This window comes from Zoogloea sp. (assembly GCF_044344315.1).
Lineage (GTDB): Bacteria > Pseudomonadota > Gammaproteobacteria > Burkholderiales > Rhodocyclaceae > Zoogloea.
The window spans coordinates 1-57,671 of sequence record NZ_JBIJDC010000016.1 but is presented as its reverse complement, the minus strand read 5'-3'; the positions used below and the strand labels follow the sequence as shown (position 1 = coordinate 57,671).

Below are 57,671 nucleotides of genomic sequence, written 5' to 3'. Positions count from 1 at the left end.
GCGCCAACCCTCCAACGCCCGCGCCATACGCGATGCCACCTGGGGATTGCTGCGGTTTAGGGCGATCACCTGCTCCGCCCAGAAGGCATAGCCGGCACCATCCTCGCGGTGGAACTCGGCGGCATTGGCCTTGAAATAGCCGCCCAGCAAGGCATACACCTTGTTCGGGTTGGAGAGGCTGAAGGCCGGGTTGTCCATCAGCGCCCGCACCTGCTCCAGAGTTGCCGGTGCCGACGCCGACCAGCGCCAGGCGCCGGCCTGCAGCTGGAACCACTTGTCGAGCACCAGGGCATCGTCCCGGTAACGCTCATGGAAGGCAGCCAGGGCCTCGATGCGCTCGGGCGCATCGCTCTGCACCAGGGCCGCCAGGGCGCCGTAACGCTCGGTCATGTTGCCTGCCGTCCTGAACTGCAGGCTGGCCAGCTGCACGGCCGTCGGCCCACCCCAGGCCATCATGTAGCGCAGGCACAGGTTGCGCAGGGAGCGACGCCCCGCATCGGCCGGGTGGTAGCGGTACTCCCCCTCCACCTCCAGGTCCATGTAACGGGTCAGGAAGTCGGCCTGCAGGGCCTGGCCGAGTTCGCGGTTCAAGTGGATCAGGGCCGCCCGCAGGGGGGCCGGGTCGGCCGGCTGCATGCGCTCGAGCAGATAGGTCTCGGAGGGCAGTGCCAGGGTTTCGGCGACGAAGCCCGGATCCAAGCTGTCATTCACCAGCAGCGCCCGGAAGGCATGGCCGAAAGCCTGGGGCACTTCCAGCCTGCGCCCTGCCGCAGCATCCGCAGCCAGGGCCAGCACCACCCGCTCCATGTAGCGCTGGGCAGCATCCCAGCGATTGAAGGGGTCGCTGTCGTGGGCCATGCGGAAAGCCAGGCGGGCGTCATCCTCGTCCACCTCCAGAATCACCGGAGCGGAAAAGCCACGCAGAATGGACGGCACCGGCTCGGCATCGATGCCGGTGAAGCGCCAGGTCCGGCTGGCCTCCTTGAGTTCGAGCACCCGGGTGGTGTCGACGCCGCGGACTTCGCCTTCGAGCTGCAGGGGCAGGTCGGCGCCATCGGGGCCGATCAGGCCAACGGCCACGGGGATGTGCAGCGCCTGCTTGTCCGGCTGGCCCGCCGTGGGCGGCGTGTGCTGGGACAGGGTCAGGGTGTAGCTGCGGGAAGCCGCGTCGTATTGCCCCTCGGCCTTCAGGCGCGGCGTACCGGCCTGGCTGTACCAGCCCATGAAGAGGTCCAGATCTGCGCCATTGGCCTCGGCCATGCACCCCACGAAATCGTCGCAGGTCACCGCCTGGCCGTCATGGTAGGAGAAGTACAGGTCCATGCCATTGCGGAAGCCCTCGGTGCCCAGCAGGGTGAGCAGCATGCGGATGACTTCGGCCCCCTTCTGATACACCGTGGCGGTGTAGAAGTTGTTGATCTCCTGGTAGCTGTCCGGGCGGATCGGGTGAGCCATGGGGCCGGCGTCCTCGGGGAACTGGCCACTGCGTAGCCCGCGCACGTTGGCGATGCGCGTCACCGCCCGGGCGGACGCAGCCGCTGCGGGAGAATCAGACGCCCGGGCCATCATGTCGGCCGTGAACTGCTGATCGCGGAAGACCGTGAGCCCCTCCTTGAGGGTCAGCTGGAACCAGTCGCGGCAGGTGACACGGTTGCCGGTCCAGTTGTGGAAGTACTCATGGGCCACCACGCTTTCGACGTTCTCGAAGTCCAGGTCGGTGCCCGTATCCGGGTTGGCCAGCACGTACTTGGTGTTGAAGATGTTGAGGCCCTTGTTCTCCATGGCCCCCATGTTGAAATCCGACACGGCAACGATCATGAAGCGGTCCAGATCCAGTTCCAGCCCGAACACTTCCTCGTCCCAGCGCAGGGAGTGGACCAGGGAGTCCATGGCGTGGCCGACCCGGTCCAGGTCACGGGCCTCGACCCATACCTGGAGCAAGACCTCGCGACCGCTCATGGTGGTGACCTTGCGCTCCAGGGCCTTCAGATCGGCAGCGACCAGGGCAAACAGGTAGGACGGCTTGAGGAAGGGGTCTTCCCAGCGCGCAAAGTGCCGGCCGTTTGGCAGGGCGCCGGCCTCCAGCAGGTTGCCGTTGGACAGCAGCACCGGGCAGGTGGTGGCATCGGCTTCAAGGCGCACGGTGTAGCGGGCCATCACGTCGGGGCGGTCAGGGAAGTAGGTGATGCGCCGGAAACCCTCGGCCTCGCACTGGGTGTAGTAGCCGCCCCGCGACTGATAAAGGCCCGACAGGGTCAGGTTGGCGGACGGGTCGATACGCGTCACGATCTCCAGCAGGACCACGTCGGCATCCACATCGATCTCCAGGCCACCTTCCACCGTGCGGACCTGCCCTTCCGCCGGAGCAGCACCGTCGAGCCGCACAGACAGACATGCCAGGGCCTCGCCGTACAGGACGATCGGGCCGGCAGCGGCCTCCGGATTGCGCACGCAACGCATGCGATTGGTGACCACGGTGGCCTGGGAATCAAGAACAAAATCCAGATCCACCGTTTCCACCTGGTAGGCCAGGGGCTGGTAGGCGTCGCGACGAATGGGGGTGCCTTGCTGGGTCCGCATGGGGAAAATCCTTGTTGTTGCTTTGACTGGGGACGATTTTACCCCGACCGACCGCGGGCCTTTTCTTTGCACCCAAATTTGTTTCCCTGGGCGAAAATCCATAGCCTCCCCGCCTGGCCCAACGCCGCCACTTCCCCAGACACCATGCCTGCCCCGATCCAGCCCGCCATCCTGTCCTTCGCCCCTGACGGCACGCCCCTTTCCTCTGCCCTCTCTCCAGCCCTCGGCGACACCCACCACACCGGCAGCCTCGCCCGGGCCAGGCATGTCTTTGTGGATAGCAACGGGCTGCCCGGGCGCTGGCAGGGCCGGCACCGCTGGGTCATCGTGGAAACCGGCTTCGGCTCCGGCTTGAACTTTCTCGCCACCTGGCAGGCCTGGCGCAACGATCCGGCGCGCTGCGACAGGCTCGATTTCGTTTCCATTGAAGCGCACCCTTTTCAAGCCGCCGACCTGGCCCGACTGCATGCGGCCTGGCCGGAGCTGGCACCCCTGGCCGAGGCGCTCCAACAGCGCTGGCCAGCCCTGCTGCCCGGCATCCACCGTCTTCACCTGGACGGCGGTCATGTCACCCTGACCCTCGCCTTCGGCGATGCCCCGGACCTTCTGCCACAACTCGAGGCACAAGCCGACGCCTTCTATCTGGACGGCATTTCTCCTGCCAACAGCCCGGAGCGATGGTCCCCGGCCGTCTTCGGGCAACTCGCCCGCCTGGCCGGGCCGGACGCCAGCCTCGCCGCCAGTTCGGCCGCCCAACCCATCCAGCAGAGCCTGGAGGCCGCAGGCTTCAGCCTGGAACACCGGGCCGGCCACGAAGGCGAGCACGACATGCTGGCCGGCCGGGCAACCCCGGGGGGCACCCCAGCGGCCACCACCTCCCCGGCCGGCGAACGCCGGGCGCTGGTGGTCGGCGCCGGCGTAGCCGGCACCTCGGTGGCCGAACGACTTGCCGCCCGGGGCTGGCAGGTGTCCCTCATCGACGAGGCCGACGGGCCGGGCCAGGGCGCCTCCGGCAACCGGGCCGGCGTGTTCCGCCCCCTGCCCAGCCTCGACGACAACCGCCTGGCCCGCATCACCCGGGCCGGTTTTCTCTACGGCCGGCGCCATCTCGACGCCCTGGGCGAGGCCGGACAGCCCGTCCGCTGGTCAGCCACCGGCGTCCTGCACCTGGGCCGGGACGCCAAACAGGAGGGCAAGCAGAAGGCGGTGGTGGACGCCCACCAGCCCCCCGCCGACTACCTGCGTTTCGTGGACCAGGAAGAAGCCTCCCGGCTCGCCGGCTGGCCCCTGGACGCGGGAGGATGGTGGTTTCCCGGCGGCGGCTGGATTCAGCCCCCCAGCCTGTGTGCCGCCAACCTCGCCGCGGGCGGCGCCGGCATCACAACCTTTTTCGGACGGCGCCTGGCACGGCTCGACCACCAGGACGGCAACTGGCGGGCCATCGATGACCAGGGCACCGAGATTGCCCGGGCGGCCGTACTGGTCCTGGCCAATGGCGTGGGCATCCGCGCCCTGCCCCAGGCCGCCAGCCTGCCGGTACGCCCGGCCCGGGGCCAGGTCTCCCACCTGCCGGCCAATCCGGGCAGCGCCCCGGAAGTTGTGGTGTGCCGTCTGGGCTACGTCAGCCCCGAGGTGGATGGCGTACGCTGTGCCGGCGCCACCTTCGTAGCAGACGATGCCGGAACCGAACTGCGCGAATCCGAGCACCAGGAGAACCTGGAAAAGCTTGACTTCATCCTGCCCGGCTTCAGTGGCGCCTTCGACCCGGCCACCCTGGACGGACGGGTCGGATTCCGTCCGGCCTCGCCGGACCGCCTGCCCATGGTCGGCGCCATTCCCGCGGTGAGCACCGCCGAGCGCACCACCCTTCTCGCCGACATTCCACGCCAACCCGGTCTATACGCCGCCTCGGGCTTCGGCGCTCGCGGCCTGGTATGGGCCAGCCTGGTCGGAGAGCTGCTGGCCAGTCTGATCGATGGCGGCCCGCTGCCCCTGGAGCGGGAGCTGGTGGACGCCCTCGACCCGGCCCGCTATCTGCTCAAGCCCCCCCGGCCCGGCGCGGGCGGCGACGAATAGGGCGACAGCGACTTTGTAAGCGGCCTTTGCGCCTGTCCCCGAGGGGCGTGCCACGGCGTTACTCTCCTTGTATCCCAAGGAGAAGAACATCATGAGTACCCACCCCAACACCTCGTCACTGCATCCGGCCCTGTGGCTCGCCGCCGCCTCCGTCACGGCGGTGAGCCTGGCCGGCGTAGCCAAGCTCACCGGCGTACTGCCCGATTTCGGCAGCACACCGCCGGCCGTCACCGAAACCGTCGTCACCCCGCCGGCTGCACTGGAAGCGCCTTCTGCGCGGATTGCGGCGGCCCCCGCCGCCCCTGCTGCAGCACCGGCCGTTGCCGAACCCACCCCGCCCGCCAAGGTTGAGCGCCCGGCGGCCAAACCCGGTCCGGCACGGGAACATGCCAAGCCGGCACCCACCGTTGCGCGCAGCACCCCGCCTCCGGCTGACGCCGTGCCTGCACCACCGCCGTCCAGCCCGCGTCATGTTGCCGACGCACCGCCGGCATGCCGCGACTGCGGTGTGATCGAGCGGATCGACGCCATTCAGCAGAAGGGGGATGGATCAGGCATCGGCGCCGTCGGTGGCGCCATCCTGGGGGGTGTGCTCGGTCACCAGGTGGGTGAAGGTTCCGGCAAGCAGCTGGCGCGCATCGGCGGCGCCGTGCTGGGCGGATTCGCCGGCAACGAGGTGGAAAAGCGCACCCGCACGATCACCCACTATCAGGTCACCGTGCGCATGGAAGACGGCAGCAGCCGGGTCATCGAGCAACAGAGCGCCCCCGCCTGGCGCAATGGCGACCCGGTACGCATCCGCAACGGCGAGATCGTCGCCGCTGGCACGCAGCCCCGGCCGGCTGCCGAGTTCTGACGTTTTGACGCTCAGAGCACCCTATCCAGCCGCCCCAGCACCAGCTCGCGACCCATGGTTTCCAGCACGGCGTCGATGGACGGCGTTTGTGGCTGGCCCAGCAGGGCGACCCGCAGGGGAATCGCCACCTGGGGCATCTTCAGGCCGTGGGCGGCGCAGGTTTCCTTGATCGCGGCGGCCAGCACGGCCTTCTCCCAGGACACATCGGCCAGCTTGCCGCGCAGGGTGGCCAGGGCCTCCCGGGCCACATCGGTGATGTGCTGGGCGAGCGTTTCAGCTGCCGGGTGGAGGTCGATGTAAAACAGCTCGGCGGCATCGGCCAGCACATTGAGCGTGGACGACCGATCCTTGTACAGGGCGATGATCGCCTCCAGTGCCGGGCCGGCTTCCGGGTTCACGCCGCGGCGGGCCAGGCGGCGGCTTACATCGGCAGCCAGGCGGCCATCGTCGGCCTGCTTGATGTAGTGAGCGTTGAGCCAGTTGAGCTTCTCGGTATTGAACTGGGCCGCCGACGGGGTGATGTGATCCAGGTCGAACCATTCCACCAGTTGCTCCCGGGTGAAGATCTCGTCGTCCCCATGGCTCCAGCCCAGCCGGGCCAGATAGTTGATGACGGCTTCCGGCAGATAGCCGTCATCGTCGTACTGGGTGACGCTCACCGCACCATGGCGCTTCGACAGCTTCTGGCCGTCGTCGCCCAGGATCATGGACAGGTGGGCGTATTGCGGCACCACCGCGCCCAGGGCCTTCAGAATGTTGATCTGGCGCGGGGTGTTGTTCACGTGGTCGTCGCCGCGGATCACCTGGGTGATGCCCATGTCCCAGTCATCCACCACCACGCAGAAGTTGTAGGTGGGCGTGCCATCGGCCCGGGCGATGATGAGGTCGTCCATCTCGGCGTTGGCGATCTCGATGCGGCCCTTGACCAGATCGTCCCAGGCCACCACGCCATCTGTCGGGTTTCTGAAGCGGATCACCGGCGCAACGCCGGCCGGCGGCTCGGGCAGCACCTTGCCGGCCTCGGGACGCCAGCGTCCGTCATAACGGGGCTTCTCGCCGCGGGCACGCTGGGCCTCGCGCAGAGCGTCGAGCTCTTCCGGCGGCATGTAGCAGGGGTAGGCGGTACCGGCAGCCAGCATCTCCTGGATCACCGCCTTGTACCGCTCCATGCGCTGCATCTGATAGAAGGGGCCTTCGTCCCACTTCAGGTCGAGCCAGTTCATGCCATCCAGAATGGCCTGCACCGCCTCGGGCGTGGACCGGGCCACGTCGGTATCCTCGATGCGCAGGATGAACTGGCCGCCATGGCGACGGGCGTAGGCCCACGAGAACAACGCCGTGCGGCCCCCCCCGATGTGCAGGTAGCCGGTGGGGCTGGGGGCGAAGCGGGTGCGGACGGTAGAGGCCATGAGGGGAATCCGGGAAAGCGTAAAACCCGGCATTTTACGCAATCCCGTGCCTCAAAAACAAAAAGCCCGGCCAGGCCGGGCTTTCAGGGCTGACGGGCAGCGGTGCTCAGATGGCCGATTCGTTGGTCTCGCCAGTGCGGATGCGCACCACCTGCTCGACGGGCATCACGAAGATCTTGCCGTCGCCGATCTTGCCGGTGCGGGCCGACTTGATGATGGCTTCGACGGCCTGCTCGACCACATCGCCGGCCACAACCACTTCGATCTTGATCTTGGGGAGGAAGTCGACCACGTACTCGGCGCCGCGATAAAGCTCGGTGTGGCCCTTCTGACGGCCAAAACCCTTCACTTCGGTCACGGTCAGGCCGGTAATGCCGACTTCGGACAGGGCTTCACGCACCTCGTCGAGCTTGAAGGGCTTGATCACGGCTTCGATTTTTTTCATCTGTATTCTCCTGGGAACAGTGCGGCATTCTAGCCGGAATATCCGGCCCGGCGTGCCGGGCCCTTGATACGGTGGGTCAGGCGTCCCGGTAGCGGGAGGTGATCGGGTAGCGCCAGTCCTTGCCGAAGCCGCGCTGGGTCACACGGACCCCCGGAGGGGCCTGGCGACGCTTGTATTCATTGCGCCGCAGCATGCCCACGGTGCGCAGGACATCCGCCTCCGGATAACCCCGGGCGATGATCTCGGAAGGCGACAGGTCCTCTTCCATGTAGGCGGCGATGATCGCATCCAGCACCTCGTAGGGCGGCAGGGAATCCTGGTCGCACTGGTCGGGCTTGAGCTCCGCCGACGGCGGGCGGGTGAGAATGTTCTCGGGGATCACCGGCCCGCCCGGCTGGGCGTTGCGCCAAGCGCACAGGCGATAGACAAAGGTCTTGTAGAGGTCCTTGATCACCGCAAAGCCGCCCGCCATGTCGCCATACAGAGTGGCATAGCCGGTGGCCATCTCGCTCTTGTTGCCGGTGGTCAGCACGATGGCGCCGGTCTTGTTGGACAGGGCCATCAGCAGCATGCCGCGGATGCGCGACTGGAGGTTCTCTTCGGTGGTGTCTTCCGGCAGGCCGGCAAACTGGGGGGCCAGCATGTCGGCGAAGGTCTTCATGGCCGGTTCGATGGCGATCTCGTCGTAGCGCACGCCCAGCCAGCGCACCATCTCGCGGGAGTCGTCGAGGCTCATCTGGGCCGTGTAGGGCGAGGGCATCATCACCGCGCGCACCTTGTCGGCGCCCAGGGCGTCCACGGCAATCGCCAGGGTCAGGGCAGAATCGACGCCCCCCGACAGGCCGATGAGGGCCCCCGGAAAGCCGTTCTTGCCCAAGTAGTCGCGCACCCCCAGCACCAGCGCGTCATACACGTCGGCCTCCACGGGGCGGACATCCGGCACGCCCTGGTCACGCCAGGCACCATCGGCAAAGCTCAGCACGGTCAGCTCATCCACAAAGGACGCGCCCTGCCAGGCCAGCAGACCATCCTGGTCGAGGGCAAAGGAGCCTCCGTCGAAAACCAGTTCATCCTGCCCGCCCACCAGGTTGCAGTAAGCCACCGGCAGCCCGGTATCGGCGATGCGCTCGCGCATGACTTCGTAACGGCGCTGCTGCTTGTGCATGTGGAAGGGCGAGGCGTTGAGCACCAGCAAAACCTCGGCCCCGGCATCCCGGGCCACCTCGGCGGCGCCGGATTCCCATACGTCGGCGCAGATGTTGACGCCGATGCGCACGCCCTTCAGCTCGAACACGCAGGCCCCGCTTCCGGGCTCGAAGTAGCGCTCCTCGTCGAAGACCTCGTAGTTGGGAAGGCGATGCTTGAAATAGCTGTCGACGATGCGGCCATCGCGGATCACCGCTGCCGCATTGAAACGCAGACCATCCTGCTCGGCCGGATAGCCGACCAGCACCGTAATGCCCTGCACCTGGGCAGCCAGCGCAGCGAGCTCATCGGCACAGGCCTGCAGGAAGGCCGGGCGCAGCAGCAGATCTTCCGGCGGATAGCCGCACAGGGCCAGCTCGGGGGTCAGCACCACATCGGCGCCCGCAGCCTTCGCCCGGGCCACCGCATCCAGGATCCGGCGCGCATTGCCGGAAATGTCGCCCACGACACAGTTGAGCTGGGCGACAGCGACGGTAAGAGGGGTTTTCATGGGGCAACACTATACCGCGAAGGCAGCGCAAGCCGCTTGTGCCCCCTGCGCGAATGACAGGGCTTGCTTGTATCCTGTCGCCAACTCCTGCCCGGCCAGCCCATGCCCCACCTCCGCCTTCACCCCGCCATTGACGAGATCCCCGCCCCGGACTGGGATGCCCTGGCCGGCGGGCAGCCAACCCTGTCCCATGCCTACCTGTCGGCCCTGGAAGCCTCCGGCTGCGTCTCCCCACGCACCGGCTGGACGCCCCGCCATGCCGCCCTGTGGGAAGGTGACACCCTGCTGGCCGTGATGCCCCTGTATCTCAAGACCCACTCCTACGGCGAGTACGTCTTCGACTGGGCCTGGGCCGAGGCCTACCAGCGCCACGGGCTGGACTACTACCCCAAATGGCTGGCGGCCGTGCCCTTCACCCCAGTCCCGGGGCAGCGCGTTGCCGGGCGGGACGAAGCCAGCAGGCGCCTGCTGATCCAGGCGGTGCGCGAGGAAGTGGAACGCTCCGGCGCCTCGTCCCTGCACATTCTCTTTCCCGACGCCGACGAAGCCGGCTGGATGCAGGCGGCGGGCATGGAGATCCGCCACGGCGTGCAGTTTCACTGGCACAACAGCGGCTATCGGGATTTCGATGACTTCCTCGCCCATCTGGCCCAGCCGAAACGCAAGAAGATCCGCCAGGAACGCCGCAAGGTGGCCGAGGCCGAGGTTGTCTTCCGCATCCTCAGGGGTGCTGACATCGGCCCGGAGGAATGGGCCTTCTTTCACGCCTGCTACAGCCTGACCTACGCCGAGCATCGCTCCACGCCCTATCTGAGCCGGGCCTTCTTCGAGGATTTCGGGCGCCGCTCGCCGGACGCCTGCGTGCTGATGATTGCCGAGCGGGCCGGGTCGCCCATCGCCGCAAGCTTCTTCCTGCGCGACGAAGCAACCCTGTACGGCCGCTACTGGGGCGCCATCGAATTCATCCCCTGCCTGCATTTCGAAGCCTGCTACTACCAGGCCATCGACTACGCCATCCGTGCAGGCCTGCAGCACTTTGAGGGCGGCGCCCAGGGCGAACACAAATTGTCCCGCGGCCTCGAACCGGTGCGCACCACCTCGGCCCACTGGATTGCCGACCCGCGCTTTCGCGACGCGGTGGCGCGCTTCCTGGCCCAGGAACGGGGCGGCATGGAGACCTATCTGGACGAATTGTCGGAACGCCTGCCCTTCCGGGACAAGGGCTGAACCACTTCCACTGCGGCAAGCGCCGCCATACGCCAATCCCGGGGGCTGGCGCCAAAGGCCTGCCGAAAACGCCGGGAAAAATGGGCTGGATCGGAAAAACCCCAACGGCAGGCAATATCTGCAACCCCCAGATGCCCCAGGGCTGGGAGCGCCAGATCCCGACAGCACGCAGTCAGGCGCAGATGCCAGATCGTCGCGGACACCGTGCGGGCTTCGTCTTCGAAAAGCCGGTGAACGTGCTGAGGCGCCATCTTCATGGCGGCCGCAATACGCTCCACGTCGAGATCTGGATCAGCCAGATTGTCGCGAATGAAGGCGTGGATACGAGCCAGATGGTAGCGTTTCAGCGCAGGAATTCGCTTCGGGCTCTGCCCCACGGCGCTGGCCACCACTGCCGATAGCGTTTCCAGCATTCCCGCCCTCAGCTGCACCGCCTGCCCCTCGGGCAGTCCGGAGGCATCGGCTAGCGCATCCCCAAAAGCCCGCAGCAAGCGGCTGCCAGGGTGTATTCCTCCCAGGCCCAACGCCACCGCAGTGTCCATATCCCCAATGCTCCCCACAACCACGGACTGGGGAAGAATGAACACGCGCTGCTCAAATGCACCGTCGAAGCGCAATTCGTAAGGCCGCGAGTTGCTGAAGAGCGTCACATCCCCCGGCTTAAGGACGGCTAGCCTGCCGTTCTGCGAAACACATCCACTGCCTTCCACCTGCAGCGCGATCACGCAGACGGGCTCGTCTCCACCCTTCGCCTGAGCAGGTGTGCGCACGACCCGCTGGCCCGACGCACGAATCCGGCACACGTCCATGCCACCCATGCGAGTCCGCTCCAATATCCCCTGAAAACCCTGCACGTCGGAATCAACCGAACACACTTCCGCGCGAATCAACTGGCGACACACCACATCCGCCCAATACGCCACCCGATCCCGACTCGCAACAAGATCCGTGGACACGGCCATACGGGATATCTCGGACGGACCGGCAGACATCGATCACTTTCCTTCCGGCAAGAGCAGTCAGGCGACGGCTAGTCAAAAAGGATGCGACGCACAAACAAGCATCGCAGCCCAAAAAACATACGATTTGAATATCAGCATAGATGAGATCGGCCGGCTTAAAACGGGTATCGATGACAGTCAATAAGGACAAACAGATTACGGCACAAGATTTCACGATGGATGCCAAGGCGCCTTGTGCGATGGGAGAAAAAATGACAAGTATGTCTTCGGGCCGGCAGAACCTTAGCGCAACAAGCCCCGGGGTACTGATGACGCTCCGGCCTGCAGGCTCAATCCACAGCCAAGGCCAAGAGAAGCTTGAGCAAGTCAGCCTGACGATGGGTGGATGTCTTGCCAAAGACATTACGCAAGTGCGTATTGAAGGTATTCACGCTCACCCCGAGGCGCCCAGCCATGACATCGGTGGCGCCACCACGCACAACCTCCATCGCCACGCCGGCCTCGGCACGGGTCATGCCGTACAAGGACATCAGGCGATCCGGCGAGATCGCTGCGGCGCTCTCAAGGTCGTAGAGAAAGACCAGCGCCCCGGCCCCCTCTTGCGTCGAGCGAAAGGGGCTCTCCTCCATGAGGGGAACCACATGCACGACGCAGGTAGGTATTCCGTCGTCTCCGGGTATGGGCAGCGTGCGCATCGTCGCCTGCAACGGATCAAGTGCATCCCGGAGTGCCCCCTGAAAAGCCCGCTCATGCTTCTTGAGGCGCGGGGCAAGATTCAGAAGCGCCCCGCCCACACCGTCGCCCCGAAGCTGGACGACGTTCTCACGGCAGAAAAGCCGCTTGGCCGCGTGATTGGAAAACACCACGTGTCCATGCTGATTCACAACCAGCACCCCTGCCGCAAGCCGCTCCAGGGCTGCGGTAGTTGCCGCGACCCGAAACGCCAGGTCACTGAGATGAAACATCAGGCCGAGTGCCCGGGCCAGGTGTTTTACCAGGCGGCGGACGACCTCAACCTCCTCACTCCGGAAGTCCGGATCATCAAAGCTGCGATAAACCGAAAGCGCCACAGGTGGCAGGTAGAGGTTGGACCCATCAAAGATGATCCCAGCACAGACACGACCGATGCCGGTGGGCTGCCACAGATCGCGATAGAAGCTGCTGGCCAGAAGCTCTGCACGCGGGACCAGCTCGTCTCCGGTCACCGTCGTTCCATCCTTGAACCAGCCCTTCCGGACAATCGACTCGACGAAGGGATCCTCATGCATCCCCTTCTTCATCCAGAGCTCCATCTCGGCAACGGGCATGTTGAACGCGTGAGTGAAGCCGCCCTGCGGCGGCGCCAGTGTCGGCGTGAACAGCATGGCCCTCGGGCTACGGCAGAGGGCCGCAATCTGCATTACGACATCCGGCCAGCGTGTCGGCTCAAGCGCTGCAGCGTAAATCTCGTGCACGAGATCGTCATAGCCGAAAAAGTCCATTGCCATTTCTCCTGTCCGACATCCGCCCGCAGCCCTCATCAGAGCCGGAAATCCGACCCGCAGATCCCGTCACTGCCGCTCAGCAGCCCGGTCCGTCCAGTCTCTCACCATTTCTGGTGACGACAACGGCATTCATCCACTTTCACACTCGCAACCGGATGCCATAGCCCACCCCACCCATGTGGCACCGAACAACCACTCGCACAGGGAGCACATCATGACTACACCGCACGCCCGCTCAGGCTTTCCCCTACTGGCCGGTACTGCCATTGCCCTTGGTCTTGCCGCCTGTGGTGGCGGAGGTTCAGGTGGCAGCACAAGCACCAGCACAGCCGCCATCACCATCAAGGGCACGGCCATCTCCGATGCCCCCATTGCGAATGCCAATGTGGATGCCAAATGTGCAAGCGGATCGGGATCAGCCCAGACCAGCGCAAGCGGCGCCTTCCAGATCAACCTCACCAACGCTGCACTGCCCTGCGTGCTGAGCGTGCCCGACGGCGCCGGTGCGCTTTACTCGGTGGTCGAGACCGGAGCCGGCAGCAGCCCGACGGCCAACCTGACCCCCCTCACCGACGCATTGGTTGCCAGTCTGGCCGGCACACCGCCAGCCACCCTCTACACAACCTTCAACGCGGCAGCGCAAGCCAGGATCACTGCAGCGGGAGTCGCCACGGCACGTACCAACCTGGCCGCAGCGCTCTCTTCTGTCACGGACGTCAGCGCCCTTGACCCCCTTAAAGACGACTTGGTTACCTCGCCAGCCGCCACGGCAATCGCATTGGGAAAACTCAGTACAGCCCTCACTGATGCCCGTCTGCTCCAGAGCGAGCTGGATACCGCCCTGGCCATCGCCGGCAGCATCACTGCGCCCGTCAAGACCATTCTGCAAGCGGCATCTCCCACCTGCAGCGGACTGCGCTCAGGCACCTACCGCCTGATTACTCCCTTCAATGGAAGTGGTAGCGCCTTCGAGCGCATCACCATTGATGCAAAGAACCTCATCGTTCGCTACGAGGACGGCTCCACCGATGCCATGACGGACCATGGAGGCTGCCTGTTCAGCCAGCCCGACAACACCCAGGTCCATGTGGCCGCGTCGGGCATTTCAATGTGGCGTTATCCCGCCAGCAGCAGCACGACCGCCATCGCCCTCGCCATTCCCGAGCAGACGCTGCCTCTCGCCGCCATGACGGGCACGTGGAACAACATCGGCTTCGCCAGAGAAACAGCCGCCGCCGGCCTTGAGGTCTACTCCACCCAATACACGCTTGATGGAAGCGGAGTTTTCAGCAACGCCCTTGACTGTGGCAGCGGTCTGGGCGACACCTGCTCCACCAATACCCCTCTGAGTACGCTTGTCGCCAACCCCCAGGGCGGCTTTGATACGTCCCAGGGTGGCGTCGCCCTGCGCGCCTTCCCGTTCAGGACAGCCAGTGGAGAAACGACACTAATCGTTGCCACGGAAGACCGGAGCATGCTGTCTGTCAGCGCCCTGGCTACCCCCTTGAGCCTGCCGGCTATCGGATCAATCACCCGCTACTGGAATGCATCCATCGGCAGCACCGGCCTGCAGACCAGCTTTATCGCGGAGAGCACGACCATCACGGCGCAAGACGCAAACGCCGGCACCTACTCCCGCAGCCATGCCAGCAACGGCCATGCCGAAACCATCACCATCAACAAACCCAAGCCGGGCATGCGCTACCGCCCGGCGTCCGTGGCCAGCACCACCGGAGGCGGCACAGTGAACGTCTCGGAGGCTCTGCTCATGCGGGCGGGCGACAGCGGGCTCTCGGTGGGCCGCAGCGTCGCCAGCGGACAGAACTTCCTGGCCCTGAGCATCGACAGGCCGTGAGCCCCTCGACACTTACGTGGTAGTGCGTCCCCATTCACGAGGTAACGACCATGACTTTCATCACTCTTGCGCGGGCCGGCACACTCGCCCTGTTTCTGGGCTGTGGCCCGGGCCTCGCCCATGCGGCCACCCTGCTCCACTATTACGATTTCAATGGGGACCTCAATCCCGGTGCCACCCTGGTCGATCTGGCAGGCAGCGCCAACGGCACCCTCCAAGGCGGAGCCCAGACCCACAACGGCGTGCTCTCCCTCAATGGCCAGGATGCCTATGTACAGTTCGCGGACATGATCATCCCCGCAGCCGGGAGCTACTCGGTCGCCTTCAACCTCACACGCAACAGCGAACAAAGCGGCAGCTTTGTGGAATGGCTTTCCCAGGGGCAGTCCGGAGGCCCGGGCTTCTACATCGGGACGAACCCAAACGGCGCGATCCGCGTGGGAGATAGCTGGACACCCGGTGTGAGTCCAACACCCGCAGGCGTACTCGCGCATTACGCCCTTGTCGTGGATGGAAACGCCAACCTGAGCACGCTGTATATCGATGGCAACAGCATTGCAAGTGTGGCAATGGCGATAGGAACGGGGGGCGGTGGCAGCCCAACCCGCCTGGGCCGGCAGTTCGATCCGGCGGACGAGTTCTTCAACGGTAGCCTTGATGAACTGCGGATCTACGCTGGCGCCCTCGATGCCCGCACTGTTGCCACCCTGGCGGCCCCGCAGACAACGAAGGTACCAGAACCGAGTAGCCTGGCGCTATTGAGTATCGCGCTCGCCACAGCGCTGCCGCATCTGGCCGCCCGCCGTCGCAGCTAGCCACTGCATCCACGCTCCGGCTTTCACCGGAGCACCCATCCTCCCCCATGACCAGCCCACCATCATCATGCGCAAGACCAGCCTGCTCGCACTTTGTACTCTGCCGCTCGCCTGCCTGGCCCAGAGCATCGAGCGCCCCTCACCGCGCCCTGGAGACGAATGCAGCTATGACATTCTCGACAACCTGCGGAGCAAGGAGAAAATCGCCGAGAAGCACATGGTGGTGACATCGGTAGCCCCCGGAAACATCACGATGCGTGTGACCCACCGGGTTCTGGTCACCCGCGACACCGGAGATCTGACGGATGGTCAAGTGGCGTACGACGACAACCTTAACGTTGCCGAACGGGACGGCATCAAATTCGCACGGCCCTACCCCAGGCGCATCTACCCCCTGCAACCGGGACTGCGTCTGGCCAATCAGGAGGTCGAATATCCCGTGCAAGCAGGCAACTCAAGAACAGAGTCCCTCGACGCTACGGCCGGCTCCTGGGAAACGCGCACCGTCCCGGCAGGCCGCTTCGAGGTTCTCACCCTTCAATGGAAGGGCTGGTACAACGGGCGCTCCCCCGTCTGGCGATGGAGCGGCAGGATGCAACGAGACATCGCCTTATCGCCGGCAACCTGGTGCGAGATATCAAGCACCGAGCAGATCTACAACCCTAACACCAGCCCATGGACTCACCGGGACTTCGTGCTGACCGGGTTCAAGCGCGACAGGGCCGAACCAGACCACGGCGTCGCAGCTTCATCACTTGAATAACGCCTCCTCACCCCTACCGCGGCGGCGGCACCGGGACCTGCCCGCAGGCTACACGCACGCGCGTACGGCAACTTCAATGGCCGCAGCCTGGGCTTCTTCAGGGCGGTCGAGAAATACTCAACGGCCCAACCGATCAACAACGCTACCCCAGTCGCTTTGAGTTCTATGACAAGTTGAGCGACGGCACCTATGCTCTCCACAAGGACTTGCTCGCCGACCAGAATGGCTGCCTTCATCACCGCAAGATGCTAGTCGCCGACTTAAACGGCGGCCGCCGCCCCAACATTTTTGTCGCCTGCCACGGCTATGACGCGGCACCGTTTCCCGAGGAACGCGATAAGGTGGTTCTAAGCCGACCGAACAGAACTTATGCGACGTCTGACACTTCAACCAACATTGGCTTCTTCCACGAAACCTCGGCCGCAGATGTGAATGGCGACGGCAGGATCGATGTGATTGCTGTTGGCTCCTATGACAGCCAGCGGGTGATTGCCTTGCGGAACGATGACTCAGGCAAGTATTGAACAGTACACTCGCACTCACCCTCGCAGCCTCGGATGCGCCTCGCGGATAGGCACATTCACCAGCGCCGCCAACGAGGCCAGCACGATGTCGGCGTACCACATCCAGTCATAGTTGCCGAGATTCACCAGAGCCAGCCCGCCCAGCCAGGCGCCGAAGAAACCGCCGATCTGGTGGGACAGCAAGGTCAGGCCGAACAGGGTGGCCAGGTAGCGCAGGCCGAAGAGCTTGCCCACCAGTCCCGCGGTGGGCGGCACGGTGGCCAGCCAGGTGAGGCCGAGGCCGATGGAGAAGGCGTAGAAGGTGATATCGGTCTTGGGCGCGATCAGGTAGAGGCCGACCAGCACGGCGCGGGAGCCATACATGACGGCAAGGATCCATTTCATGCGGTAGTGCTGGCCAAGGGCACCCGCCCCCAGGCTGCCGGCAATATTGGCCAGGCCGATCAGGGCCAGGGACACCGCCGACACATTCGCCGGCAAGCCGCACAGGTCTACCGCACCCGGCAGGTGAGTGACGAGGAAGGCGATATGGAAGCCGCAGGTGAAGAAGCCGGCGTGCAGGCACCAGTAGCTGCGGTCGCGCAGCGCCACGCGCAACTGCTGGCGCAGGCCGAGATCGGCCACGGCGGAGGGCGGATGCTCGACCTTGTGGCGCAGGGGCCACGACAGCGGAATCGTCGCCAGGGCACAGGCCGCCAGGCCGTACAGCGCGGTGGCCCAACCGAAACCGGTGATCAGGAACTGGGACAGGGGCGCGAACAGGAACTGCCCGAAGGAGCCGCCGGCGTTGATGAAGCCGGACGCAAAGGCGCGCTTTTCGGCAGGGAGGCGCTGGGCCAGGGCGCCGATGAGGATGGAGAAGCTACCGGCACCGGCGCCGGCAGCCACCAGCACGCCCAGGGTCATGGTCAGGGCGAACTCGCTGCTGACAAAGGGCGTCAGCGCCAGCCCGAGGACCAGCATCGCCGCCCCGGTGAACAGGGAGCCTCCGGGACCATAGCGGTCGGCCACCGCCCCGAAGATGGGCTGGGACGCGCCCCACATGAACTGCCCCACCGCCAGCGCGAAGCTGATGCTGGCAATGCCCAGCCCGGTCGCCGTATTAAGGGGCGAGATGTACAGGCCAAGGGACTGGCGAATGCCCATGGTGATCATCAGCACGGCCGATGCCGTGAGGACCAGGGGCCAGTACGAGAGCGACGCAGCACCCGCCGCAGGGGTGTGGGGAGAAACGGGTTTCATGTGGACATCCACCCGCATGACGGGGTTTTCGTGGCCCGCCAGCATCTCCCGGAAGCCTTTCCCGGGTCAATCAGGATTTACGTGTACGTAAGGTTGCCAGGGCAGAGGGGAAGTCGTACGCGGCCAGCTCCCGATCAAAACGGGCCCAGTCGGGGCCGAGACCAGCCTTCACCAACTCGGCCAGATCCCGCGCGGTGCGCACCACAGCCACGTTGTCCTCGACCAGCAGGGCTTCCAGCTGGGCCAGGGCCGCAGCAACTTCGGCCGGGTCGCGGGCGTTTTCAGCGGGGGCTGGCGAGCCGTCAGGCAGTTTTGCGATGGCGGCCACCACCGCGGCCTGGGCCTCGGCCACCTGGTCGATGAGGTTATCGATGAGGCCACGTGCCTCGCCGTCACGAATAGCGGCCTCCAGGTTTGCGGCCAGGGCCTGTACGCCAGGCATGCCGATCATGCCGGCCACCCCCTTGAGGGAATGGGCTAGCCGCAGAGCGTCCGGCATCTGGCCAGCGTCCAGCGTTTCGCGGATGGCGCGTGCGTCCTCGCCATGACCGTCGGCGTACTTGCGCAGCAGACGCACATAATTCGGGATCCGCCCGCGCAGATTGCGCAGTCCGTAAGCCACATCCAGGCCGGGCACCTGCTCCAGCAGCACCTGTATGTCCGGGGTCGGCGCGGGTTCAATCTGCACTGGTGCCCCGCGCCAAGGCAGCCACTGGATCAGCTTGGCGTAAAGCATGGCCGGATCGACCGGTTTGGGCAGATGGTCGTTCATGCCCGCGTCGAGACAGCGCTGACGGTCCTCGCCAAAGGCGTTAGCGGTCATGGCCAGCACCGGCACTTGGGCATGGCCTGCCCGGCGGATGGCCCGGGTGGCCTCCAGCCCGTCCATCACCGGCATCTGCATGTCCATGAGGATCAGGCCATAGGCTCCGGTGGCGACCTTCTCGAGGGCGATGGCGCCGTTGTCGGCCACATCAACCCGCAGCCCGACGTTCTCGAGCAGGGAGGTTGCGACCTCCTGGTTGATGCGGCTGTCTTCCACCAGCAGGATGCGCGTGCCGGCGTGATCGCGGGCCAGGGTGCGTTCATCGGGCAGGGCGAGGGCTGGGCCCACATCCCCCGGCAGGCCTGGCGGATGGGCTTGGAGGAGCACGGCCTGCAGGCTGGAAACCGTCACCGGCTTGGCCAGCACGTCGGCCACGCCGTTACGCCGGGCCTCCTCCGCTCGGGCCGGTGCGTCGCCGAGGGTCAGCAGGATGCAGCGGGGGGGCCGGGCCAGTTTTAGCCCGGCCAGGCGCCGGACGGTCTGCAGTCCGTCGAGCTCTGGCATGTCGGCATCCACCAGGAGAACCTCGAAGGGGTCGTCCTCTTGCTCGGCCGTGGCGACCAGGCTCAAGGCCGACGCACCGGACTCGCAGGCAATCGCCCGTGCGCCGAGAGACGACAGCATGGCCGTGAGCACATCGCGGGATTCGGCAAGGTCGTCCACCACCAGCGTTCGCAGGGCCGGCAGATGAGAGGGGCCGGGCTGACTGCGGGGAGACAGGGCGAAATGGAGGCTCAGCCAGAAGGTGCTGCCATGCCCGGGCTCGCTGTTGACGCCAGCCTGACCGCCCATCAGGCGCGCCAGGTGACCGGTGATGGCCAGCCCCAGGCCGGTGCCTCCAAAACGCCGGGTGGTGGAGCCATCGGCCTGCTCGAAGGGAGTAAACAGACGCGGCAGGTGTTCAGGTGCGATGCCGATGCCGGTATCGCTCACTTCGATACGTACCCCGACCGAGTTGTCGCTTTCCTCCTCGACCCGGCAGCGCAGCAGGATCAGGCCACTCTCGGTGAACTTCACCGCGTTGCCCAGGTAGTTGACCAGCATCTGCCCGAGGCGGATCGGATCGCCCCGCAGCAGGGTCGGCACGCTCCCCATGTCCACCACCAGCTCCAGGCCCTTCTGATGGGCCTTGTCGGCCACCAGGGCACAAGCCTTGCGCACCACCTCTTCGAGATTGAAGTCGCTCTCGTCGAGAGTCAGCTTGCCGGCCTCGATCTTCGAGATGTCGAGGATGTCGTTGATGATGGAGAGCAAGTGCTCGGCCGCGTCGCTGATCTTCTGCAGGCGGGACTGCACCTCGGCCCCCTCCAGGCTGCGCCGCAGCAGGTGGGTCAGGCCGATGATGGCATTCATCGGTGTCCGGATCTCATGGCTCATGTTCGCCAGGAAGGCGCTCTTCGCCCGGTTTGCCGCGTCGGAGGCCTCCCGGGCCGCCTCCACCTCGGCGGTGCGCTGGGACAGCACCACGTTGGCCTCTTCGAGCTGGCGGGTGCGCATCGCCACCAGTTGCTCCAGATGGTCCCGGTAGCTGGCCAGCTCGGCCTCGGCGGCCTTGCGTTCGGTGATGTCCTCCTGAATGCCCAGGTAGTGGGAGACGCGCCCGTCCGGCTGCACGATGGGAGAGATCCGCGCATGCTCAACGCGCAACTGGCCGTCGCGCCGCCGGTTGATGAACTCACCTTCCCAGGATTGCCCGACCGCCAGCGCTGCCCACAAGGACGTGTAGGTTTCCGGTGGGGTGCGGCCGGACTTCAGGAAGCCGGTGCGCTGCCCGAGTATCTCGTCCAGGGCGTAGCCGGAGCCCTCCACGAAGGCCTGATTGACGTATTCGATGCGCCCTTCAAGGTCGGTGACGATCACCGCCGAGGGGCTCTGCTCCACGGCCAGGGACAGCTTGAGCAGCTGGTCCGCGGCCTTGCGACGGTCGGTGATGTCACGCCACACGCCGGCCAGATAGCTCCGCCCATGCAACTCCAGGGCGCGGTAGCTCAGCTCCACATCGCGCAGGGTGCCGTCGGCACAACGATGGACACTGTCGAAGGTGACCGCGCCCTGCCCCTCCTTGATCGTCCGCACCCGCCGGCGCACTTCCTCAGGGCTCATCTCGGCCTGGATGTCCGCCGCGTTGATGGTGGCGAAGGCCTCCCGCGTGTAGCCCAGCCGGTGGCAAGCGGCATCGTTGTATTCGATAAAGGCAAGGGTCTCGGTGTCCAGCAGCACGATACCGTCCACCGCCTGGTTGATGATGGCGCTGAAGATCTCTTCCCGCTCCCGCAGGGCCTCCTCGTCCCGTCGGCGCTCGGTGATGTCCCGCGATACGCCGAACACCCCGACCACCTTTCCGGCGGCATCATGCAACGGCCCCCGGGTGGTCAGAAAACTGCGCAGCCCGATGGCGGTACTGAGGATCTCGACGTTGGTGCTGACGCTGTCGCTGGCCATGACGGCCTGCTCGATACGGGCAATGGCCGCCACCTCGTCGGGCGGAAACAGGCTGCTGTCGTCCTTACCCGGGATGTCCGCCTGACTCACCCCGCAGATCTCGGCGGCCGCGCGGTTGAAGAAGCGGTAACGCCCTGCCAGATCCTTCGCAAAGATCGCATCCGTAGAACCATCGGAAATCGCGTCCAGGAGCTGCAGTGCCCGCAACTGTAGCCCTTGGGCCTCTTCCCGCTGGCGGGTCTGGAGCAGCTCACGGCGCTGGAACAACAACAAGGCCGCAACGGCGGTGGAAAAGAGCGCGAAACCGACAGCCAGCAGAATCCACCACAGTTGATGACGCGACGACTCGTGGATTTCATCTACATCCATCTTGGCCACCAGCAGCCAGTCGGTGCCGGGTACGGCACGCCCGACGCCCGCCACCTTGACGCCACGGTAGTCCAGGGCCTCGATGGCCTTGCCCTGCAACTCCGGGCGGGAAATCATGATGGCCCCGAGCAGGCTCTCCCGGTTGAAGGGGATGCGCAGGGTGAGGGCCGGTGCAGGGTTGAGGCGCAGGGGGCTGAGAAACAGCGCGCTTTCGCCCTCCCGACGCAGCAATACAGTTTCGGCAGTCGCGGTGGGAGCAGGCCAGCCCTTCAGGTAGCTGTATAGAAAATCAGCCGGATCCACTTGTAGCACGATAGCCAGCATCACGGAGCCGCCCCGGACCTTCAGCGGGGCGATGAAATCAAGCATGGGCCGTGCTGCTGGCCCCTCTCCGAAACGGTAGAAATTACTTTCGATGACCTGAGCTTTTTCATGGGCACGTCGTACTTGACCGCCCAGGCCGGGTCCCGCGGCGGGCTCGCCCGGGGAGCCAAGCAGGTTCGCGCCTTGGGCATCCACCAGACTGACCCGGGAATAGCCATAGGCGCTGCGCACCGCCTCCAGGCGCGACCGGATGTCGTTCCGGGCCCCCACGTCGCCGCTCAACCAGCGCTCGTAGGCGCGGGCCAGGCCCGGATCGCCGGCCAGGGCTGCCGCATCGGTACGCCGTTCCAACAGCCAGGCCGAGATTTGCCCCAGCTTGAGATCGGCCACGGCCTCAAGGCGCAGCCACTCCTGGCTGGCCCTGTCCCGCACCGACAGCACGGCGCTCCCGTAGCCCATCGCAATGACGGCCAGGGCAATCAGGAAAAAGGGCAGCAGGCGCGCCCAGGCGCCCTCGCCCCCCAGGGCATTCAGCAAGGATGCGGGCTGAACAGGAGGCGCTGTGCGCGCCATCTGGCGAAGTAGCCCCCACAGCAGGAGGGACGTCACCGCCACGAAGGCCCAGCCCTTGATGGTACCGATCTCGGCGATCCGCTCAGGGTCAGCGATGATCTGAGCCACCAGCGTGTCGGAGAACAGAATCCAGGCGGCAGAGAAGACCGCATAGACCAGAACGATGCGCAGGATCCGCCCGTCCATCACCCGGCCCCCGACAACTCACGTCGCAGGCCAGTGTGCCTCATTCGGCGGCCTCGTCCACGTATCGGCTGGCGATCTCCGCAAAGCGCGGAAACTCGGCCACGAAGGCATCCACCACATCCGGATCGAAATGGGTTCCACGTGCCGCACAGATCATGTCGCGGGCGCCGTCCTGGGTGATGGGCGCCTTATAGACCCGCTTCGAAATAAGGGCATCAAAGACGTCGGCTAGCGCCATCAAACGTGCCGACAGGGGAATCGCTTCGTTGCTCAGACCATCGGGATAGCCACTGCCATCCCACCATTCGTGGTGATGGCAGGCGATCTCCTTGGCGAAAGCAAGGAAGGGCACCGGCCGCTCCGCATCCTTCTCCGCATGCTCAATGGCTTCGCTGCCCAGCCGGGCATGGGTTTGCATGATGGCCCACTCTTCGGGGGTCAGCTTGCCGGGCTTGAGCAGGATGTAGTCGGGAATGCCCACCTTGCCGATATCGTGCAGAGGCGCCGACTTGGCAATCAGTTCGATGGTGCGGTGATCCAGCCGCTCGGCGTAGCGCGGGTTGAGGGCCAGGCGCTTGGCCAACACCGATACGTAGGCCTGGGTACGGCGCAGGTGATTACCGGTTTCCGGATCACGGATCTCGGCCAGACGCGCCAGGGCCCGGATACTGACCTCCTGGACCAGCAGATTCTCGCCCATGCGGCGGGCGATCTCCGATTCCAGAAAATGGTTCTGGTCGCGCAGGCGGTCACGGGCACGCTTGAGCTCGAGCTGGATACGCACCCGGGCTTGCACGATAGTCGGGCGCAGGGGCTTGCTGATGTAATCCACGGCCCCCAGCTCCAGCCCCTTCTCCTCTTCCTGCAGACCATCCAGGGCGGTGACGAAGATCACCGGGATGTCACGGGTCAGGGGATCGTCGCGCAGGGCCGCAAAAACGGCATAGCCGTCCATGCCCGGCATCATCACGTCAAGGAGGATCAGATCCGGATCGGGTGGGTGCGGGCCACCTGCAGGGCCCGGACACCACTTTGCGCGGCGCGCACCCGATACGCGGGCTGCAGCAGTTCGCCGAGCACCTCGATGTTCTCGGGGACGTCGTCGACAACCAGGATAGTCGACTTTGCACCGGCGGGGTCTGAGGCGGAGAAGTCTGGAGTCACCGGAATGTAAGAATCACGTTGAAAAAATACGGCTCGGGACAAATGATCAAGCTGAGTCAGTCAGCAGAACCACCCCAGCCAAACAGCTTATCGACCCCCGCCACCCCGACTTTAGATCATTCATACCATTTCTGTGACGAGGCACACAGCTTCAGTCGCCCCCCAGCCGCGCTACACTCCGCCTCGACGTCAGCCCCGGAGCGCCCCACCCGCGCCATGCCCCCTGCCCTCAGCCGCTTTCTGCCTTTCCTCGCCTGGCGCCACCAACTCGACGCCAGCACCCTGCGCGCCGACCTCATGGCCGGCTTCACCGTGGCTCTGGTAGCCATCCCTCAGGCCCTCGCCTACGCCCAGCTGGCCGGCCTGCCGCCCTATGTGGGCCTGTACGCCTCCCTGCTGCCGTGCATCGTCGGCGCCCTGTTCGGCTCCTCGGCCCAGCTCAATACCGGGCCGGTGGCCCTGACCAGCCTGCTCACCGCCACCAGCCTGGCCCCCCTGGCCCTGCCGGGCTCCGAGACCTACCTCCTGCTGGCGGTGCAACTGGCCCTGCTGGCCGGCATCCTGCAAGTGGCCTTTGGCATGCTACGCCTGGCCCACTTCTCGGACCTGCTGTCCCACCCCGTGCTCCACGGTTTCATCAACGCCTGCTCCCTGCTCATCTGCGCCGCCCAGCTACCGACCCTGCTCGGGCTGCCCACCTTCGGCCAGCGCCCCTTCGCCGAGGCCGTCATCGACCTGGCCCGGGCACTTCCCGACATCCACCTGCCCTCCGCCGCCCTGGGCCTCGCCGCCATCGGCCTGCTGGTGGCCCTGCGGCGCCTGCTGCCACGCTGGCCGGGGGTGCTCATCGTGGTGGCCGGGCTGAGCGTGGTGGCCTGGCTGACAGGCTTCGAAGCGGAGGGCGGACGGGTCGTCGGCGCCCTGCCCGCCGAAACCCTGGCCTTTGCCCTGCCCCGGGCCGACTGGGGCCAGACCGTGGACCTGCTGCCCTCGGCCTTCGTACTGGCCCTGGTCAGCTTCCTGGAGGCCATGTCGAGCTGCAAGGTGGCCTCGGCACGCACCGGCCAGCGCTGGGACGGCAATCAGGAGCTCATCGGCCAGGGCCTGGCCAAGCTCACCGCCTCGGTGTGCCAGGCCTATCCGGTCAGTGGCTCCTTCGGGCGCTCGGCCTTCCTGCTCACCAGTGGGGCCCGCACCGGCCTCGCCTCGGTGGTCGGCGCCCTGATGGTACTGGCGGCCCTGCTGAGCATGCCCGGGCTGATCGCCCGCATTCCGCTGCCGGTTCTGGCCGCGGTCATCCTCGTCACCCTGGCCACCCTGCTGTCACCGGCCCAACTGCGGGAAGCCTGGCGCACCAGCCGGGACGACGGCCTGGCCGGCACCATCAGTTTTGTCGCCACCCTGGCCTTCGCGCCGCACATCGAGATCGGCATCCTGGCCGGCCTGATCCTGTCCCTGGCGCTGCTGATCTACCGCAGCATGAAACCCCGGGTGGCCGTGCTCGGGCGCCATCCGGACGGCACCTGGCGGGACGCAGCGCGCTTCGGCCTGCCGCCGCCCCACCCGGAACTCACCATCCTGCGCTTTGACGGCCCCCTGCACTTCGTCAACGCCGCCACCTTCGAGGACGCAGTGCTCGCCGTCGGCCGCGACCACCCCCGGCTGAAGGTGCTGCTGCTGTCCTGCGCCGGCATCAACGATATCGACGCCAGCGGCATCGACACCCTGCGCCGCATCCACCGCCAGCTGGCCGACAGCGGGCGCTGCCTGGCCTGCTGCGGTCTCAAGAAACAGGTCATCGACGTGATGGAGCGCACCGGGCTGTGGAGCGACCTGGCGATCCATGGCGCCTACCGCACCGAAGATCACGCCCTGCAGCACCTGCTGCCCACCTTGTCCGCCCCACCCACCCCGGCCCCCCAGCGCCAGGGATTCGCCTGGTGACAGCGCTTTGTTGACCTGAGTCGTTGTCGCGGCCCTTGCGGAGGCAGATACTTTTGTCTATCCGCGCATCCAGTCCTCAGAACTCTAACGACAAGGGAGCAAGCATGACACCCACCTCGGTCCGCGACATCCGCAACCTCAGCCTTCTCGGCCAATCCGGCAGCGGCAAGACGACGCTGCTGGAGAAACTGCTGGCCACCGCCGGCGCCATCGGCGCACCCGGTTCGGTCGAGAAGGGCGACACGGTCAGCGACTACGACCCCCAGGAGAAGGCCTTCGGGCACTCCCTCAACAGCGCCCTCGCCCACCTGGAATGGGCCGAGCACTGGGTGAACATCCTCGACACCCCGGGCCTGCCCGATTTCCTCGGCCGGGCCCTGGCCACCCTGCCGGCGGTCGAAACCGCGGTGGTGGTGATCAACGCTGCCGCCGGCGTCGAAACCCTGACCCGCAAGGTCATGGAGCTCTCTGCCGACAAATGCCGGATGATCGTCGTCAATCGCATCGACGCCCCGGCCGTGGACTTCGGCACCCTGATGGAGCGCATCAGCGCCAGCTTCGGCAAGGAATGCCTGCCCATCAACCTGCCCACCGCGGGGGGCGCCAGCGTCATAGACTGCTTCTTCCAGCCCGACTACGACGCCGTACCGGCTTTCTCCAGCGTGCGCGAGGCCCACGACCGCATCGTCGACCAGGTGGTCGAGGTGGATGAGGCGCTGATGGCCCTCTACCTTGAACAAGGTGAATCCCTTCAGCCGGCGCAACTCCACGACCCCTTCGAGATCGCCCTGCGCGAGGGCCACCTGATCCCCGTGTGCTTCACCTCGGCCCGCACGGGCGCCGGCATCCGCGAGCTCCTGGACATCATGGGCCGCCTGCTGCCCGACCCCACCGAAGGCAACCCGCCCCGCTTCCTGAAGGGTGAAGGCCCGGCCGCCGAAGCCGTCGAGGCCACCACCGACGCCGACAAGCACGTCATCGCCCACGTCTTCCAGGTGAGCAACGACCCCTTCCGCGGCAAGCTCGGCCTGTTCCGCATCCACCAGGGCACGGTCACGCCCAACACCCAGCTCTTCATCGGCGACGCCCGCAAGCCTTTCAAGGTCAGTCACCTGCTGCGCGTCCAGGGCAAGACTCAAACGGAGATCGACATCGGCATTCCCGGCGACATCTGCGCCGTGGCCCGGGTGGACGACATCCACCGGGACGCCGTCCTCCACGACTCCCACGACGAGGACCACTTCCACCTGGTGGCGCCACGCTATCCCCAGGCGGTCTTCGGTCTGGCCCTGACGGCCGAGAAGCACGGCGACGAGCAGAAGCTCTCCGAAGCCCTGCACCGCCTCCTTGATGAAGACCCCTGCCTGTCCGTCGAGCACAACCTCCAGGCCAAGGAGACCGTGATCCGCGGCCTCGGCGAGGTGCATCTCAAGTCGGTGCTCGACACCCTCAAGACCCGCTGGAACCTCACCCTCGGCACCAAGCCGCCGGCCATCCCCTACCGGGAGACCATCGCCGGCAGCGCCGAAGCCCGCTACCGCCACAAGAAGCAGAGCGGCGGCGCCGGCCAGTTCGGCGAAGTGGCCCTGCGCGTCGAAGCCCTGGAACGGGGCGCCGGGCTGGAGCTGGCCGACGAGGTGAAGGGCGGCACCATCCCCTACAACTTCATGCCCGCGGTGGAAAAAGGTGTGCGCCAGGCCATTGCCGAAGGCGTCATGGCCGGCTTCCCGCTACAGGATCTGAAGGTGACGGTGTTCGATGGCAAGCACCACGCGGTGGACTCCAACGAAATCTCCTTCATCACCGCCTCCCGCCACGCCCTGCAGGAAGCCGTCCAGGGCGCCCGGCCGGTAGTGCTGGAGCCGCTGATCACCCTCACGGTGCGTGTCGCCGATGAGCACTTCGGTGGCATCAGCGCCGAACTCTCCGGCCGCCGCGGCCGCGTCACCGGCACCGACAGCCCGCAACCCGGCTGGACGGAGATCATCAGCCAGGTACCCATGGCCGAGATGGAAGGCTTCGAGTCCCGCCTCAAGTCCATCAGCGGCGGCGACGGTAGCTGCAGCATCGCCTTCAGCCACTACGAACCGGCACCCAACGACGTGCAGCAACGTCTGGCCCGGGAGCACGTGGGCAAGCGGGGTGGCGAGCAGTAAGACCTCACCGACGCGATCGATCAGCCCCGCCCCGTGCGGGGCTTTTTCTTGAAATCAGCGGGCAGCGTTGGCCAGCAGGGCTTCGCAGCCACCGATCATCCGCTCCATGGCAAAGGCCTGGGTGAAGTTGGCGTTGCGCTGCTGGTAAGCGAGTGCGCGCTCGGCATAGGCCGGCGTGCCGAATACCCGCTTGAGCCCCTTCTCCAGCTCCTTGGGCCCCTGCTGGGCGATATGGAAGAGCCCGCAGCCCACCTCCTCCACCCGCCGTGACGTCATGGTCTGCTCCATCTGCATGGGCAGCAGGAAGACCGGCCGCCCGGCCTGGAGCATCACGTCCACCATCCCGCCCGCGTGGCAAACAGCCATCTCCACCTGCTCGCGCACGCTGCGCATCCGCAGGGGCTCGGTGCTGAAAGCCAGATTTGCCGCCTGCAGGCGCAGCATGTTCTGGCGGGCGAGGCCCGGGGCGAACACCAACACACTGGCATCCAGGCGGGCGAGCGCGGTAAGGACCGCATCGAAGTGCATATATCGGGGCTTCAGGTAGGCAAACACCCGCCGGGCCGGCCCCGCCGGCCAGCGGGGCTCGACCCCCTGATCAAGCGCATTGATCGCACCCACGTAGCACGCAGCATCCCGCGGACCATAGACGTCGAGTTCGGGCGCGCCGGTAATGTGGGTCACGTCCACATCGTAGAGGTCGGCAACGCAGGTCATCGGCGGCGCCCCCAGTGCGGAAAGGGCATGATTGGCGTTGCGTAGCAGCCGCTCTTCGCAGTCCAGCTCCCGCTGGGGGGCGCCCGCCTTGGGATTCCACCATTCGTAGAGGGGCAGCGGGGTACGTCGCGGTGGCACCGCAAAACTGTTGCCGGTGACGAGGCGCGGCAGGCCCAGTCCGCGGCTCGCCAGCAAGGCCGTCGGCGCGTGGTCGAAAATCAGCAGGTCGGGCTTGAGTAAAGCCAGCAACGCGCGCCAGGCGCGCAGCACCGACAGCAGCCCCCCCGGCTGCAGAAAGCCGAACAGAAACAGGGATTCAGTGAAATTGATGGGGGGCGGCAAACCCTGGACCGGCGGCAGCCACAGGGGCGCCTGCAGGTACTCGATCCCGTGCAGGCCGAGCATCTCGTCAGCCCGCGAGATATCCCGCAGGATCATGACCGGCCGGTGCCCGCGGGCCTTCAGCTCAAGGGCAATCGGCAGGAATCGGCCAATATGGCCGTAGTCGGAACCCAGTTCCCAGATGAGTGCAATCGTGGCCATGATCGGTTGTGGTAGGTCGAAGTGAAGCGGGCCGCCCTCAGGCGGCCCGCAAAGGCTAACTGAAACAGCGAAGGCTGATCAACGCCGACGGCGCCGGAGGGCACCCAGTGCAGCGAGCCCTACGCCCACGAGCGGCAGGCTGGCAGGGGTGGGCACCTGGTTCAGCAAAGAACCGGTCACCTGGAAGTTCGCGCCCCCGGGCGGAAGGGTGGAGCTCACATCGTTGGGATCACCCAGACCGCCCCCGGCGTAGGCACTGCGATAGCAGGTACCGCCGCCATAGCCACCATAACCGCCGTAGCCATCATCCACCACGGCGGCGAAGGCCACGGGTTGCTCACCATAGCCCCATTCACCGCAGGCGTAGCTTTCCACGCCGAAGCTACCCATTGCGGTGGACACCAGGTCGAAATCGATGGTCTTGCTCTGGCCGGCACCCAGCACGCCCAGATCGAGCGTCACGTAGGTGCCACCCCACGAGTAGGAGTGGTAGCTACCGCTGCTGGACAGGGAGGCGCCGTTCAGGGCGTTGACGACGGAGACATTGCCGCTCGAATCAAGCACTGCCGAGCTCTTGTAGAGGTTGGTTGCACCGGTGTTGATCTTGAGGTCGTAACCCACCGAACCGCTACCCGCCACACCGTAGTAGTTGTCGATGTAAAGGCCGCCGTAGTAGATGAAGAAGTTGAGGGCAAAGCTCGCGTCGCCGCCCAGGTTGTTCACCACGTCCAGGCTGCGCTGGAAACGCGACATGCTGTCAAAAGTGCCGCTGCCGGAAGACGAGGCCCGATAGGTACCGTGATCGTTGCCCCAGGCCGAAGCGGAAGAGGAGTTGCCGACGACGTCATAGATGGACAAGCCGTCGGAGACGTAGGAGGAGTCGGTCGTCGGGCCGAAGGTCTGGGTTGTGCCGGGCAGGGTGGCCACGGAGCCGCTGACTGTCAGCACATCAGCTTGCGCCGCCCCCATGCTGCCCAAGGCCATCAGAGAGGCGACCAGAATCGCAAAATTTCTTTTCATTTTTTAGCACTTTTGGTGAGTTAACAAAAACCCGAACCACAAAGCGAGAATCGCGCCAAAAAACTAAGCGATTGAATTAAAAAATGAAAAAAAGAGGATCAATTTTTCAAGACAACTTTTTGTAAAATTTCCCAGAAAGCTCGCCAGTGGCGCCTCCAGCCGGGGCACGCTGCCCCGGCTCTGCTAATTCAGATACATGGAAAGCTGACGCCGGGCGCTCATTACTGCCTTGGCGTCCGGGCACAGGGCAAACCATTCCACCAGCGTGTCGCGCGCCTTGCTGCGGGCGTCAGCCCGGTCGCGCAACACGACCTCAAGCAACTGATCAAAGGCGGCGACCCATTCGCCGCGTGCGGCCCGTGCCGAGGCCAGCGCAAAGCGGGCCTCGAAATCCTTCGCGTCGGCGCCGATGCGGGCCTCCAGGGCCGGCTCGTCCACCGCCTGGGCGCCTTCCATCAGGTCGAGCCGGGCCTTCAGCGTCTGCCAGGCTTCGTCCCGATCCGGCGCCGCGATGGTCTCGAGACCGGCGGCCGCGTCCTCCACCAGATTGGCGTCGAGCAACGCAGCGACCAGCTCCAGGACGATAGCCTGCCGCCCCCCCGACAGACCGGCCGCCTGGCGCAGCAGTTCGGCCCGCTGCAGCGGATCGGCGACACCCGCAGCAGCAAGGCGCAGGCGTTCGGCTTCATCCGGCAGATGCGTGTCCAGAAAGGCGCGCAGCTGACCTTCCGGCAGGGCACCTTCAAACTCGTCCATCACCTCGCCATTCACGAACAGCTTGACCGCCGGAATGCTTCGCACCGCATAGCGGGCTGCCACCGCCTGGGCTTCGTCGGAGTTGATCTTGGCCAGCACAAAGCGTCCGCCGTACTCGGCAGCCAGCTTCTCGAGCAAGGGCTTGAGACTGCGGCAGGGCCCACACCAGGGCGCCCAGAAATCCACCAGCACCGGCACCCGGCGGGACAGGGCCAGCACCGCGGTATCGAACTCGGATTCACGGACGTCGAAGGAGAAATCATTCATGGCAAGTCGGACCGATAAGGGCAATGCCTTGAAGCATCGGGGCTGCCCTGTGAAGATTCAAGTCCTTTCTCAAGCCCTTCGCGAAAAAGAAGCCCGCCTCCTCGGCCTGTAGCTGGCGGCGTTAAGGGTCTCAGCCGCCTACCGGCCTGGCGCCCGACAGGGCCAGCCAGCCCCGCACCACGCGATACCCCACCCACAGCCCGAGCACCGGGATCATCAGCCAGGCGGCCACCGGGATGCCGATGATGGTCAGCATCACCAGGCCGGACAGCACCAACCACAGCAGGGTGAACCAGAAGGTGCGGATCTGCCAGCTGAAGTGGCTGTCGAGCCAGGTGCCGCGCACTGCCCCACGCTTGATGTAGTTGAGAATCACCGCCAGCAGGGACGGCAGGCCGAACACGAAGCCGCCGGCCACGGTGGCCGCCGACGACGTCACGCCCACCACCACGGCAAACGCATGCAGGAGGTAGATCACGTGGGTGAGGCGCACCAGCGAGGGGCTGACCCCGCGCAGGTCCGGTACGGGAAGGGCTTCATTCATGGGGCAGACTCCGTTGAACAGGGGGCCAGGCGCGTGCCGGCGTGGCACGCGCCACCGTCACTTTACCGCGGCCGGCTGTCCCAGATCTTCTGCAGGCGCTTCACCGACACCGGCATGGGCGTTCTGAGCTCCTGGGCAAACAGGCCCACCCGCAGCTCCTCCAGCATCCAGCGGAATTCCTCCAGCTGCGGGTCGGTCACCCCGGCCTTGGCCTTGGCCAGCCATTCGCGCTCGAAGGGCTGGGCCAGCCCCTTCCAGTCGGCCATCAACTGGGCGTCCCGGGCCGGGCTGGTGCGCAGCTTGTCGATGCGCACCGTCACCCCCTTCAGGTAGCGGGGGATCTGGGCGATGCGCTCGTAAGGGAGCGCCACCAGGAAGTTCTTCGGCATCAGTCTGGCCACCTGGGCGTTGATGTCGGCAACCACGTCGGGGAAGGTCTTCAGGCCGGCCACGCGCTTGGTCATGGTGGCGTGCTCGACGATCAGCTGGCTGGTGAGGCGCATCAGCTCCTGGGCCACCAGGGTGATGCGCGGCTTGGCCTCCTGACAGCGCCGGGCAAAGCTGTCGGCATCGCCGGGCAGCGGCTCCAGCAGGCAGCAGCGCTCCAGGGTGGCGGTGACCAGCTGGGCCTTGAGCTCGGCCTCGGAACCGTAGTTGATGAATTGCAGGGCCAGGTCGCGGATGCCCGGCAGCTTTTCGATGGCCTTCACCTGGGCCGACAGCTCCAGCGCAAACAGGCGGGCCAGGCCCCCCCGATGCACCCGAGCCGCCTCCTCCGGCGTGTCGTAGGGGCGCAGGGAGACGCTGCTGCCATCATCGTGGAGGGCAGGGAATCCGACGATGTCGCGCCCGGCCACCTTCACCTCCAGCAGCTCGGGGAGGGCACCGAAAGTCCACCCGGTGAAGCCGGCCAGGGCCTTGTCGCTGGCGGGCGCCGCCGCTGCGGGGGTACTCTGCCGGCCCTCCGGCGCGGGCCCCTTCTTTGGCGCCGGGGCCTCCGCCGCCGGCACGATGCGCGCCGACTGGAAGCGGGCCGCCACCTGGTCCCGGTACTTGGCCCGCAGTTCCGCCAGGTTGCGGGACTGGCCGATGATGCGGCCGTGCTCGTCCTGCACACGGAAGTTCATGAAGCAGTGGGGGTTGAGGTTCTCCGGGCGGAAGCTCTCCATGGGCAGCTTCAGGGACACCCGCTCTTCCACAAAGCGCTGGAGCATCTTGATCAGCGGCTCGTCCGTATCGAAGTCGCCGCCATCGAAGCGCTCCATGAAGGCACCGGCGCTCTCGGCCATGGGCTGCAGGCGGTGGCGGTGCTTCTGGGGCACGGTCTTCAGCAAGGCCATCACCTTCTCTTCCAGCAGGCCGGGCACCAGCCACTCACAGCGGTTGGCCGGTATCTGGTTAAGCATGGCCAGGGGCACCGTCAGGGTCACGCCGTCGTCGGATTCGCCCGGCGCGTGCAGGTAGGTGAGCTTGAGCTTCTGCCCCAGCACCTCCAGGCTGGCCGGAAAGCGATCGGTGGTGATGCCCTCCGCGTCGTGGCGCATGAGCTGGTCGCGGGTGAGCTGCAGGGCCTTGGGTTCTGCCTTTTCGGTGCGCTTGCGCCAGGCCTCGAAGCTGGCCAGGTCGAGTACCTCCGGGGGCAGCTTGGCGTCGTAGAAGGCGTAGATCAGCTCCTCGTCCACCAGCACGTCGGGGCGCCGGGACTTGTGCTCCAGGCGTTCGATCTCGGCCACCAGGCGCCGGTTGTGGGCCAGGAAGGCCATGCCCCGGGCCGGGCCTTCGGCGATCTCGCCCTGGACCAGGCCTTCGCGGATGAACAGCTCGCGGCACAGGGCCGGGTCAATCTCCCGGTAGCTCACCCCGCGCCGCGGATACACGGTGAGGCCGTACAGGGTGCCGCGCTCCCAGGCCCGCACGGCGCCGCTGGCCTTGGACCAATGGGGCTCGGATACCTGGCGCTTGAGCAGGTGCTCACCCACCTCCTCCAGCCACTCCGGCTCGATGCGGGCGAGGCAGCGGGCAAACAGGCGCGAGGTATCCACCAGCTCGGCGCCCATGATCCACTTGCCGGCCTTCTTGGCGATGGCCGAACCCGGGTGTGGCCAGAACTTGATGCCGCGGGCACCCAGGTAGCTGCCGGCGGCCGGCCCCGAGGCGTCCTCGATCTTGCAGCCCACGTGGCCCATCAGGCCGGTGAGCAGCGCCTTGTGGATGGCTTCATAGCTGGCCGGCTGATCGTTCTCCTTCCAGCCGTGCTCGGCGCACAGGGTGTGCAGCTGGTTGTACACATCGCGCCACTCGCGCAGGCGCAACCAGGACAGGAAGTGGGTCTTGCACCAGGCCTTCTGCTTGCTGGAGGTCTCGTGGCGCTGGACCTCCTCCCAGGCCTTCCACAGGTTCCAGAACCACAGGAACTCGGACTTCTGCTCATTCTCGGTGCCGCGGAAACGGGCGTGGGCCTGGTCGGCGGCGGCCTGGCGCTCGGGCGGGCGCTCGCGTACATCCTGGGTGGACAGGGCTGCAGCAATCACCAGCACCTCGGCCAGGCTGCCCCGGTCGCGGGCGGCGAGGATCATGCGGCCGATCTTCGGGTCCAGGGGCAACTTGGCCAGTTCGCGGCCGACGGGGGTGAGGTTCATGGCCGTCGCCCCCTCCATCTCCTCCACCGCACCCAACTCGGCCAGCAGCTGATAGCCGTCGGCCACCATGCGCGGCAGGGGTGCGTCGATGAAGGGGAAGTCCGCCACCTCGCCAAGCTTGAGGGACTTCATGCGCAGGATCACCCCGGCCAGGGACGAGCGCAGGATCTCCGGATCGGTGTGGGCAGGCCGTTTGTTGAAGTCGTCCTCGTCATACAGGCGGAAGCACACGCCGTCGCTGACCCGGCCGCAGCGCCCGGCCCGCTGACGGGCGGCCGACTGGGCGATCTTCTCGATCTGCAATTGCTCCACCTTGTTGCGGTGGCTGTAGCGCTTGAGCCGGGCCAGGCCGGTATCCACCACGTAGCGGATGCCCGGCACGGTGAGGGAGGTCTCGGCCACGTTGGTGGCCAGCACCACCCGGCGCCCCTTGGACGGGGCGAAGACGCGGGCCTGATCCTGGGCCGACTGGCGGGCAAACAGGGGCAGGATCTCGGTGCCAGCGGCGTGGTGGGCCTTGCGCAGGGCCTCGGCGGCTTCACGGATCTCCCGCTCGCCGGGCAGGAACACCAGCACGTCGCCGGGGCCGCTGCGGTGAGCCTCGTCCACCGCATCCACCAGGGAATCGTAGAGGTCCCGGTCCGGGCCGCGGTTGTCCTGGCGCGGCGCGGGTTCGCCGGGGCGCACGGGCTTGGGCTCGTCCCTTTCCACGGGCCGGTAGCGCATCTCGATGGGAAATAGGCGGCCGGACACCTCGATCACCGGGGCGGGCGTGTCTCCGCGACCGAAGTGGCGGGCGAAGCGCTCGGCATCCAGGGTGGCGGAGGTCACGATGAGCTTCATGTCCGGCCGCTTCACCAGTAGCTGGCGCAGGTAGCCGAGCAGGAAGTCGATGTTCAGGCTGCGCTCGTGGGCCTCGTCTATGATCAAAGTGTCATAGGCCGACAACAGCGGATCACCCTGGGTCTCGGCCAGCAGGATGCCGTCGGTCATCAGCTTGATGTAGCTCTGGGGGCCGATGCGGTCGGTGAAGCGGATCTTGTAGCCGACGGTGCTGCCCAGCTCGCTCTTCAGTTCCTGGGCGATGCGGCTGGCGGTGGCGCGGGCGGCGATCCGCCGCGGTTGGGTATGGCCGATCAGGCCGGCAACCCCACGGCCCAGCTCCAGGCAGATCTTGGGCAGCTGGGTGGTCTTGCCGGAGCCGGTTTCGCCACACACGATGACCACCTGGTGCTTTCGGATAGCCTCGGCGATTTCGTCCTTGCGCTGATTGACCGGCAGGTCGGGGGGGAAGTCCGGCTTGGGCAGGCCGTTGGCGCGGGCGATCAGCCTGGCGGCCGAATCGGCAATGCGCAGGCGCAGGGGCTCCGGCAGCTCGGCCAGACTGCGCGGGCGCTTCGGCAGGCGGCGCAGATCACGGCGCAAGGCCGGGCGGTCGGCCGACAGGCACTGTTCGAGAAGGGAATAGGGGTCTTGCCGGTCTTGCGGAGAGGCCATCGGGATTGCAGCGGAAGCAGAAAGTCAGTGGGGGATATCGGTGAGCCTATCAGGAGCGCAGGCCATGCACGGTCCACATGCCCAGCGCGGTCATCGACAGGGATCCACAAAGGTGCAAGGCCGCAGCGCCGGCAGCCCAGGCGTAGCGGGCGGTATCGATCAGATGCACCACCTCGGCCGAAAAGGATGAAAAAGTGGTGAGACCACCCAGAAAGCCGGTGACGACAAACAGCCGTACCTCAGCGGGCAGTTCTGGGCGGAAGGCAAAAAAGGCTACTGCTACACCGACCAGATACCCGCCGAGCAGGTTGGCCGCCAGGGTACCCAGGGGCATCTGCGCCAGTACCGGATTGAGTCGCAGCCCCAGCCACCAGCGCAGCCAGGCGCCAAAGGCCGCGCCGATACCGATGGCAACGAGGGATAGGAAAGGAAAATGGTGAGCATGACTGGGCATGGGCCCGATTTTACTCTGCCCGGCCCCGGGCTGCCCGCCACGCCTGTGAATTGGGGGGAGCGTGACGGATTCCCTCAAGCCAACTGGCCCAAGGCCGATATCCGCTGCGATGGTTCGCAACCGGCAGAGGGCTCGCCCCCCGGCCGTTGCCGCGCGCCACCCCCAGTCTGGAGATTCGATGGACAGCCCTGATCGCCCTGCGCAGGCCTTGCCGCCCCTGCTGTTTCAGCCCCGCTTCGACAGCCGCAGCGGTACGCTCGTCGGCGCAAAACTTTACGTGGTAACGCCTCGGCGCCAGGAGAATGTGGTCATCCAGCACGCCACGCTGGACGATCTTGCCCCCCTGCAGGTTGCCTGCCGGCAGATCGGAGAATGGAATGCCACCCATCGGCGACACATCGTCCTGACAGTCGGCGCCAAGCTGGAGGCGCTATGCGACCCAGGCTTCTCCCATGTCCTGAGCACGGTGCTACTGGAATCCCGCCTGGAACCGGGCTGCCTGGAGCTCAACATCATCACCGAGCATGGCGAGGTACCCGATACCACAACAGCAGCCCTGAGCCATCTCAAGGCCTGCGGCATCCGCTTCACCATCAGCGCAGCCAGCCAGGCCAACGCCCTGCTGGCCTGGGTTGGCCGGCTGCCGGTGGACGCCATCGAAGTACCGGCCGGACTGGTGCAGGACGTGACCACCAACCCGGAAGGCGTGGCCATCGTGCGGGCGCTGGTGACCCGGGCGCACCGCATGAAACTGTCAGTCAGCGCCAAGGGTGTCCGCAGCGCCCAGGTGGCCTCGGTGATGCAGGCCTGCGGCTGCGACTACCTCCAGGGCCCCCTGCTCGGACCGGCTCTGACCCCGGACGACTTCGAGGCACGCCTGATGAAAGACGATCGCCTCGACAACAGCCTGCTGCGGGGCCCGACGGCCGAACGCACGCTGCTGCTGGTCGATGACGAGGAGAACATCCTGTCGTCCCTACGCCGCCTGCTGCGCCGCGACGGCTACACCATCCTCACCGCTACCGGCGGGCAACAGGGGCTCGAAGTGCTGGCCACCAACCAGGTGGACGTGATCGTCTCCGACCAGCGTATGCCCGGCATGACGGGAGTCGAATTTCTGCACAAGGCCAAGGACATGCACCCGGACACGGTGCGCATGGTGCTGTCCGGCTACACCGACCTGCAATCGGTCACCGATGCGATCAACGAAGGCGCCATCTACAAGTTTCTCACCAAGCCCTGGGATGACGCCATGCTGCGGGCCAATATCGAGGAAGCCTTCCGTCGCAAGGCGCTGACCGACGACAACCAGCGTCTGGCTGCCGAGTTGCAGCACGCCAACCGCGAGCTGGAACGTATCAACGAACGCCTGACGGGCGTGCTCGCCGACCAGGAGCGTCGCCTGGGAATGGACGAAGCCGCCCTCAGCCTGACCCAGGAGGCCCTGGCGGTTATGCCCTTGCCGGTACTCGGGGTCGATCCGGGGGGCATGATCGCCTTCGCCAACCGCGCCGCGGAGAATCTGTTTTCCGAACAGGCACCCCTGCTCGGCCTGGGGGCAGAAGAGGTGCTGCCCGTGGCATTTCTGCCACTGATTCAAGCCAGCGCCGGCCATGCCGACTTGCGCTGCGGCGCCCGCCTGTTCCGGGTCGAGGCCCACCCGCTCGGCGGTCAGCCGGCCCCCCGTGGCTGCCTGCTCACCTTTACCTGCCGCACTGACACCCCATGAGCGAGAACCTGACGCAGCCTCTGGGTGAGACGCTTCCCGGTGCCGTGCTCGCCGCCCCGGTGACCGACAGCACCGGCGCCGTGCTCCTGCCGGCGGGCCTGAGCCTCACCGCCGCCCACCTGGAAAGCCTGCAACGGCGGGGCATCGACATGCTGATCGTGTGCCCGCCAGAAGACCCGGAGGCGCTGGCACGGCAGCACGTGAAGATCCGCGAGCGGGTCATGTACCTGTTCCGCCATACCGCCGACGAGCCCGGCTCCCAGGCCCTGCTCCACGCCGTGCTGGCTTTCCGTCAGGCCTCCGGAAAATGAAACCGCCCAGCCTCGACGAGATGATCGGCCACGTGCAGAAGCTGCCCGCGATGCCGGCGGTGGCCATCGAAGTGCTTCAGTCGATGGCGGGTGCCGACATCGACATCGGCACGCTGGCCCGCCACATCAGCCAGGATCAGGTCATCACCGCCCGGGTCCTGCGGGTCGCCAACTCTCCCTTCTACGGGCTGCAATCCCGGGTCGGCTCGATTCACGATGCCATCGTGGTAGTGGGCCTTTCTGCCATCCGCTCGCTGGTGCTGGCCGCTTCAGTCATGTCCGGTCTACCCGCCGGCCGCTGCCCCGGCTTCAGCCAGAAGCGCTTCTGGCGACATGTGCTGGGCACCGCCGTGGCGGCGCAAGCGCTGGCAAGCCCCTTGAAACGCCCTCCGGAGGTGCTTTTCCTTGCCGGTCTGCTCCACGACATCGGCCGGCTGGCCATGATGGTGCTCTACCCCGAACACTTCACGACCGTGCTGGCGGCCGCGGCGGCCCAGGACTGCCGCCTTGAGGATGCCGAGCGCAGCCATTTTGGCTTCGACCACAGCGAGGTGAGCGCCGCCCTGGCCCAGCGTTGGAACTTTCCCGCCGACATCATCGACGCTCTGGCCTGGCACCATCGGCCAGCCCTGGGCATGCCGGGCGGGCTGGCGGGCATCATCCATTACGCTGACGGCATTGCCCACGCCCTGGATCTGGACCAGGACGGGGAGTCCCCCAGCCAGATGCCCAGCCTGGATCAGGACACGGTCAGTGCCCTGGGCCTTGGCTGGGACAGCCTGAACGCCGTGCTGGCCGAAACCCGGGCCCGCTTCGACAGCTATGAAACACTGCTCGGATAGACCATGGCCCAGCCCTCCCCCTACGCCCTGTCCGGCACCCTCTTCCCCTTGGCTGAAAGCCTCAGTTCGGGCCTCCTGCTGCATCGGGGCGGCAAAGTGCTGTATGCCAACCGGGCCATGTCCCGCTTGAGTGGCTTCAGTGCGGAAGAGCTGATCGAGAAGGACTTCTGGGCCTTCTACCCGGCCAACGTGAGCGACACCATCCGCGAACGCGGCCTGGCCCGGCTCCACGGCGACCACCCGGTGGGCCGTTACGAAACACTGCTGATCACCCGATGCGGTGAAGAGCGCTGGGTGGAACTGACGGTCTCTGACGAAGAGATTCAGGGCCAGCGCACCATCGTCTGCAACTTCATCGACGTGACCGAGCGCAAGCGCGCCGAGGCCGCCCAGAAGCAGGCCCAGCAACTGCTGACCCAGATCATCGACGCAGACCCCGTCCCCACCCTGGTGATCAACGCCCGACACGTGGTCACCCACTGGAATCACGCCTGCGAACAGGTCATCGGGCTGCCCGCCAGCGAGTTGGTTGGCACATGCAACCAATGGTCTGCCTTCTACCCCAGCGAACGGCCGATCATGGCCGACCTGATTGTATCGGGGCAGATCGACGACATGCTCGAACTCTACGGCACCAAGAAACTGCGACGCTCACCGGTGATCGAGGGCGCTTACGAGGCCGAAGACTTCTTCCCTCAGATGGGCGACAAGGGCCGCTGGCTGTTCTTCACGGCAGCCCCGCTGCGTAACGCCCTGGGCGAAATCATCGGTGCCATCGAAACCCTGCAGGACATCACCGAACGGAAGAACGCCGAAACCGAGCTGCTGCGCATGCATGCCGACCTGGAGGCCAAGGTGGCCCGCCGCACGGAGCAATTGCAGCAGGCCAAGGCCAGCCTTGAACAAGACATTGCCCGGCGGGAACGGGCCGAGGAAGAGCTGCTGAAGCGCTACGCGGAGCTCACCGAGCTTAACTGCCGCCTGCAGGACACCCGGCAACAGCTCGTCCAGTCAGAGAAGATGGCCTCCATCGGCCAGCTCGCAGCCGGCGTGGCCCATGAGATCAACAACCCCATCGGCTACGTGAATTCCAACATCCGCAGCCTGAAGGGCTACGTGGAGCAGTTGCTCAAGGTGGTGAGCTGCTACGAGACCAGCGAAGCCGCCCTGCCGGCGGACGACCAGACCCGTATCCAGGCCGCCCGGAAGGACGCCGACTTCGACTACCTGCGCGATGACATCCATCAGTTGCTCGGCGAATCCGAGGAAGGCACCAACCGGGTACGCCAGATCGTCCAGGACCTGCGCGATTTCTCCCGCGCCGAAACCACCCAGGACTGGCAGGCCGCCGACCTCCATCACGGGCTCGACAGCACCCTCAACATCGCCAGTAACGAAATCAAGTACCGGGCCGACATCGTCCGGGAGTATGGCCAGCTCCCCCTGGTGGAATGCCTGCCTTCCCAGCTCAACCAAGTCTTCATGAACCTTTTTGTCAACGCTGCCCAGGCCATGCCCGACGGACACCGTGGCACCATCACCATACGCACCGGCCTCCAGGGCGAGAGCGTGTGGATCGAGGTTGCCGACGACGGCCAGGGCATTCCCCCGGACGTCATGGACAAGATATTCGACCCCTTCTTCACCACCAAACCCATCGGCAAGGGGACCGGCCTCGGCCTGTCCCTGTCCTATGGCATCGTTCAAAATCATCGCGGCAACATCAGCGTAAGCAGCGCGCCCGGAACGGGTACCACCTTCCGCATCACCCTGCCCGTCCACCACGAGGCGTCTGCCGGAGCCCAAGCATGAGCACATCCCCCGAAAACAGCAGCTTCACCCTCCTGTGCGTTGACGACGAAGCCAACATCCTGTCGTCCCTGCGGCGCCTCTTCCGCCCCCACGGCTACACCGTGCTGGTGGCAGGAGGGGGCACAGAGGGCCTTGAGATCCTCGACCGGGAGCACGTGGATCTGATTATCTCTGACATGCGCATGCCGGGCATGGACGGCGCCACCTTCCTGGCCGAAGCCCGCCAGCGCCACCCGGACGCCGTGCGCCTGCTGCTCACCGGCTATGCCGACATGGAATCAACCATTGCGGCCATCAACGCCGGGCAAATCGCTCGCTACATTTCCAAGCCATGGAACGACCAGGACGTGGTCCTGACCGTGCGCGAGGCCCTCGAGCGCAAGGCCCTGGAGCGCGAGAAGACCCGCCTGGAAAAGCTCACCCTCGCCCAGAACGAGGAGCTGAAAGCCCTCAATGCCAGCCTCGAAGAGAAGGTCGAAGCCCGCACCAGCGAGCTGAAGCTGGCCCACGAGAAGCTCAAGCAGAACTTCCTGACTTCCATCCGGGTATTTTCCAACCTCATCGAACTGCGTGAGGGCGTAATCTCCGGCCACTCCCGGCGGGTGGCCGACCTGGCCCGCAAGATCGCCCTCAAACTCAACTTCCCAGCCCCCGAGGCCCAGGACGTGATGCTGGCCGGTCTGCTCCACGACGTAGGCAAGATCGGACTGCCCGACGAACTGCTCTCCAAGCCCGTTTCCCACATGAGTGGCGACGAGCTCGGCCTGCTGCGCAAGCACCCGGTCACCGGCCAGGCCGCCCTGATGGGCCTGGAGAACCTGCGCAAGGCCGGCACCTTCATCCGCGGCCACCATGAACGCTGGGACGGCCAGGGTTACCCGGACCGCCTGTCCGGGCTGGCGATTCCTTACGGTGCCCGGGTGCTGGCGGTGGCCAACGATTTCGACGCCCTGCAGATCGGCACCTTGTCACCGCGCAAGCTCAAGCAGGACGAGGCGGTCGCCTTCATCCAGCAGAACCGGGGCAAGCGCTATTGCCCACAAGTGGTGGACGCCCTGGTGGACGTGCTCGGAGCTACCGAGACCATCTCCAGCGCCTCCAACGAGCTCAACCCCTCCTCCCTCAAACCCGGCATGGTGCTGGCGCGTGACCTGGTCACCCGAGACGGAGTGATGTTGCTGGCCGCCGACTTCGTGCTTGATGAAAGCCTGATCCGCCAACTGCGGGAGCTCGAAGCCTCGGAAGGCAACCGCCTGTCCATCGCGATCCGCCCGGAACGCCGGCCAAGCTGAGGAACGGCCTGGGCCGCGCCCGCACGGCTAACCGGCCACGAGCTGGAGCCCCTGCGGCATGCCGATTCCGTCCTTCAGGGCCTGGGCCAACATGGTGGCGGACATGGGCCGCGCAAAGAGATAGCCCTGGATGAGGTAGCAACCCCGCTGATGCAGGGCCGACAGCTGGGACACGGACTCGACACCCTCGGCAACCACTTCGAGCCCCAGGCTGTGAGCCAGACCGATGACCGCCTCGACAATGGCGATGCCCTGCCCGTCATCCAGTTCATTGACAAAGGAGCGGTCGATCTTGAGGGTATCCACGGCCAGCCGGCGCAGGTAGGCCAGGGACGAATACCCCGTCCCGAAGTCGTCCACCGCCACCCGCACCCCCATCTCGCGCAACTGGGCCAGGATGCCTGTGGCGTAATCCAGATCGCGCATCAGCACGGTCTCGGTGAGTTCGAACTCGATGCGCGATGCCGGCACGCCGGCACTCTCCAGTTCGGCCCGGACCGTGGGGATGAGCTGGGCGTCCATGAAATTGACCCCCGAGAGATTCACACTGATCCGGAAGTCGGGCGGCAGGGCGGTGCCCCACTCCACAATATCGGCACATACCCGCTCGAAAACCGCACGACTGAGGGGCACGATCATCCCGGTCTCTTCGGCCAGGGATATGAACTCGGGGGGTGGCACCGGCCCGCGCCCCATGTGAGGCCAGCGTACCAGGGCCTCCGCCTTGACGATGCTGCCGGTGTTGGCATCGACGATGGGCTGATACACCACCCGCAGCTCGTTGTCGCCAATGGCCCGGCGCAGCTCGCCCTCAAGGGTAAAGCGCAGAAAGGCCGCCACCTTCATTTCTTCGGAAAACAGGGCCACCGGTTCGCCATTGGTACGCTTGGCACGGTTGAGTGCCGTCTCGGCGGCCTTCAACAGGGCATCTGCGTCACCCGCATGATCGGGCATCACAGCCAGCCCGATGCGCGCCGACAGGGTGATGTCCTGCCCCGGCACATGGATCGGGGCCCGCACCACCCTCAACAACTGATGGGCGACGGCCAGCATTTCTTCCAGGTCACCCACGTCGGGCATGAGAATGCCGAACTCGTCCGCAGCCAGGCGGGCCACCTTGAAGCTGGGCAGGGCTCCGCCGCCCGCGGGCTCGGCGGGAGCCCGATCACCCATGCTCTCACGCAGGCGGTGGCCGATAACCTGCAGCACCTGGTCGCCGCGCTCCGGCCCCAGGCTGTCGTTGATGCGTGCAAAGCGGTCGATATCCACTACCATCACCGCACACCGGCTGTCGTTGCGCAGGCAGCGCACGGCAGCACCCAGCAGGTTCTCGCGAAAGAACTCCCGATTGGGCAGGCCGGTGAGATGGTCAAAATAGGCAAGCTGACGGATGCGGCGCTGGGCGTCCACCTGGTCGGTGATGTCCTGGGCGCTACCTTCCATGACCAGTCCGGCTGCCTCGTCCGGATCGCCGGGCTCCACGGTTTCGAGCACCGTGCGCACGCTGCCGTCGGGCCATACCACCCGGTAGGTCAGCTGAAAACCGATGCCCCTGCGGGCACCGTCAAGCGCCGCCGCCACCAGGGGACGGTCGGGCACATACACATGCTCAAGTATGGCCTCCATCTGCTCACCGAAGACACTGGCAGGCTGCCCGAAGAGCCGGTAATACTGGTCCGAGCGCTGGACCCGGTTTTCATTCACGAACCACTCCCAGCTGCCAAGACGGGCAATGCGCTGGGCGTTGGAGAGGCTCTCCTTGTTGCGGGTCAGCTCCTTCATGACCTGGGCCGAACGCAGCACGTAACGGATGCGGAAACGCAGCAGGGTCCAGTTGATCGGCTTGGATATGAAGTCGGTGGCTCCCACATCAAAGGCGCGCTGAACCGAGTCGCCATCGTCCAGCCCAGTCAGCATGATGATGGGAACCAGCGCCCCGCTATGCCGGGCACGCAGTTGCTGACAGACCTCGAAACCACTCAGCCCGGGCATCATCACGTCCAGCAGCACGAGATCCGGTAATGTTGCATCGAACAGGCTCAAGGCCTGCTGCCCGTCTTCAGCCTCCATTGTAGTGAGCCCCCCCTCGCGCAGGGCCTCGGAGGCCATCAGGCGGGTTAGGGGGTCGTCATCCACCACCAGGACGCGGGCGCTTTCACTTGCCGTCATCGTTCCATCGGGCTTTCCGCCCGGTCCAGTAACTCCACGCCGACCAGCTTCTCCCGAAGGAGAACCTGCTTGCAGGCCGTCCAGGCCTCGGCAATGGCTTCCACATCGTCACCGGTCGGGATTCCGCCGGCCTTGATCCGTTCATCCAGACTGCGTGCCCGGCTGGCCAGCCACACCGCGCCAACCGCCAGGCAGCCAGACTTCATCTTGTGGGCAAGCGCACGCACGGCATCGGCATCACCGGCCGCGACCCCGGCCCGCATGGCCACGAGGTTGCGCTCGGTTTCGCCGACGAATAGCGGCAGAAGGCGCTGCAGCATGGGGGACGCCCGATTGCCATTGACCCCCGGCAGGGACATCAGCAGATCCACGTCCATCGCCGTCTCCACGCCGCGGGGGCGTGGCGCAACCACCCCACCCGCCGCACGGGGCGGTCCGTCGGGATCGGATGGCAGGGCATCCCGCAACCATCGGCTCAGCACTGCCCACAACTGCTCTCGAGACACCGGCTTGACCAGATAATCATCCATGCCGGCAGCCAGGCAGGCATCGCGATCCTCCTTCAGCGCATTGGCGGTGAGGGCGACGATGGGCATGCGCGTCAAGTCGGCCGTTGCCTCGTGGGCTCGGATGCCGATGGTGGCCTGCCGGCCGTCCATCTCAGGCATCTGGATATCCATCAGGACCAGATCGAAGCGCTCCGCGCAGCACACATCGAGGGCCTGCCGCCCATTCTCGGCAACCGAGACGCGGCAACCGAGGGACTCCAGCACGGCCGTTACCACCTCTCGGTTCACCGGGTGATCTTCCACGACCAGCACATGCGCGGCGAGGGCCTGGCTGCGGGGCACCTGGGTGCTGTCGACCGGCGCCAGCTCGCTTACCAGGAAACGCCGGATCTCTGCCCCGGTGAGGGGTCGGGCCAGCACGATGGTCGCTCCGGCAGCGCGGGCATCCTTATCCCCTTCACGGCCGGCACCAACAACTGCTGCCAGGGGTGGGCAATCACTCCGGGCGCGCAAGCTGCCCAGCAAGGCCAAGCCGGAGCCGCCACCGAAGGCGGCATCAACAACAACCCAGTCGAAGCCGGTACCGACGGCCAGCATTTCATCCACGGCCAGCGGATCAAAGGCCAGTTCGCTGCGACATCCGAAAAACGCCAGCTGCTCGGAGAGCTCGTCGCGCAGCAGCGGGTCAGCGATAGCCAGCAAGGCGGCGCGGCCCGTGAGGGGCTGCTCGGCCGCGTCCCTGGGGCCGTCGATGGCGAGCTCGAACTCAACCCAGAAACAGGAGCCCTGCCCCGGCTCGGTGACATAGCCGATCTCGCCGTTCATCAGTTCGACCAGTTGCTTGGCGATGGACAGGCCCAGCCCGGTTCCGCCGAAGCGCCGGGCCATGGAGTTGTCGGCCTGGGAAAAGGAATGAAAGAGCCGCGCCCCTGCGCCCCGCGGCACGCCGATGCCGGTGTCGCGCACCTCGGCCCGCAGGCGCATGTGGCCGGCTTGCTGACAGGCTACCCGGGCAATGCGCACGGCAATCTCGCCCTTCTCGGTGAACTTCTGGGCATTCGAGACCAGGTTGTTGAGCACCTGACGCACGCGTAACGCGTCGCCCACAGCCGATTCGGGAACGCGCCTGTCCACGTGCAGGCGCAGCAGCAGCCCACGCTCGTGAGCCGAGGTGGCAAACAGGGCCGCCACTTGGTCTACGGTGTCCCTGAGCGAGAACGGCCGGCTCTCGAGTTCGAGGCGGCCGGCCTCGATTTTCGATACATCGAGCACGTCGTTGATGATCTCCATGAGCGCACAGGCAGAGTGGTCGAGCATATCAACAAAGTGCCCCTGGCGCTCCACCAGAGGCGTCTGCCGCAACAGACCGATCATGCCCATGACCCCATTCATCGGGGTCCGGATCTCGTGACTCATGTTGGCCAGGAACTGGGATTTGGCCCGGCTCGCTGCTTCGGCCTGCTCCTTGGCGGCCTGAAGTTCGGCGGTACGCGCAGCCACCTCGGAGGCGAGGTGCTCGCGATGCTGGGTAAGCTCGCGGTCGCGTGCGGCGATCTCACCCAGCATGCCGTTGAAACCGGCGATGAGCTCGCCGACTTCATCGGCATAGCCGGCCGGCGCACGCAGGTCATAGCGCTTATGCACACCCACCTCACGTACCACCCGGGCAAGCTGCTGCAGCGGATCGACGATCATGCCGCGGACGCGCCGGATGAAGAGGCCAGCGGCGATCAGGGCGACAACCAACCCGAGCAGGGCGAAGCCGATCCACAGGGCAATCCGGTGAACGATGGCGCGCAGGTCAAATTCGATGATCAGGGCGCCGAGATCCTCCCCGTCGCTGCGCAGGGACTGGGTGACCACCAGTTGCAGCAGCCCCCATTGCACGTCACCCTGCTCGGCCAGCCCCCTCAATCTGACCAGTTTCTCGGCGTCCTCAACCAAGGAGGTCGGATAGGTCGCAAAAACGGAGCCGTCGGGTCGTACCAGCATCGCAGCGGCGACCCGCTCGTGGTAGCGCAGCGACGCCAGCAGGGTGCCGGCCACCTGGGTGTCGTCGAAACGCAGGGGCGAAATGGCACTGTCTGCAACGATCTCGGAGAGGATGCGGGCGTCTTCGTCAGCCCGCCTCAGCTCCGTACGCACCTCAATGATGAAAATCGTCAGCAGCGCCACCCCGAGGGCGATGAGCACGCTCAAGCTGACCACGATGCCAAGCTTGACGCCGATAGGCTGATCCCGCAGGGGTCTCATCGCTGCCCCCGCTCGGTGCCCAGCACCTGGCGCCCGAGGCGCAGCAACTGAGAGCTGGCTCGCAAGCCATCACGGGCCAGGGTGGCCTGATTGATATCGAAGCGGACCCGATCATCCTCGGTGATCATGCCGATGCCACCGCCCGCTTCCGCAAACCCGTCAATATCGCTGACCGTGAGGACCCCCCGGCCGGCCAGGCCGCGCAGAACCAGGCCCATGCGACGCTCCTCGGAGCCCGAGACGAAGACCATGTGGCAGTCGAGCGCCTGCTCCAGGCTGTCGGCCTGACGCAGGCGCACTTCGCGCCCCTGCACCTGCCGTCCGTCCAGGCCCAGCAGGGCCCCGCCGAAAGGATCGCGGCCGAGCAGACACAGGCGTAACGGGGTGCCGGCCGGCAGCCGCCCCGCCGGCCACTCCACGTAGCGGGCGAAGTTGATCAGGTAGGCCGCCTTGATCTGGTACTCGCCGGGCTGCGGAGCCGCCCCCACGGGCGAGCCCGCCAACCCGAGGGCCAGCAGCAGGACGAGCCGGTAAAGGTGACGAATCACCATCACGTCCTCAGAAGCGCCACACGCCCTGGATGAAGGCGCGCCGGGGTTGGTACACCGGCTGTCCGGGGAAGAAGTTGGAGACGTATTCGAGGTGCAGGGGATCGAAGAGATTCTGTGCCACGAAGTACAGGTCGAAGTAGCGGCTCACGTGCCAGGCGTACCGGAAGTCCACCGCGGTATAGCCGGGCACGTCCCCGGTCCCGATGGTCCCGACCCGGCGCGCCATCACGTCCACCTCCTGCCCGCCCCCCAGCTTCATGCTCATTCGCAGAGTGCCCCAGTGCTGGGGCGAGGACTGTTCGAGGGCACGCCCGCTTGCATTGGTCACGACATCGGCGCTGCGCCGGGCCCGGGTGTCCATAAGCGTGTAGCTGGCCTGCAAGCGCAATGCGTCGGTAACGGGCAGATCCAGCCCCAACTCCACACCCTGGCTGCGAGCGGCGCCCAAGTTGCTACGCTGAGAGTACTGGAGCGGTACCACGAAGGGCTCAACGGGAAGGGGCGAGGCGGGGAAGACCAGACCATCCGGATCCGTCTGCTCGGAAATCAGGCGGTGATAGTCATTGTGGAAGAGCACGGCCTCGAAGCTGCCATTGCCCAGATTGCGGCGATAGCCCAGCTCCAGCGTATCGACGCGCTCGGCACGCCGATTCCAGCCTACGCCGGGCCGCGAGCCTACGACCACCGCAGGAAAGGGCGTGCCTGGCGGGGTCGGCTGCAAGCCGAACAGAATGGCTGCATCGCTTTCGCCGATCGAGGGCGTGCGGGCAGCCCTCGACCAGCTGGCCCACAGGCTGTCTTCCAGGTTGGGCGTCCACATCAGGCGGGCCGTTGGCTGAGGCTCAAAGTGCGACCGGCTGGAGTACTCGAAACGCCCCCCCAGGGTCAGCTTCCAGGTTTTGGGAACCAGGGTGATCTCATCCTGCATAAAGGCACTCATCACCCGGGAAACCCGCTTCGGCGGGACGATGCTCAACACAGCGGAGGCAGCCACGATCTCTGTTTCGAGGAGGCGCGCGCCCAATCCCCACATCACTTCATGAGAACCTGAAGGCACCAGTCGATGCTGGAAGTCCACGTCGGCGGTATTGACCGTGCCCCGACCGTAGGTCCCGACGTTGGCGTACTGGTGATCGACATAGGCTTGCAGCGAGGCTTCCCCCCCCGCCAGCCCCCAGTTGTAGCGCCCCAGCAGGCTGGAGCTCTCGAACACGAAATCAAGGGGGATCAGGGCCGGCTCGCCGGTGATGGTGGAGGCGTTGATAATCTCGCCGCTGGTCCGGCGGTTGACGTTGCCCTGAAGCGTCCAGGCATCCACTCCCGAACCGGCGCCATCCATGCGGAAGCCGCCTGCCCAGCCCCGGTTGTAGTCCGGCTCCGTCTGGCCGTCGCGGGTTCGCGACCCGGCCCGCTCACTGCCCTTGGCCAACACACGCAGGGCGCCGACTTCCCCCAGATCAATGCCCTGGCGCACTGCAAGGGATGGGTGCCCCTTGTCATCGACACTGGCCACCACGACGCCACCCGGCGTCGCCGTGGCCTTGCGGGTGATGATGTTGATCACCCCATTGACGGCGTTGGCCCCCCACAGGGACGCACCAGGCCCACGGATCACTTCGATCCGCTCCACATCCTCGAGCATCACATCGAGGGCTTCCCAGAACACGCCGGAAAACAGCGGGCTGTAAACACTGCGACCATCGATCTGGACCAGCAGCTTGTTGGAAAAGCGCCCCTCACCCCCGCGTACGCCCACCGACCAGCGGCCCGAGCCAATCTGCGAGACGATCACCCCCGGCACTTCGCGCAGGGCCTCGGGCACGCTGCGGGCACCACTGCGGCGGATGTCGGCGGCCGACAGTACGGTCACGGCCGCCGGCGTATCCGACAGTTTCTGGGCCTTGCGCGACACAGCAGTCACATCGAGCCTGACCAGCTCTTCCAGACTCAAGTCTGCAAGCGATGCCTCTTCGGCAGCCGCAGCAAAGCTCCAGCACAGGGCAGAAGCAAGGAAGCAGGGGGCAAGTCGGCTCATCGTCAGGATCTCTGGAATGGGTTGAACGTAGCAGCAGCGTAAGGCCCGCACGGAATTGTTAAATTTCCGCACAGACAGGCAGGCTTTTACCCCGAATGCCTGAAACACAATGACAAACAATACGCACTGGCGGCGAGAAAACCGCCTTCGCACAGGCGAACGCGACTCCGATCACGCTAGCTGCGGCCTGTGGCGTCTGCACAAGGCCTCCCCCGGCCGCCTTCGACACCTCTGCCATCGGCTACAATCGCAGGATTTTTCGAACCCGGCGGCTCCCCGCCCGCGCCCGTCAAGGTAAGCACCCGATGACCGCTCCCACATCTCCGGCCTCCGACGCCGCACCCAGCAATTTCATCCGCAACATCATCGACGAAGATCGCCGCCTCGGCAAATGGGCGGGACGGGTCGAAACACGCTTCCCGCCTGAGCCCAACGGCTATCTGCACTACGGCCACGCCAAGAGCATCTGCCTCAATTTCGGCCTGGCCGAAGCCTATGGCGGCGCCTGCCATATGCGCTTTGACGACACCAATCCGACAAAGGAAGAGCAGGAATACGTCGATGCCATCATCGAGGCCGTGCAGTGGCTGGGTTTTGACTGGGGCGAGCACCTGTACTTCGCGTCGGATTACTTCGACAAGATGTATGCCATGGCCGAGCACTTGATCACCGTCGGCAAGGCCTACGTCGACTCCCTGTCCGCAGAGGAGATGCGCGCCTATCGCGGCACCCTGTCCAGCCCCGGCAAGGACAGCCCCTACCGCAACCGCAGCGTCTCCGAGAACCTGGAGCTGTTCCAGCGCATGAAGGCCGGCGAGTTTCCCGATGGCACCCACATCCTGCGCGCCAGGATCGACATGGCCTCGCCCAACATCAACCTGCGCGACCCGGCCATCTACCGCATCCGCCATGCCACCCATCACCGCACCGGTGACCGCTGGTGCGTGTACCCGATGTACACCTTCGCCCACCCCATCGAGGACGCGCTGGAGGATGTAACCCACTCCATATGCACCCTTGAGTTCGAGGATCAGCGCCCCTTCTACGACTGGCTGCTCGACAGCCTTGCTGAAGGTGGCTTCTTCCCCCGTCCGGTGCCGAGGCAGATCGAGTTTGCCCGGCTCAACCTCACTTACGTGGTGCTGTCGAAGCGCAAGCTGATCCAGCTGGTGGACGAGAAGCACGTGGCCGGCTGGGACGACCCCCGCCTGCCCACCCTGGTCGGCGCCCGTCGACGCGGCTTCACGCCGGACGGCTTCCGCCGCTTTGCCGAACGCATCGGGGTTTCCAAGGGCGACTCATGGATCGACATGAGCGTGCTCGAAGACTGCATGCGCGAGCACCTCAACGAAGCCGCCGAGCGGCGTGTCGCCGTGCTTGATCCGCTCAAGCTGATCATCACCAACTACCCGGAAGGTCACACCGAGCGGTGCCACGCCCCCAACCACCCTCTGCACCCCGAACTTGGCAAGCGCGAGATGCCCTTCGGCCGGGAGCTGTGGATCGAGCGCGAAGATTTCATGGAAGCCCCGGTCAAGGGCTACCACCGCCTCTACCCGGGCAACATGGCGCGCCTGCGCTACGGTTACGTGGTCAAGTGCACCGGCTGCGAGAAGGACGCCGACGGCAATGTCACAGCCGTGCTGTGCGAATACCTGCCCGACTCGAAGTCCGGCACCCCCGGCGCCGACACTTACAAGGTTAAGGGCAACCTGCACTGGGTCTCGGTAGAGCACGCCTACACCGCGGAGGTGCGCCTCTACGACCGCCTCTTCGCCCATGCCTACCCAGGCAACCGGCGTGAAGGCGATGCTGAGGGTGTGGAACGGGACTTCCTCGAAGACATCAACCCTGACAGTCTGAAGGTCATCACCGCACAGCTTGAGCCGGCCCTGCGAGCAGCACGACCGGAAGCCCGCTTCCAGTTCGAACGTCACGGCTATTTCGTCGCCGACCGGATCGATTCGAAGGATGGCGCCCCGATCTTCAACCGCACCGTCACCCTGCGCGACACCTGGAAGAAGTAGGCCGAAAGACCACGGCAGGCCTTGCGCCCCCGCAGGCTGCAGGGAAGCAAGGCCTGTCGTGGGCGTCCCTTAGGGGATCGGGGGTATGATCCAGCAATATAGCGTCCGCATGAGTGCGCGGGCAGCAAACCAGCACGTCGGACTTAAGCTTGTCGCCATTGTGCCGATTACAAAGCGCTGACGACTCCAAGCCCTTCTCCGCCTGGACTACCGGACGAACGCGGCCCTAACCCGACCACCCCCGCCAGGCCATCGCACTGCATGTTGAGCAACCTTTCGATCCGCGTTCGCCTCCTGCTGGCCAGCACCGTGGTCCAGGTCGTGATGCTGACGCTCCTGCTGACCAACAGCGGCCGCCTCATGAACGAGGCCACAACCGCCAGCCTGAACACCCTCATCGCACAGAATGCCGGCATTCTGAATGTGGTGACGGCAACATTCGTGCCCCAGGGTCGCTACAAGGAACTCCAGGACGCCCTCGGCGAACTGCTGAACGAAACCAACGAAGGGCTGATCTACGTCCGCATCGTCGATAGTGCCGGGCAGACCCGTGTACACGCCGGCCTCCCCGAAATGCTCACTCTGCCTCCGCCTGACGACGCAGCCGCACTCAATCTCGGCACCAGCACACAGGCCAACCTCATCCACATACGCCGACCGGTCCTGCTGGAGCGAAACCAGGTGGGCTACGTACAGTTCGGCGTTTCGGTATCGGCCCTCAGCCTGGCCAAGCAGCGCATCCTCAATCAGGGCATTGCCATTGCCAGTGCCGAAGTGCTGCTCACCCTCCTGCTGCTGGGGACCGTCGGCTACCTGATGACCCGCAACCTGGGGCGCCTGCTCCGCGGCAGCCAGGCCATTGCCGCGGGGCAGCTGTCCCACCGGCTTCCGGATCAGGGCAAAGACGAGCTGGCCCAGCTATGCCAACACTTCAACCGCATGGCCGAAGCCCTCCAGTCCCGGATCCAGGAGCTCGAAACCACGGCCCGTCAGCTGACCATCAGCGAAGAGCGCTACGCCCTTGCCACCCGTGCGGCCAATGACGGCCTGTGGGACTGGGACATTCTCAGCGACAAGACCTACTTTGCACCGCGCTTCATGGAAATCCTGGGCCTGCCTGCCGACGCGGCCCTGGAGCGCAAGGAGACCCTCCTCGACAACATTCACCCGGAAGACCGGGAAGCCTTCCGTCTGCGCCTGATCGCCCACCTCAAGCGCGAATCAGCCCAGCTCTTGATCGAACACCGCATTCGCCATGCCGACGGCTCGTATCGCTGGATCCTCACCTGCGGTATTGCCGTCTTTGACACGGCCAGCAACCGGGCCATTCGCATGGCCGGCTCGATCAGCGACATCCACCTGCGCAAGCGGGCTGAAGACCAACTCATCCACGACGCCCTTCACGATGGCCTTACCGGCCTCGCCAACCGCGCCCTGTTTGTCGAACACCTGCAGAACACGCTGCGTCACGCAGACCGCGTAGAAGGCAGCCAGTTCGCTGTGCTGCATGTGAACATCGAACGCTTTCACGTGGTCAACGACAGCCTCGGCTACTCCGCCGGCGACGACCTGCTGCGCCTGGTGGCCTCACGCATCCGCACCCTGGCCCGCCCCGGCGACGTCGTCGGGCGTATCGGCGGTGACCAGTTTGCCGTGCTCTTGAACGATATTACCGAGGCTGGCGAAGCAATCCGCTTCTCCGAAAAACTGCAGACCCACCTGGCCGAAAACGCCGAACTCAATGGTCACGCCCTGTACCCCAAGACACGTATCGGGGTAGCCCTTGGCAGCGGCGGCTTCCACAACGCCGAAGACCTGATGCGCGACGCCGACAACGCCATGCACCGCTCCCGCAGCAGCGCCGAGAGCACCATCACGGTCTTCCAGTCAGCCATGCACCAGCAGGTCATGCGCGACCTGCAACTGGAATCGGAGCTGCGCGCGGCCCTGCGCGACGAACAGCTCGTGGCTCACTTTCAGCCCATTGTCGATCTTGGGTCGGGCCTGACCAGCGGCTTCGAAGCACTGGTCCGTTGGCCCCAGGCCAGCTCACGGCAGGTCGGTCCGGACGTTTTCATTCCCCTCGCCGAATCCCTCGGCCTGGTCCATGAGCTCGGCATGCAGATGCTCGACCAGAGCTGTCGCTGCCTGAGAGCGTGGCGTGATCGCGGCCTCGCGGATGACCAGATCAGCATCAGCGTCAACCTCTCCGCACGTCAGCTCACCCAGCTTGACCTGGCCGACCAGATCGTCGCCTGCATCGAACGCCACGGACTCCCTCCGGGTGCCCTCAAACTGGAAATCACCGAAGGCACCCTGGTAACCCGCAAGGAACTGGCTACCAGCCAGCTCGGAAAACTCCGCGCCAAGGGGCTCAAGATCCTCATCGACGATTTCGGTACCGGCTATTCCTCCCTCAGCTACCTGCACTCCATCCCCTGCGACACAATCAAGCTGGACGGCTCTTTCATCCGGGAGATCGTCCGCGATACCCGCCTGCGCGCCATTGTCGGGGCCAGCATCCACCTCGCTCATGAGCTAGGCATGAGCGTGGTGGCCGAGTGCATCGAAACCAGCGCCCAGGCAGCGCTGCTGAAAGAGCTCCACTGCAACTACGGGCAAGGCTACCTCTTCTCCCCTGCCCTTCCCGCAGACAAGGTGGAGGCATGGCTGACCACGCACTCCAGCCAGGCCCAACGGAGTCACGCATGAAACCCATCGCCGCGCACCTCCTCACCCTCAGCCTGGCCGGCCTGCTGACAGGCGCCCATGCCTCCGACGCACCCTCGCCCTTCAGCCTTTCCGGTTTCGGCACTGTCGGTGCGGTCCGCACCGACAAGGACAACCGGCTGTTTCGCAGCAGCACCGAACAGGTAAGCGGCGCCGGCACCGATTTCGACCCAACAGTGGATTCTGTACTAGGTGTGCAGGGGTCCCTCATTCTGGGCACAGCGCTCGACCTAACGATCCAGTCTGTTGTTCGCAAGGGTGTTGCCGATAGCTACGCCCCGCAGCTCACCTGGGGCTTCTTGCGCCTGCAGGCCACACCGGAGATCGTCGTCCGGGCTGGACGCATGCGCACCCCCTTCTTCATGTACTCCGACTCCCTGAACCTCAACTACGCCACCCCCTGGGTGCGCCCACCCGTCGAGGTCTACAGTCTGAATCCATTCGCCGACCTCAACGGAGTCGATGCCCTCTATCGCACGCCGATCGGTGCTACCGATCTCGAACTTCACGTATATGGAGGCAAGAGTTCGCTCGATATTCGCAATGGTGGCGGCAAGCTCCAGGCTGTTCGCGGAGTGAAGGCGGCCCTCAGCATATCGAGTCTCACCTTGCAGGCGGGCTACGCCCGCTCGAACCTGTCCATACATTGGGGTGACCCCATGTTTACGGCGCTGAACAACCACCTCTTGGCCACTGGAAACGACGCCATTGCAAGGGATTTATCCGGTGACGACAGCAAGGGAACCTTCCTTTCGGCCGGGTTCCAGTACGACAGCGATCGGCTCCTGATGATCGGCGAGTATGCACGCCGCACCGTCGACCGCTACACGGTTAGCGCCGCTGGCTGGTATTTCACTGCGGGCTACCGTTTCAATTCCCTGACCCCTTACATAACGGTGGCCAGGCAGATACAAACCGCTCCAGTGACCAACGCACAAAGCGGTATCGCACAGCTTGACGATCTGCTCAGCCTTTTCAACGCGATGCGCAACAAGTCCCAAAGCAGCCTGGCGCTTGGCGCGAGGTGGGATGTCGCCCGAAATGTCGCCGTCAAGACTCAAGTCGAGCGTATCCAGCCTGGTCCGGGAGGACTTGGAATATTCGCCAACGATAACTTCCGCGATGTCGTAGACCCGGGCGGCCCCGTTCACGTGCTCAGCATCTCGGCTGATTTCGTCTTCTAAACCGATGCGTCCGCTCCGCGCCCTCCTGCTCCTTGTGGCCCTGCTGGCCTCCAGCCCCATCCAGGCGGAGATACTCGTCGTCACCAGCAACCGCAGCGGCCCCATCGAGTTGACCCGCGACCAGGCCGAGAAACTCTATCTGGGCCGTAGCACCACCCTTAGCGACGGAACACCGGCAAGCCTTGTCGACCTACCCAACGGTTTGGTGCGGGACGAGTTCTATCTCAAGCTGACCGGCAAGAACCCGGCGCAGATACAGGCATACTGGTCGCGTCTCGTCTTCACAGGGCGAGCCCTCCCCCCCAAGGAAGCCCGCTCACTGATCGAAGCGCGGCAATGGCTCACCGACACACCCAACCTGATTGGCTACCTCGACCGCAGTGAGACCACCACGGGCATGCGGATTCTCCTACGCCTGCCCTAGCAATCGCCTTATAGGGTGCAAGCACCCACGCCGTCTTCTGCAAACATACGTCAGTTCGGCCTAAAGTCGCAGCAGGGAAACAGCAGCAGCCCTAGAATTCGTTACGACGGCACTGCTTCTACCCGCACTCATGACGCAACACACCACCCAACGCTCCCAACGTTACATACCTCCCACGCTACTCACCCCCGGACAGACCCTGCTTTGGTTCTTGGGCGGCATCCTCGCGATGTTCTTTGCCGTATCGGTGGTCTTCGCCGTCAAACTGGGCACTGAAGGGCGGCTGCCTTTCTTTGGCACGTCCGCCAAGGCCAATACAATTGCGCCACCGCAAGCCCCAAGAGCACAGCCAACAACTGCCGCCGTTGCCCCCCCAGTCGCGGCGGCTACCCTCGCCCCGGTAGAGCAGACTGTCGCACCCACGCTGATCAGGCCCGACGCCAACAGTACCTTCGTTCCTGGCACGGAGAACCTGCTGGCACCCGAAGTCGCCCACCTCGCCAGGGACGCATCTCCCCAGCGGGGGCCGGAACGGGTCAGCCCCCCCCTCACCTCTCCAGGAAGCGCAGCAGCAGGGGCCTCTCCGCCCCCGCCCGTTGCAGCCCCCCCTACCCCCCCCTCTGCCCAGACAGAGAACGAACCCATCCGGAAAGCCATATCCGGGTGGGTGGCGGCCTGGCAGAGTAAGGATGTAGACGCTTACCTGAAACACTATGCCGATAACTTCACGCCCTCAGGTGGAATGAGCCGCAGCGCCTGGCTTCAGCAGCGCCAGGAGCGACTGGGGCGGCCCGGAGAGATCACCATTCAACTCTCCGATCTGGAGATCAAGACAAACAGCGACGGTGCCACCGCCCGATTCCTCCAGACTTATACTGCTCGGGGAACGACCCTCAAGGAAACCAAGACCCTCGTCCTCACTCTCCAAGACGGAAACTGGCTGATTCTCCAGGAGCGCATCGGACAGTAATACGGCCGGCGCTTGGTTTGACATCGGCGCTAGCAGCCTATATACTGCCGCGTTTCCTGCAAACCCTTAATCGGAGTACATCCATGTACGCGGTCATAAAAACCGGCGGCAAGCAGTATCGCGTCGTCGTCGGCGAAAAACTCAAAGTAGAACAGATACCGGCTGACGTGGACTCGCAAATCACCATCGACCAGGTTTTCATGGTCGGCGAAGGCGAGTCGGTCAAGATCGGCACCCCCGTGGTCGCTGGCGCCAGCGTCACCGCAACCGTGGTTTCCCACGGCCGCCACGACAAGATCAAGATCTTCAAGATGCGCCGTCGCAAGCACTACCAGAAGCATCAGGGTCACCGTCAGAACTACACCGAGCTGCGCATCGACGCGATCTCGGCCTAAGGAGATACCGACATGGCACACAAAAAGGCTGGCGGCAGTTCACGCAACGGTCGCGACTCAGAAAGTAAACGCCTTGGCGTCAA

General features: G+C 65.5%; 41 protein-coding genes (1 of these 41 running past the window's edge). 21 read left to right on the top strand and 20 right to left on the bottom strand.

Annotated elements, in window-relative coordinates; all coding sequences use genetic code 11:
• Positions 1-2,580, bottom strand: the 5' portion of a protein-coding gene (pepN, locus tag ACIQ09_RS05580; RefSeq protein WP_398307050.1) for an aminopeptidase N. It extends 111 nt beyond the left edge of the window; only the first 2,580 of its 2,691 coding nucleotides appear in the window; it begins with the start codon at positions 2,578-2,580; its stop codon lies off the left edge, out of view.
• Between the two features lie 144 nt (positions 2,581-2,724).
• Between pepN and mnmC the strand changes: the two genes are divergently transcribed.
• Positions 2,725-4,656: a bifunctional tRNA (5-methylaminomethyl-2-thiouridine)(34)-methyltransferase MnmD/FAD-dependent 5-carboxymethylaminomethyl-2-thiouridine(34) oxidoreductase MnmC gene (mnmC, locus tag ACIQ09_RS05575; protein WP_398307048.1), complete on the top strand. Its 1,932-nt coding sequence runs from the start codon at positions 2,725-2,727 to the stop codon at positions 4,654-4,656.
• Positions 4,657-4,747: 91 nt separating this feature from the next.
• Entirely contained in the window at positions 4,748-5,512 is a 765-nt protein-coding gene (locus ACIQ09_RS05570; protein ID WP_398307046.1) for a glycine zipper 2TM domain-containing protein, read from the top strand.
• Between the two features lie 11 nt (positions 5,513-5,523).
• Here the strand turns inward: ACIQ09_RS05570 and gltX are convergent, their stop codons facing one another.
• The 3 genes from gltX to ACIQ09_RS05555 all read right to left on the bottom strand — a co-directional run bounded on the left by gltX (position 5,524) and on the right by ACIQ09_RS05555 (position 9,062).
• A complete protein-coding gene (gltX, locus tag ACIQ09_RS05565; RefSeq protein ID WP_398307044.1) occupies positions 5,524-6,921 on the bottom strand; it encodes a glutamate--tRNA ligase in 1,398 nt (465 codons plus the stop codon).
• A 106-nt stretch (positions 6,922-7,027) separates the two neighbouring features.
• Entirely contained in the window at positions 7,028-7,366 is a 339-nt protein-coding gene (locus ACIQ09_RS05560; protein ID WP_398307042.1) for a P-II family nitrogen regulator, read from the bottom strand.
• 76 nt (positions 7,367-7,442) lie between these two features.
• A complete protein-coding gene (locus ACIQ09_RS05555; RefSeq protein ID WP_398307040.1) occupies positions 7,443-9,062 on the bottom strand; it encodes an NAD+ synthase in 1,620 nt (539 codons plus the stop codon).
• A gap of 102 nt (positions 9,063-9,164) precedes the next feature.
• Here ACIQ09_RS05555 and ACIQ09_RS05550 point away from each other — a divergent pair, with 102 nt between their 5' ends.
• A complete protein-coding gene (locus ACIQ09_RS05550; RefSeq protein ID WP_398307038.1) occupies positions 9,165-10,289 on the top strand; it encodes a GNAT family N-acetyltransferase in 1,125 nt (374 codons plus the stop codon).
• On the opposite strand, the gene ACIQ09_RS05545 is transcribed toward ACIQ09_RS05550, so the two are convergent.
• Both ACIQ09_RS05545 and ACIQ09_RS05540 read right to left on the bottom strand, forming a co-directional pair.
• Positions 10,241-11,281 carry a helix-turn-helix domain-containing protein gene (locus ACIQ09_RS05545; protein ID WP_398307036.1) on the bottom strand — a complete coding sequence of 347 codons (1,041 nt, stop codon included), beginning with the start codon at positions 11,279-11,281 and terminating at the stop codon, positions 10,241-10,243. The two genes, ACIQ09_RS05550 and ACIQ09_RS05545, sit on opposite strands and share 49 nt — an antisense overlap.
• A gap of 299 nt (positions 11,282-11,580) precedes the next feature.
• Entirely contained in the window at positions 11,581-12,732 is a 1,152-nt protein-coding gene (locus tag ACIQ09_RS05540; protein ID WP_398307034.1) for a hypothetical protein, read from the bottom strand.
• Positions 12,733-12,949: 217 nt separating this feature from the next.
• Here ACIQ09_RS05540 and ACIQ09_RS05535 point away from each other — a divergent pair, with 217 nt between their 5' ends.
• The 4 genes from ACIQ09_RS05535 to ACIQ09_RS05520 all read left to right on the top strand — a co-directional run bounded on the left by ACIQ09_RS05535 (position 12,950) and on the right by ACIQ09_RS05520 (position 16,692).
• Positions 12,950-14,590, top strand: a complete 1,641-nt coding sequence (locus ACIQ09_RS05535; protein WP_398307032.1) for a hypothetical protein — start codon at positions 12,950-12,952, stop codon at positions 14,588-14,590.
• 50 nt (positions 14,591-14,640) lie between these two features.
• Positions 14,641-15,405, top strand: a complete 765-nt coding sequence (locus tag ACIQ09_RS05530) for a LamG domain-containing protein (RefSeq protein WP_398307030.1) — start codon at positions 14,641-14,643, stop codon at positions 15,403-15,405.
• A gap of 67 nt (positions 15,406-15,472) precedes the next feature.
• On the top strand, positions 15,473-16,168 hold the full coding sequence (locus tag ACIQ09_RS05525) for a hypothetical protein (protein ID WP_398307028.1): 696 nt from the start codon (positions 15,473-15,475) through the stop codon (positions 16,166-16,168).
• A gap of 173 nt (positions 16,169-16,341) precedes the next feature.
• Positions 16,342-16,692 carry a hypothetical protein gene (locus ACIQ09_RS05520; protein ID WP_398307026.1) on the top strand — a complete coding sequence of 117 codons (351 nt, stop codon included), beginning with the start codon at positions 16,342-16,344 and terminating at the stop codon, positions 16,690-16,692.
• Positions 16,693-16,707: 15 nt separating this feature from the next.
• Here ACIQ09_RS05520 and ACIQ09_RS05515 read toward each other — a convergent pair whose 3' ends face one another.
• From ACIQ09_RS05515 to ACIQ09_RS05500, 4 genes are all read right to left on the bottom strand, one after another.
• Positions 16,708-17,934: an MFS transporter gene (locus ACIQ09_RS05515; protein WP_398307024.1), complete on the bottom strand. Its 1,227-nt coding sequence runs from the start codon at positions 17,932-17,934 to the stop codon at positions 16,708-16,710.
• A 70-nt stretch (positions 17,935-18,004) separates the two neighbouring features.
• Positions 18,005-22,654, bottom strand: coding sequence for a PAS domain S-box protein (locus ACIQ09_RS05510; protein WP_398307022.1), 4,650 nt, complete (start codon positions 22,652-22,654; stop codon positions 18,005-18,007).
• Between the two features lie 40 nt (positions 22,655-22,694).
• The gene (locus tag ACIQ09_RS05505; RefSeq protein WP_398307020.1) at positions 22,695-23,609 is read right to left on the bottom strand and encodes an HD-GYP domain-containing protein; all 915 of its coding nucleotides are present in this window, start codon (positions 23,607-23,609) and stop codon (positions 22,695-22,697) included.
• Between the two features lie 26 nt (positions 23,610-23,635).
• On the bottom strand, positions 23,636-23,818 hold the full coding sequence (locus ACIQ09_RS05500; RefSeq protein ID WP_398307018.1) for a hypothetical protein: 183 nt from the start codon (positions 23,816-23,818) through the stop codon (positions 23,636-23,638).
• Positions 23,819-24,034: 216 nt separating this feature from the next.
• Between ACIQ09_RS05500 and ACIQ09_RS05495 the strand changes: the two genes are divergently transcribed.
• Together ACIQ09_RS05495 and fusA are read left to right on the top strand one after the other, a co-directional pair.
• Positions 24,035-25,762: a SulP family inorganic anion transporter gene (locus ACIQ09_RS05495; RefSeq protein ID WP_398307016.1), complete on the top strand. Its 1,728-nt coding sequence runs from the start codon at positions 24,035-24,037 to the stop codon at positions 25,760-25,762.
• 104 nt (positions 25,763-25,866) lie between these two features.
• Positions 25,867-27,918 (top strand): elongation factor G, encoded by a 2,052-nt coding sequence (gene fusA, locus ACIQ09_RS05490; RefSeq protein WP_398307014.1) that lies wholly within the window; start codon positions 25,867-25,869, stop codon positions 27,916-27,918.
• Between the two features lie 54 nt (positions 27,919-27,972).
• On the opposite strand, the gene ACIQ09_RS05485 is transcribed toward fusA, so the two are convergent.
• The 6 genes from ACIQ09_RS05485 to crcB all read right to left on the bottom strand — a co-directional run bounded on the left by ACIQ09_RS05485 (position 27,973) and on the right by crcB (position 36,355).
• Positions 27,973-29,178 carry a glycosyltransferase gene (locus tag ACIQ09_RS05485; protein WP_398307012.1) on the bottom strand — a complete coding sequence of 402 codons (1,206 nt, stop codon included), beginning with the start codon at positions 29,176-29,178 and terminating at the stop codon, positions 27,973-27,975.
• 78 nt (positions 29,179-29,256) lie between these two features.
• Positions 29,257-30,198 (bottom strand): hypothetical protein, encoded by a 942-nt coding sequence (locus ACIQ09_RS05480; RefSeq protein WP_398307010.1) that lies wholly within the window; start codon positions 30,196-30,198, stop codon positions 29,257-29,259.
• A gap of 183 nt (positions 30,199-30,381) precedes the next feature.
• Positions 30,382-31,221 (bottom strand): tetratricopeptide repeat protein, encoded by an 840-nt coding sequence (locus tag ACIQ09_RS05475; protein ID WP_398307008.1) that lies wholly within the window; start codon positions 31,219-31,221, stop codon positions 30,382-30,384.
• Positions 31,222-31,351: 130 nt separating this feature from the next.
• Positions 31,352-31,765, bottom strand: a complete 414-nt coding sequence (locus ACIQ09_RS05470) for a DUF4870 family protein (RefSeq protein ID WP_398307006.1) — start codon at positions 31,763-31,765, stop codon at positions 31,352-31,354.
• 62 nt (positions 31,766-31,827) lie between these two features.
• Complete coding sequence (gene hrpA, locus ACIQ09_RS05465; RefSeq protein ID WP_398307004.1) at positions 31,828-35,901, bottom strand: ATP-dependent RNA helicase HrpA; 4,074 nt, start codon at positions 35,899-35,901, stop codon at positions 31,828-31,830.
• Between the two features lie 49 nt (positions 35,902-35,950).
• Positions 35,951-36,355: a fluoride efflux transporter CrcB gene (gene crcB / locus ACIQ09_RS05460; protein WP_398307002.1), complete on the bottom strand. Its 405-nt coding sequence runs from the start codon at positions 36,353-36,355 to the stop codon at positions 35,951-35,953.
• 178 nt (positions 36,356-36,533) lie between these two features.
• On the opposite strand from crcB, the gene ACIQ09_RS05455 reads away from it, so the two are divergent.
• From ACIQ09_RS05455 to ACIQ09_RS05435, 5 genes are read left to right on the top strand one after another with little or no spacing between them, the layout of a single operon-like run.
• Positions 36,534-38,084 carry an EAL domain-containing protein gene (locus tag ACIQ09_RS05455; RefSeq protein WP_398307000.1) on the top strand — a complete coding sequence of 517 codons (1,551 nt, stop codon included), beginning with the start codon at positions 36,534-36,536 and terminating at the stop codon, positions 38,082-38,084.
• Positions 38,081-38,395: a hypothetical protein gene (locus ACIQ09_RS05450; protein WP_398306998.1), complete on the top strand. Its 315-nt coding sequence runs from the start codon at positions 38,081-38,083 to the stop codon at positions 38,393-38,395. Before ACIQ09_RS05455 ends, ACIQ09_RS05450 begins: the two co-directional genes overlap by 4 nt.
• The gene (locus ACIQ09_RS05445) at positions 38,392-39,237 is read left to right on the top strand and encodes an HDOD domain-containing protein (RefSeq protein WP_398306996.1); all 846 of its coding nucleotides are present in this window, start codon (positions 38,392-38,394) and stop codon (positions 39,235-39,237) included. Before ACIQ09_RS05450 ends, ACIQ09_RS05445 begins: the two co-directional genes overlap by 4 nt.
• Positions 39,238-39,240: 3 nt before the next feature.
• Positions 39,241-41,049, top strand: coding sequence for a PAS domain S-box protein (locus ACIQ09_RS05440; protein ID WP_398306994.1), 1,809 nt, complete (start codon positions 39,241-39,243; stop codon positions 41,047-41,049).
• Positions 41,046-42,341, top strand: a complete 1,296-nt coding sequence (locus ACIQ09_RS05435) for an HD domain-containing phosphohydrolase (protein WP_398306992.1) — start codon at positions 41,046-41,048, stop codon at positions 42,339-42,341. Before ACIQ09_RS05440 ends, ACIQ09_RS05435 begins: the two co-directional genes overlap by 4 nt.
• Positions 42,342-42,368: 27 nt before the next feature.
• Here the strand turns inward: ACIQ09_RS05435 and ACIQ09_RS05430 are convergent, their stop codons facing one another.
• The 4 genes from ACIQ09_RS05430 to ACIQ09_RS05415 are packed head-to-tail and all read right to left on the bottom strand — an operon-like array spanning position 42,369 to position 49,858.
• Positions 42,369-44,510 carry a putative bifunctional diguanylate cyclase/phosphodiesterase gene (locus ACIQ09_RS05430; protein WP_398306990.1) on the bottom strand — a complete coding sequence of 714 codons (2,142 nt, stop codon included), beginning with the start codon at positions 44,508-44,510 and terminating at the stop codon, positions 42,369-42,371.
• On the bottom strand, positions 44,507-47,272 hold the full coding sequence (locus ACIQ09_RS05425; RefSeq protein WP_398306988.1) for a response regulator: 2,766 nt from the start codon (positions 47,270-47,272) through the stop codon (positions 44,507-44,509). The genes ACIQ09_RS05430 and ACIQ09_RS05425 overlap by 4 nt, the downstream gene beginning before the upstream one ends.
• Positions 47,269-47,823, bottom strand: a complete 555-nt coding sequence (locus ACIQ09_RS05420) for a YfiR family protein (RefSeq protein WP_398306986.1) — start codon at positions 47,821-47,823, stop codon at positions 47,269-47,271. The genes ACIQ09_RS05425 and ACIQ09_RS05420 overlap by 4 nt, the downstream gene beginning before the upstream one ends.
• A 7-nt stretch (positions 47,824-47,830) precedes the next feature.
• A complete protein-coding gene (locus ACIQ09_RS05415) occupies positions 47,831-49,858 on the bottom strand; it encodes a TonB-dependent receptor plug domain-containing protein (RefSeq protein ID WP_398306984.1) in 2,028 nt (675 codons plus the stop codon).
• A 305-nt stretch (positions 49,859-50,163) separates the two neighbouring features.
• Here ACIQ09_RS05415 and ACIQ09_RS05410 point away from each other — a divergent pair, with 305 nt between their 5' ends.
• The 7 genes from ACIQ09_RS05410 to ACIQ09_RS05380 all read left to right on the top strand — a co-directional run.
• The gene (locus ACIQ09_RS05410; protein ID WP_398306982.1) at positions 50,164-51,885 is read left to right on the top strand and encodes a glutamine--tRNA ligase/YqeY domain fusion protein; all 1,722 of its coding nucleotides are present in this window, start codon (positions 50,164-50,166) and stop codon (positions 51,883-51,885) included.
• Between the two features lie 261 nt (positions 51,886-52,146).
• Positions 52,147-54,597, top strand: coding sequence for an EAL domain-containing protein (locus ACIQ09_RS05405; RefSeq protein ID WP_398306980.1), 2,451 nt, complete (start codon positions 52,147-52,149; stop codon positions 54,595-54,597).
• On the top strand, positions 54,594-55,799 hold the full coding sequence (locus ACIQ09_RS05400) for a hypothetical protein (protein ID WP_398306978.1): 1,206 nt from the start codon (positions 54,594-54,596) through the stop codon (positions 55,797-55,799). Before ACIQ09_RS05405 ends, ACIQ09_RS05400 begins: the two co-directional genes overlap by 4 nt.
• 4 nt (positions 55,800-55,803) lie before the next feature.
• Entirely contained in the window at positions 55,804-56,223 is a 420-nt protein-coding gene (locus tag ACIQ09_RS05395; RefSeq protein WP_398306976.1) for a hypothetical protein, read from the top strand.
• A gap of 130 nt (positions 56,224-56,353) precedes the next feature.
• The gene (locus ACIQ09_RS05390) at positions 56,354-57,193 is read left to right on the top strand and encodes a YybH family protein (RefSeq protein WP_398306974.1); all 840 of its coding nucleotides are present in this window, start codon (positions 56,354-56,356) and stop codon (positions 57,191-57,193) included.
• An 83-nt stretch (positions 57,194-57,276) separates the two neighbouring features.
• Positions 57,277-57,588, top strand: a complete 312-nt coding sequence (gene rplU / locus ACIQ09_RS05385; RefSeq protein ID WP_296569624.1) for a 50S ribosomal protein L21 — start codon at positions 57,277-57,279, stop codon at positions 57,586-57,588.
• A 12-nt stretch (positions 57,589-57,600) separates the two neighbouring features.
• Positions 57,601-57,671: 50S ribosomal protein L27 (locus ACIQ09_RS05380; protein ID WP_288024329.1), on the top strand; the 71-nt coding region annotated here is incomplete at its 3' end.

Excerpts from the sequence above, each read along its gene's own strand:
- ACIQ09_RS05445 (WP_398306996.1), top strand. The coding sequence starts at position 38,392 with ATGAAACCGCCCAGCCTCGACGAGATGATCGGCCACGTGCAGAAGCTG.
- ACIQ09_RS05420 (WP_398306986.1), bottom strand. The coding sequence starts at position 47,823 with ATGGTGATTCGTCACCTTTACCGGCTCGTCCTGCTGCTGGCCCTCGGG.
- ACIQ09_RS05505 (WP_398307020.1), bottom strand. The coding sequence starts at position 23,609 with ATGGACGGCTATGCCGTTTTTGCGGCCCTGCGCGACGATCCCCTGACC.
- ACIQ09_RS05415 (WP_398306984.1), bottom strand. The coding sequence starts at position 49,858 with ATGAGCCGACTTGCCCCCTGCTTCCTTGCTTCTGCCCTGTGCTGGAGC.
- ACIQ09_RS05540 (WP_398307034.1), bottom strand. The coding sequence starts at position 12,732 with ATGGACTTTTTCGGCTATGACGATCTCGTGCACGAGATTTACGCTGCA.
- ACIQ09_RS05480 (WP_398307010.1), bottom strand. The coding sequence starts at position 30,198 with ATGAAAAGAAATTTTGCGATTCTGGTCGCCTCTCTGATGGCCTTGGGC.
- ACIQ09_RS05485 (WP_398307012.1), bottom strand. The coding sequence starts at position 29,178 with ATGGCCACGATTGCACTCATCTGGGAACTGGGTTCCGACTACGGCCAT.
- fusA (WP_398307014.1), top strand. The coding sequence starts at position 25,867 with ATGACACCCACCTCGGTCCGCGACATCCGCAACCTCAGCCTTCTCGGC.
- rplU (WP_296569624.1), top strand. The coding sequence starts at position 57,277 with ATGTACGCGGTCATAAAAACCGGCGGCAAGCAGTATCGCGTCGTCGTC.
- mnmC (WP_398307048.1), top strand. The coding sequence starts at position 2,725 with ATGCCTGCCCCGATCCAGCCCGCCATCCTGTCCTTCGCCCCTGACGGC.
- gltX (WP_398307044.1), bottom strand. The coding sequence starts at position 6,921 with ATGGCCTCTACCGTCCGCACCCGCTTCGCCCCCAGCCCCACCGGCTAC.
- ACIQ09_RS05400 (WP_398306978.1), top strand. The coding sequence starts at position 54,594 with ATGAAACCCATCGCCGCGCACCTCCTCACCCTCAGCCTGGCCGGCCTG.
- ACIQ09_RS05390 (WP_398306974.1), top strand. The coding sequence starts at position 56,354 with ATGACGCAACACACCACCCAACGCTCCCAACGTTACATACCTCCCACG.
- ACIQ09_RS05440 (WP_398306994.1), top strand. The coding sequence starts at position 39,241 with ATGGCCCAGCCCTCCCCCTACGCCCTGTCCGGCACCCTCTTCCCCTTG.
- ACIQ09_RS05455 (WP_398307000.1), top strand. The coding sequence starts at position 36,534 with ATGGACAGCCCTGATCGCCCTGCGCAGGCCTTGCCGCCCCTGCTGTTT.
- ACIQ09_RS05530 (WP_398307030.1), top strand. The coding sequence starts at position 14,641 with ATGACTTTCATCACTCTTGCGCGGGCCGGCACACTCGCCCTGTTTCTG.
- ACIQ09_RS05545 (WP_398307036.1), bottom strand. The coding sequence starts at position 11,281 with ATGTCTGCCGGTCCGTCCGAGATATCCCGTATGGCCGTGTCCACGGAT.
- crcB (WP_398307002.1), bottom strand. The coding sequence starts at position 36,355 with ATGCCCAGTCATGCTCACCATTTTCCTTTCCTATCCCTCGTTGCCATC.
- hrpA (WP_398307004.1), bottom strand. The coding sequence starts at position 35,901 with ATGGCCTCTCCGCAAGACCGGCAAGACCCCTATTCCCTTCTCGAACAG.
- ACIQ09_RS05425 (WP_398306988.1), bottom strand. The coding sequence starts at position 47,272 with ATGAGACCCCTGCGGGATCAGCCTATCGGCGTCAAGCTTGGCATCGTG.
- ACIQ09_RS05430 (WP_398306990.1), bottom strand. The coding sequence starts at position 44,510 with ATGACGGCAAGTGAAAGCGCCCGCGTCCTGGTGGTGGATGACGACCCC.
- ACIQ09_RS05405 (WP_398306980.1), top strand. The coding sequence starts at position 52,147 with ATGTTGAGCAACCTTTCGATCCGCGTTCGCCTCCTGCTGGCCAGCACC.
- ACIQ09_RS05510 (WP_398307022.1), bottom strand. The coding sequence starts at position 22,654 with ATGGACGGGCGGATCCTGCGCATCGTTCTGGTCTATGCGGTCTTCTCT.
- ACIQ09_RS05550 (WP_398307038.1), top strand. The coding sequence starts at position 9,165 with ATGCCCCACCTCCGCCTTCACCCCGCCATTGACGAGATCCCCGCCCCG.
- ACIQ09_RS05435 (WP_398306992.1), top strand. The coding sequence starts at position 41,046 with ATGAGCACATCCCCCGAAAACAGCAGCTTCACCCTCCTGTGCGTTGAC.
- ACIQ09_RS05515 (WP_398307024.1), bottom strand. The coding sequence starts at position 17,934 with ATGAAACCCGTTTCTCCCCACACCCCTGCGGCGGGTGCTGCGTCGCTC.
- ACIQ09_RS05475 (WP_398307008.1), bottom strand. The coding sequence starts at position 31,221 with ATGAATGATTTCTCCTTCGACGTCCGTGAATCCGAGTTCGATACCGCG.
- ACIQ09_RS05470 (WP_398307006.1), bottom strand. The coding sequence starts at position 31,765 with ATGAATGAAGCCCTTCCCGTACCGGACCTGCGCGGGGTCAGCCCCTCG.
- ACIQ09_RS05450 (WP_398306998.1), top strand. The coding sequence starts at position 38,081 with ATGAGCGAGAACCTGACGCAGCCTCTGGGTGAGACGCTTCCCGGTGCC.
- ACIQ09_RS05535 (WP_398307032.1), top strand. The coding sequence starts at position 12,950 with ATGACTACACCGCACGCCCGCTCAGGCTTTCCCCTACTGGCCGGTACT.
- ACIQ09_RS05560 (WP_398307042.1), bottom strand. The coding sequence starts at position 7,366 with ATGAAAAAAATCGAAGCCGTGATCAAGCCCTTCAAGCTCGACGAGGTG.
- ACIQ09_RS05570 (WP_398307046.1), top strand. The coding sequence starts at position 4,748 with ATGAGTACCCACCCCAACACCTCGTCACTGCATCCGGCCCTGTGGCTC.
- ACIQ09_RS05525 (WP_398307028.1), top strand. The coding sequence starts at position 15,473 with ATGCGCAAGACCAGCCTGCTCGCACTTTGTACTCTGCCGCTCGCCTGC.
- ACIQ09_RS05495 (WP_398307016.1), top strand. The coding sequence starts at position 24,035 with ATGCCCCCTGCCCTCAGCCGCTTTCTGCCTTTCCTCGCCTGGCGCCAC.
- ACIQ09_RS05395 (WP_398306976.1), top strand. The coding sequence starts at position 55,804 with ATGCGTCCGCTCCGCGCCCTCCTGCTCCTTGTGGCCCTGCTGGCCTCC.
- ACIQ09_RS05555 (WP_398307040.1), bottom strand. The coding sequence starts at position 9,062 with ATGAAAACCCCTCTTACCGTCGCTGTCGCCCAGCTCAACTGTGTCGTG.
- ACIQ09_RS05410 (WP_398306982.1), top strand. The coding sequence starts at position 50,164 with ATGACCGCTCCCACATCTCCGGCCTCCGACGCCGCACCCAGCAATTTC.